At 62.8% G+C, this 54,983-nt stretch carries 56 protein-coding genes and 1 tRNA gene (2 of these 57 only partly in view); 25 read left to right on the top strand and 32 right to left on the bottom strand.

Going from position 1 to position 54,983, the window contains the following annotated elements; genetic code table 11:
• The 5 genes from NLK60_RS14660 to NLK60_RS14640 all read right to left on the bottom strand — a co-directional run.
• Positions 1 to 2,064 carry the 5' portion of a BGTF surface domain-containing protein gene (locus tag NLK60_RS14660; RefSeq protein WP_254808519.1) on the bottom strand. Its footprint begins 327 nt before the window's first position, so only the first 2,064 of its 2,391 coding nucleotides appear in the window; it begins with the start codon at positions 2,062 to 2,064; the stop codon falls past the left edge of the window.
• 461 nt (positions 2,065 to 2,525) lie between these two features.
• Entirely contained in the window at positions 2,526 to 3,290 is a 765-nt protein-coding gene (locus tag NLK60_RS14655) for a VOC family protein (protein ID WP_254808518.1), read from the bottom strand.
• A 164-nt stretch (positions 3,291 to 3,454) separates the two neighbouring features.
• A complete protein-coding gene (locus NLK60_RS14650; protein WP_254808517.1) occupies positions 3,455 to 5,173 on the bottom strand; it encodes a Na+/H+ antiporter NhaC family protein in 1,719 nt (572 codons plus the stop codon).
• A 188-nt stretch (positions 5,174 to 5,361) separates the two neighbouring features.
• Positions 5,362 to 6,612, bottom strand: coding sequence for a hypothetical protein (locus tag NLK60_RS14645; RefSeq protein ID WP_254808516.1), 1,251 nt, complete (start codon positions 6,610 to 6,612; stop codon positions 5,362 to 5,364).
• A 243-nt stretch (positions 6,613 to 6,855) separates the two neighbouring features.
• Positions 6,856 to 7,608, bottom strand: a complete 753-nt coding sequence (locus NLK60_RS14640; RefSeq protein WP_254808515.1) for an alpha/beta hydrolase — start codon at positions 7,606 to 7,608, stop codon at positions 6,856 to 6,858.
• 219 nt (positions 7,609 to 7,827) lie between these two features.
• Here NLK60_RS14640 and NLK60_RS14635 point away from each other — a divergent pair, with 219 nt between their 5' ends.
• The 3 genes from NLK60_RS14635 (at position 7,828) to NLK60_RS14625 (ending at position 9,795) form a co-directional block, all read left to right on the top strand.
• Positions 7,828 to 8,295: a PaaI family thioesterase gene (locus NLK60_RS14635; protein WP_254808514.1), complete on the top strand. Its 468-nt coding sequence runs from the start codon at positions 7,828 to 7,830 to the stop codon at positions 8,293 to 8,295.
• A gap of 151 nt (positions 8,296 to 8,446) precedes the next feature.
• Entirely contained in the window at positions 8,447 to 8,938 is a 492-nt protein-coding gene (locus tag NLK60_RS14630; protein ID WP_254808513.1) for a hypothetical protein, read from the top strand.
• Positions 8,939 to 9,105: 167 nt separating this feature from the next.
• Positions 9,106 to 9,795 carry a DUF7095 family protein gene (locus NLK60_RS14625; protein ID WP_254808512.1) on the top strand — a complete coding sequence of 230 codons (690 nt, stop codon included), beginning with the start codon at positions 9,106 to 9,108 and terminating at the stop codon, positions 9,793 to 9,795.
• A 179-nt stretch (positions 9,796 to 9,974) separates the two neighbouring features.
• On the opposite strand, the gene deoC is transcribed toward NLK60_RS14625, so the two are convergent.
• Entirely contained in the window at positions 9,975 to 10,613 is a 639-nt protein-coding gene (gene deoC / locus NLK60_RS14620) for a deoxyribose-phosphate aldolase (RefSeq protein ID WP_254808511.1), read from the bottom strand.
• A gap of 91 nt (positions 10,614 to 10,704) precedes the next feature.
• Here deoC and NLK60_RS14615 point away from each other — a divergent pair, with 91 nt between their 5' ends.
• From NLK60_RS14615 to NLK60_RS14585, 8 genes are all read left to right on the top strand, one after another.
• Positions 10,705 to 11,763 (top strand): ribose 1,5-bisphosphate isomerase, encoded by a 1,059-nt coding sequence (locus NLK60_RS14615; RefSeq protein WP_254808510.1) that lies wholly within the window; start codon positions 10,705 to 10,707, stop codon positions 11,761 to 11,763.
• Positions 11,764 to 11,903: 140 nt separating this feature from the next.
• Positions 11,904 to 12,728 (top strand): DUF63 family protein, encoded by an 825-nt coding sequence (locus NLK60_RS14610; protein ID WP_254808509.1) that lies wholly within the window; start codon positions 11,904 to 11,906, stop codon positions 12,726 to 12,728.
• An 84-nt stretch (positions 12,729 to 12,812) separates the two neighbouring features.
• Positions 12,813 to 12,944, top strand: a complete 132-nt coding sequence (locus tag NLK60_RS19560) for a hypothetical protein (RefSeq protein ID WP_256530378.1) — start codon at positions 12,813 to 12,815, stop codon at positions 12,942 to 12,944.
• Positions 12,941 to 13,933: a YeiH family protein gene (locus NLK60_RS14605; RefSeq protein ID WP_254808508.1), complete on the top strand. Its 993-nt coding sequence runs from the start codon at positions 12,941 to 12,943 to the stop codon at positions 13,931 to 13,933. Before NLK60_RS19560 ends, NLK60_RS14605 begins: the two co-directional genes overlap by 4 nt.
• Before the next feature lie 75 nt (positions 13,934 to 14,008).
• Positions 14,009 to 14,896 (top strand): ATP-dependent ribose-1-phosphate kinase, encoded by an 888-nt coding sequence (locus tag NLK60_RS14600; RefSeq protein ID WP_254808507.1) that lies wholly within the window; start codon positions 14,009 to 14,011, stop codon positions 14,894 to 14,896.
• A 129-nt stretch (positions 14,897 to 15,025) separates the two neighbouring features.
• Positions 15,026 to 15,418, top strand: a complete 393-nt coding sequence (locus NLK60_RS14595) for a HalOD1 output domain-containing protein (RefSeq protein ID WP_425499054.1) — start codon at positions 15,026 to 15,028, stop codon at positions 15,416 to 15,418.
• 143 nt (positions 15,419 to 15,561) lie between these two features.
• Positions 15,562 to 16,290: a guanosine phosphorylase gene (locus tag NLK60_RS14590; protein ID WP_254808506.1), complete on the top strand. Its 729-nt coding sequence runs from the start codon at positions 15,562 to 15,564 to the stop codon at positions 16,288 to 16,290.
• Positions 16,291 to 16,410: 120 nt separating this feature from the next.
• Positions 16,411 to 17,769, top strand: coding sequence for a sulfatase family protein (locus NLK60_RS14585; protein ID WP_254808505.1), 1,359 nt, complete (start codon positions 16,411 to 16,413; stop codon positions 17,767 to 17,769).
• Between the two features lie 55 nt (positions 17,770 to 17,824).
• Here the strand turns inward: NLK60_RS14585 and NLK60_RS14580 are convergent, their stop codons facing one another.
• From NLK60_RS14580 to NLK60_RS14565, 4 genes are read right to left on the bottom strand one after another with little or no spacing between them, the layout of a single operon-like run.
• Positions 17,825 to 18,193: a rhodanese-like domain-containing protein gene (locus NLK60_RS14580; protein WP_254808504.1), complete on the bottom strand. Its 369-nt coding sequence runs from the start codon at positions 18,191 to 18,193 to the stop codon at positions 17,825 to 17,827.
• A 36-nt stretch (positions 18,194 to 18,229) separates the two neighbouring features.
• Positions 18,230 to 18,853, bottom strand: coding sequence for a helical membrane plugin domain-containing protein (locus NLK60_RS14575; RefSeq protein ID WP_254808503.1), 624 nt, complete (start codon positions 18,851 to 18,853; stop codon positions 18,230 to 18,232).
• A gap of 2 nt (positions 18,854 to 18,855) precedes the next feature.
• Positions 18,856 to 20,001, bottom strand: coding sequence for an NAD(P)/FAD-dependent oxidoreductase (locus NLK60_RS14570; RefSeq protein WP_254808502.1), 1,146 nt, complete (start codon positions 19,999 to 20,001; stop codon positions 18,856 to 18,858).
• Entirely contained in the window at positions 19,998 to 20,240 is a 243-nt protein-coding gene (locus tag NLK60_RS14565) for a sulfurtransferase TusA family protein (protein ID WP_254808501.1), read from the bottom strand. Before NLK60_RS14565 ends, NLK60_RS14570 begins: the two co-directional genes overlap by 4 nt.
• A 245-nt stretch (positions 20,241 to 20,485) precedes the next feature.
• Here NLK60_RS14565 and NLK60_RS14560 point away from each other — a divergent pair, with 245 nt between their 5' ends.
• Positions 20,486 to 20,947 (top strand): PaaI family thioesterase, encoded by a 462-nt coding sequence (locus tag NLK60_RS14560; protein ID WP_254808500.1) that lies wholly within the window; start codon positions 20,486 to 20,488, stop codon positions 20,945 to 20,947.
• 140 nt (positions 20,948 to 21,087) lie between these two features.
• On the opposite strand, the gene NLK60_RS14555 is transcribed toward NLK60_RS14560, so the two are convergent.
• From NLK60_RS14555 to NLK60_RS14545, 4 genes are all read right to left on the bottom strand, one after another.
• Entirely contained in the window at positions 21,088 to 22,224 is a 1,137-nt protein-coding gene (locus tag NLK60_RS14555; RefSeq protein WP_254808499.1) for a M24 family metallopeptidase, read from the bottom strand.
• Positions 22,221 to 24,092 carry a UvrD-helicase domain-containing protein gene (locus NLK60_RS14550; RefSeq protein WP_254808498.1) on the bottom strand — a complete coding sequence of 624 codons (1,872 nt, stop codon included), beginning with the start codon at positions 24,090 to 24,092 and terminating at the stop codon, positions 22,221 to 22,223. The genes NLK60_RS14555 and NLK60_RS14550 overlap by 4 nt, the downstream gene beginning before the upstream one ends.
• A 173-nt stretch (positions 24,093 to 24,265) precedes the next feature.
• Positions 24,266 to 24,427, bottom strand: coding sequence for a DUF7563 family protein (locus NLK60_RS19710; protein ID WP_425499053.1), 162 nt, complete (start codon positions 24,425 to 24,427; stop codon positions 24,266 to 24,268).
• A 171-nt stretch (positions 24,428 to 24,598) separates the two neighbouring features.
• Entirely contained in the window at positions 24,599 to 24,784 is a 186-nt protein-coding gene (locus NLK60_RS14545; protein ID WP_254808497.1) for an HVO_0416 family zinc finger protein, read from the bottom strand.
• 196 nt (positions 24,785 to 24,980) lie between these two features.
• On the opposite strand from NLK60_RS14545, the gene ubaA reads away from it, so the two are divergent.
• Entirely contained in the window at positions 24,981 to 25,811 is an 831-nt protein-coding gene (ubaA, locus tag NLK60_RS14540; RefSeq protein ID WP_254808496.1) for an SAMP-activating enzyme E1, read from the top strand.
• A gap of 160 nt (positions 25,812 to 25,971) precedes the next feature.
• Complete coding sequence (locus tag NLK60_RS14535; RefSeq protein WP_254808495.1) at positions 25,972 to 27,021, top strand: NAD(P)/FAD-dependent oxidoreductase; 1,050 nt, start codon at positions 25,972 to 25,974, stop codon at positions 27,019 to 27,021.
• Between the two features lie 71 nt (positions 27,022 to 27,092).
• Here the strand turns inward: NLK60_RS14535 and NLK60_RS14530 are convergent, their stop codons facing one another.
• The gene (locus tag NLK60_RS14530; protein WP_254808494.1) at positions 27,093 to 27,299 is read right to left on the bottom strand and encodes a hypothetical protein; all 207 of its coding nucleotides are present in this window, start codon (positions 27,297 to 27,299) and stop codon (positions 27,093 to 27,095) included.
• Positions 27,300 to 27,514: 215 nt separating this feature from the next.
• On the opposite strand from NLK60_RS14530, the gene NLK60_RS14525 reads away from it, so the two are divergent.
• On the top strand, positions 27,515 to 27,979 hold the full coding sequence (locus NLK60_RS14525; protein WP_254808493.1) for a nucleoside deaminase: 465 nt from the start codon (positions 27,515 to 27,517) through the stop codon (positions 27,977 to 27,979).
• 40 nt (positions 27,980 to 28,019) lie between these two features.
• Here the strand turns inward: NLK60_RS14525 and NLK60_RS14520 are convergent, their stop codons facing one another.
• From NLK60_RS14520 to NLK60_RS14500, 5 genes are all read right to left on the bottom strand, one after another.
• Positions 28,020 to 30,068, bottom strand: a complete 2,049-nt coding sequence (locus NLK60_RS14520; RefSeq protein ID WP_254808492.1) for a rhomboid family intramembrane serine protease — start codon at positions 30,066 to 30,068, stop codon at positions 28,020 to 28,022.
• Between the two features lie 168 nt (positions 30,069 to 30,236).
• Positions 30,237 to 31,361 (bottom strand): 7,8-didemethyl-8-hydroxy-5-deazariboflavin synthase subunit CofG, encoded by a 1,125-nt coding sequence (gene cofG / locus NLK60_RS14515; RefSeq protein ID WP_254810494.1) that lies wholly within the window; start codon positions 31,359 to 31,361, stop codon positions 30,237 to 30,239.
• 131 nt (positions 31,362 to 31,492) lie between these two features.
• Positions 31,493 to 32,320 (bottom strand): alpha/beta hydrolase, encoded by an 828-nt coding sequence (locus NLK60_RS14510; RefSeq protein ID WP_254808491.1) that lies wholly within the window; start codon positions 32,318 to 32,320, stop codon positions 31,493 to 31,495.
• Positions 32,321 to 32,459: 139 nt separating this feature from the next.
• Positions 32,460 to 33,107: a 2-phospho-L-lactate guanylyltransferase gene (cofC, locus tag NLK60_RS14505; RefSeq protein ID WP_254808490.1), complete on the bottom strand. Its 648-nt coding sequence runs from the start codon at positions 33,105 to 33,107 to the stop codon at positions 32,460 to 32,462.
• A gap of 311 nt (positions 33,108 to 33,418) precedes the next feature.
• Positions 33,419 to 34,600: a tubulin/FtsZ family protein gene (locus NLK60_RS14500; RefSeq protein WP_254808489.1), complete on the bottom strand. Its 1,182-nt coding sequence runs from the start codon at positions 34,598 to 34,600 to the stop codon at positions 33,419 to 33,421.
• A gap of 333 nt (positions 34,601 to 34,933) precedes the next feature.
• Here NLK60_RS14500 and NLK60_RS14495 point away from each other — a divergent pair, with 333 nt between their 5' ends.
• Positions 34,934 to 36,658, top strand: coding sequence for a formate--tetrahydrofolate ligase (locus NLK60_RS14495; RefSeq protein WP_254808488.1), 1,725 nt, complete (start codon positions 34,934 to 34,936; stop codon positions 36,656 to 36,658).
• Between the two features lie 175 nt (positions 36,659 to 36,833).
• Here NLK60_RS14495 and NLK60_RS14490 read toward each other — a convergent pair whose 3' ends face one another.
• The gene (locus NLK60_RS14490) at positions 36,834 to 37,760 is read right to left on the bottom strand and encodes a complex I NDUFA9 subunit family protein (RefSeq protein ID WP_254808487.1); all 927 of its coding nucleotides are present in this window, start codon (positions 37,758 to 37,760) and stop codon (positions 36,834 to 36,836) included.
• Between the two features lie 108 nt (positions 37,761 to 37,868).
• Here NLK60_RS14490 and tmk point away from each other — a divergent pair, with 108 nt between their 5' ends.
• The gene (tmk, locus tag NLK60_RS14485) at positions 37,869 to 38,468 is read left to right on the top strand and encodes a dTMP kinase (RefSeq protein WP_254808486.1); all 600 of its coding nucleotides are present in this window, start codon (positions 37,869 to 37,871) and stop codon (positions 38,466 to 38,468) included.
• Positions 38,469 to 38,688: 220 nt separating this feature from the next.
• On the opposite strand, the gene NLK60_RS14480 is transcribed toward tmk, so the two are convergent.
• Entirely contained in the window at positions 38,689 to 39,009 is a 321-nt protein-coding gene (locus NLK60_RS14480) for a DUF7991 family protein (RefSeq protein WP_254808485.1), read from the bottom strand.
• Positions 39,010 to 39,300: 291 nt separating this feature from the next.
• Between NLK60_RS14480 and pdhA the strand changes: the two genes are divergently transcribed.
• On the top strand, positions 39,301 to 40,347 hold the full coding sequence (gene pdhA, locus NLK60_RS14475) for a pyruvate dehydrogenase (acetyl-transferring) E1 component subunit alpha (RefSeq protein ID WP_254808484.1): 1,047 nt from the start codon (positions 39,301 to 39,303) through the stop codon (positions 40,345 to 40,347).
• A 262-nt stretch (positions 40,348 to 40,609) separates the two neighbouring features.
• Here pdhA and NLK60_RS14470 read toward each other — a convergent pair whose 3' ends face one another.
• Positions 40,610 to 40,840 (bottom strand): Lrp/AsnC family transcriptional regulator, encoded by a 231-nt coding sequence (locus tag NLK60_RS14470; RefSeq protein ID WP_254808483.1) that lies wholly within the window; start codon positions 40,838 to 40,840, stop codon positions 40,610 to 40,612.
• Position 40,841: 1 nt separating this feature from the next.
• Entirely contained in the window at positions 40,842 to 41,600 is a 759-nt protein-coding gene (locus NLK60_RS14465) for a potassium channel family protein (RefSeq protein WP_254808482.1), read from the bottom strand.
• A gap of 130 nt (positions 41,601 to 41,730) precedes the next feature.
• On the opposite strand from NLK60_RS14465, the gene NLK60_RS14460 reads away from it, so the two are divergent.
• Positions 41,731 to 41,961, top strand: a complete 231-nt coding sequence (locus NLK60_RS14460) for an Lrp/AsnC ligand binding domain-containing protein (RefSeq protein WP_254808481.1) — start codon at positions 41,731 to 41,733, stop codon at positions 41,959 to 41,961.
• Positions 41,962 to 42,444: 483 nt separating this feature from the next.
• Here the strand turns inward: NLK60_RS14460 and NLK60_RS14455 are convergent, their stop codons facing one another.
• The gene (locus NLK60_RS14455) at positions 42,445 to 43,011 is read right to left on the bottom strand and encodes a DUF5813 family protein (RefSeq protein WP_254808480.1); all 567 of its coding nucleotides are present in this window, start codon (positions 43,009 to 43,011) and stop codon (positions 42,445 to 42,447) included.
• A 323-nt stretch (positions 43,012 to 43,334) separates the two neighbouring features.
• Here NLK60_RS14455 and NLK60_RS14450 point away from each other — a divergent pair, with 323 nt between their 5' ends.
• A complete protein-coding gene (locus tag NLK60_RS14450) occupies positions 43,335 to 43,484 on the top strand; it encodes a hypothetical protein (RefSeq protein WP_254808479.1) in 150 nt (49 codons plus the stop codon).
• A 3-nt stretch (positions 43,485 to 43,487) separates the two neighbouring features.
• On the opposite strand, the gene NLK60_RS14445 is transcribed toward NLK60_RS14450, so the two are convergent.
• Complete coding sequence (locus NLK60_RS14445) at positions 43,488 to 43,874, bottom strand: DUF7522 family protein (RefSeq protein ID WP_254808478.1); 387 nt, start codon at positions 43,872 to 43,874, stop codon at positions 43,488 to 43,490.
• Positions 43,875 to 43,977: 103 nt separating this feature from the next.
• On the opposite strand from NLK60_RS14445, the gene NLK60_RS14440 reads away from it, so the two are divergent.
• The gene (locus tag NLK60_RS14440; protein WP_254808477.1) at positions 43,978 to 44,598 is read left to right on the top strand and encodes a hypothetical protein; all 621 of its coding nucleotides are present in this window, start codon (positions 43,978 to 43,980) and stop codon (positions 44,596 to 44,598) included.
• A gap of 9 nt (positions 44,599 to 44,607) precedes the next feature.
• Here NLK60_RS14440 and NLK60_RS14435 read toward each other — a convergent pair whose 3' ends face one another.
• The 5 genes from NLK60_RS14435 to NLK60_RS14415 all read right to left on the bottom strand — a co-directional run bounded on the left by NLK60_RS14435 (position 44,608) and on the right by NLK60_RS14415 (position 49,668).
• A complete protein-coding gene (locus NLK60_RS14435; protein WP_254808476.1) occupies positions 44,608 to 44,805 on the bottom strand; it encodes a heavy-metal-associated domain-containing protein in 198 nt (65 codons plus the stop codon).
• Positions 44,806 to 44,889: 84 nt separating this feature from the next.
• Positions 44,890 to 45,369: a GNAT family N-acetyltransferase gene (locus tag NLK60_RS14430; protein WP_254808475.1), complete on the bottom strand. Its 480-nt coding sequence runs from the start codon at positions 45,367 to 45,369 to the stop codon at positions 44,890 to 44,892.
• A 205-nt stretch (positions 45,370 to 45,574) separates the two neighbouring features.
• On the bottom strand, positions 45,575 to 47,254 hold the full coding sequence (locus tag NLK60_RS14425) for a sensor histidine kinase (RefSeq protein WP_254808474.1): 1,680 nt from the start codon (positions 47,252 to 47,254) through the stop codon (positions 45,575 to 45,577).
• 74 nt (positions 47,255 to 47,328) lie between these two features.
• Positions 47,329 to 48,957 carry a 2,3-bisphosphoglycerate-independent phosphoglycerate mutase gene (gpmI, locus tag NLK60_RS14420; protein WP_254808473.1) on the bottom strand — a complete coding sequence of 543 codons (1,629 nt, stop codon included), beginning with the start codon at positions 48,955 to 48,957 and terminating at the stop codon, positions 47,329 to 47,331.
• Positions 48,958 to 49,095: 138 nt separating this feature from the next.
• Positions 49,096 to 49,668 carry a cysteine hydrolase family protein gene (locus tag NLK60_RS14415; RefSeq protein WP_254808472.1) on the bottom strand — a complete coding sequence of 191 codons (573 nt, stop codon included), beginning with the start codon at positions 49,666 to 49,668 and terminating at the stop codon, positions 49,096 to 49,098.
• A gap of 181 nt (positions 49,669 to 49,849) precedes the next feature.
• Here NLK60_RS14415 and NLK60_RS14410 point away from each other — a divergent pair, with 181 nt between their 5' ends.
• The 4 genes from NLK60_RS14410 to NLK60_RS14395 all read left to right on the top strand — a co-directional run bounded on the left by NLK60_RS14410 (position 49,850) and on the right by NLK60_RS14395 (position 54,625).
• Positions 49,850 to 51,589: an Hvo_1808 family surface protein gene (locus tag NLK60_RS14410; RefSeq protein ID WP_254808471.1), complete on the top strand. Its 1,740-nt coding sequence runs from the start codon at positions 49,850 to 49,852 to the stop codon at positions 51,587 to 51,589.
• A gap of 145 nt (positions 51,590 to 51,734) precedes the next feature.
• Positions 51,735 to 53,273 (top strand): Hvo_1808 family surface protein, encoded by a 1,539-nt coding sequence (locus NLK60_RS14405; protein WP_254808470.1) that lies wholly within the window; start codon positions 51,735 to 51,737, stop codon positions 53,271 to 53,273.
• Between the two features lie 79 nt (positions 53,274 to 53,352).
• A complete protein-coding gene (locus NLK60_RS14400) occupies positions 53,353 to 54,507 on the top strand; it encodes a nicotinate phosphoribosyltransferase (protein ID WP_254808469.1) in 1,155 nt (384 codons plus the stop codon).
• A gap of 43 nt (positions 54,508 to 54,550) precedes the next feature.
• Positions 54,551 to 54,625, top strand: a tRNA-Arg gene (locus NLK60_RS14395).
• Positions 54,626 to 54,803: 178 nt separating this feature from the next.
• On the opposite strand, the gene NLK60_RS14390 is transcribed toward NLK60_RS14395, so the two are convergent.
• Positions 54,804 to 54,983, bottom strand: the final stretch of a protein-coding gene (locus tag NLK60_RS14390; protein ID WP_254808468.1) for a hypothetical protein. It continues 531 nt past the right edge of the window; the window shows 180 of its 711 coding nt (coding positions 532–711); the start codon falls outside the window, past its right edge; its stop codon occupies positions 54,804 to 54,806.

Here is a 54,983-nt window from a genome sequence, read left to right as displayed (position 1 = left end):
TTCCCAGTCGTAGTCGCCAGCGGCGGCGTCTTCGACGGTTGCACTGAATTCTTCGGAGTCACCAGCGTCGAGGGTGATCTCCTCTTCGTCGATGAGAGTGTCTCCACCGAAGACGAACTCAGCACTCGTGGTGCCTTCTGCGTCGCCGGAGTTGGAGATGTCGACCGTGACGGTCACGTCGTCGCCTTCAACAGGCTCGGCTGGGTCAACGTCGACGTCGCCGTCGAAGATTGGTCCAGTCGAGTCATCCTCGGTGATGACTGCGTTCTCGCGGACGTCCTCAGCGGAGAAGCCGTAGCCGTCGAGGCTTGGCGTGACGGTGAACGTGTCACCGGCTTCACGGTTGTCGAGGTCGAACTCGGCAGCGAACGTACCATCATCCTGGATGGTAGCCGTGCCGCGAACGATAGTCTCGGTGAAGCGGAGGCGGTAGTCAACGTCCTGACCGGGTGCAACGTTGGTCTCGCCTTCGATCACTGCAGCGTCACTCTTCTCGACGGTGAGGCGGTCCTCATCGTCGAATTCGCCAACGATCTCGAGGGACGGCGCGACTGCCGTCATGAGCTGGTTGACGGATTCGGAGTCATCGTCTGCAACGTATGGGTTCTCGTCACTGATGGAGAACACGGTGTCGATTTCAGCAGGCGTTTCGAAGGTGTAGCGTTCGCCTTCGTCTTCGAGAGCCTGGCCGAGGTCAGCGGAGCTGACTGCGACGAAGAACTGGTTGTTCTCCTCGTCAATCACGACTTCGTGATCGACCTGGGACGCGTTCACGGATGGGGCGCTACCGTAGACGGTTTCTTCGGTGCTCTCGAACTCGAGCTCGAGACCGTTCTCACCGAAGTCGCCATCGAAGTATCCGTAGAGACCGGACGCTTCGACCTGAACGACAACCGTGTCGCCGGCAGCGATTTCGTCAGTCATAATGCCGGCATCTGGGATGTCGGCAGGGTCAGCGTCAGCAACTTCGCTGGGGCTGAGGCTGGTGGTCCACGTGGTCAGATCGTCAGTGGAGCGCTCGTTGAGCTGGATGAATGCGATGTCAAGGACTTCGCTTCCATCGTCCTGAGCGACTTCCATTTCGATCTCACCGGGGATGATGCGCTCACCATCGAGGTTGAGATCTGCGGGCTCGTTAGCCTCGACGATATCGGTGTCATCTCCAGGCGTGAAGACAGCATCAGCATCGCCCTGAGCTGCTGCGAATGTGTTGAATTTGACCGTAGCAACACCGTCATCGGCCGTGGTGGAGACGGTGAAGTTTGCGCTGTAGAAGTCGTACTCGTCCTCGAGGGTCACGTACGCCTCGTCACCGCCTTCAATGTCGATTTCGAACTCGACAACGTCACCGACTTCCTGATTCTGGAAGTCCTCGACGAAGTTGACATCGTATGCGTCAGCATCGTTGACAGTGATGCTTGCAGTGTCCTCAGCGGTGCTGTCTTCAACGCTCACGGTAAACTCGTAGTCACCGGCTTCGTAGCCGCTGAAGGATGCGTTGAGCGAGTCGCCCTCAGTCACGTCCTGAATGAGAACGACATCGTCGTCCTCACCAACGAGTTCCGCATCTTCGAAGGTCGCGTTGATTTCCTCAGCCGTGAGGTCCTCAGCGCTGACGGTGACGTTCACCGTTGCTTTGCGGTTGTCAGACTCGAAGTCGAGAGTCGTGTCGTCACCAATGGTGACGGTGTCGTCAGCAAAACCAAAGCCGACGTTCTGCTCACGAATCTCGAATGGGCCGTGGTCACCATCATCGTCTCGGATGACGTACTCGTCACCATCGAGGTCCGAAGTGTCGATCGTGACAGTGTCACCATCGACGTTCAGGTTAGTAACCCACGTGCTCGATTCAGTGTCTCCTTCACGAAGCTCAGCATCACCAGTAATTCCCGTTACCTCTATCGTCTGACCGGCGAAATAAACGCCGCTCAAATCGTTTTTGTCCACCGAATCGTCAGCCGCAGTAGCAGCGCCTGCAAAGGCAGCGCCACCGATGGCGACGACCGAAAGGACCATCAGCACAGCCATCAGGGCTGAGCTAATCTTCTGTTTAGTTCCTGTCATGTTTATCGTTTGTATCTGTTTACGGCGACAGTCTGTTCCTGCCAATTACACATTACCGCGTGTAAGGCCATACTAACTACTGTCACCCTGGGTAGGGGTATTAGATACCGATGGACTGTTATTATAAATGCTTTGTGGTGAAATAGGGGTGTGTCAAACCCACACACATAGCCTGAAACGCCCGAATACTCCCGAATTGCTCCAGCGGGAAACCCTGGATTACTCGAGACCCACATATAAACCCTCGAGACACTCACTCCTCGAGAAATGGATAGGCAACTGCCACGAGAACGTGGTACTCGAGGCGGATGCCCTTCGTCGTCTAGGGAGGTGATACTCCTCGAGGAAGTACACACCAGTCGACAGTCTCGAGTCGATAGTCATCATCAACGAGAACGGTCGAAATACGGGAAAATCGTAAACCGGTCACAGTGCAGCGGTCGAAAGACTAGTGTAGCGGTTCAGTCTTTTCGCACGATCTCGATCTCGTGCCCGTCCTGGTCTTTGGTAAACGCGTAGCGGTCGCCACAGGATTCGGGGTCCCGATAGTCCTCGGATTCGCGCTCGAGCACCTGTTCCCAGGCCTCGTCCAGATCGTCGACGGCGACCGCGAGGTGGCCCCAGGCATCGCCCATCGTGTACGTGCGCCCGTCGTAATTGTACGTGAGTTCGACGCTCATCTCCTCGGGCGCTGCTCCCTCCCGGCTCATGAAGTAGTTCGCGAAGGTCTCTGCCTCCCAGCGACCCGTGTGCTCGTACTCGAACGTTCGGAGCCAGTAGCCAAGCGCCTCCGTGGCATCCTCGACGCGGATCATGGTGTGGTCGAGGCTCCACTTCGCGCCGTAATCGCGTTTCACGATCTCGATCTCGTGCCCGTCCGGGTCCTTGACGAACGCGTAGCGGTTCCCACAGGATTCGGGATCGCGGTAGTCCTCGACGCCCTCGTCCATCAGTTGCTGGTAACTCGACTCGAGTTCGTCTTCGGGGACGCGCACGGCGATGTGCCCCCAGGCGTCGCCCATCTCGTAGGTGCGCCCGTCGTGGTTGTAGGTCAACTCGAGCAGCGCACCGTCCTCGTGGACGTCTTCGGGGCCGAGAAAGACGTTGGTGAAGGTGTCGGCCTCCCAGCGGCCTTTCTCCTCGTAGTCCAGGTGCGTCTGGTACCACTCCAGGGATTCTTCGAGATCTTCGACACGAAGCATGACGTGATCGATAGGTGCGTCCATGCGGGGATATGCAGTAGCTGACGGCAAAAGAGTAGCGAAGGCGGAGAACGTGTTGGGGATACCGAGTCAGTGCAGCACGCAGCAGCTTGAAGGTGCGTGGAACTATCGGGGGCTCGAGCGGTCCCGTCTCCACTCGAGTGGCCCAGGACACCCACGACTCGCTCTCAGTCGTCGGACTCGGACCCGCTGGCCGAGGTCGGGTCTGTGTCCCCACCGGCTCCCGAACTCGAGGTGCCGCCGAATCCGCCAGCCGATGTTTCCTCCCAGTCGACCTCGACGCTCGAGGCGACGGGGTCGACACCCTTGCGCTGTGCGTCGAGGCTCGAGAGCCCGTAGACCAGGCCGACGAGGACCAGCACGCCAAGGGGCAAGAACACGATCGGGGGCACCCCGAGGTAGCCGTTGAGCAGGTACGCAAAGACGACGACGAGGAGGACGGTCACGGCATAGTACGCCTGCGTGCGCACGTGGTCGATTAGATCTGCCCCGGTAAACGTCGAGGAGAGCACCGTCGTGTCCGAGATAGGTGAGGTGTGGTCACCGAAAATCGCCCCGGAGAAGACGGCGCCGACGACGATCGGTGCGAGCGTGAAATCGCCCGTCAGGTTGAACGCGACGGGCAGCGCGATCGGCGTCACGATTCCCATGGTCGCCCACGACGAGCCCATCGTGAACGCGATGAACCCCGCCGTCAAGAGGACGACCACCGGGAAGATTGCCGGCGAGAGCACGCCTTCGGTCGCCGCAGCGACGTACTCTCCGGTGCCGAGGTCGGTCGCGACAGCGCTGATCGACCAGGCGAGCACGAGGATGGTCACCGCGGTCAGCATCAAGGCGAACCCGTCGAGCACCGTTTCGACGCCGTCCTCGAGGTCGAACAGATCGTAGACCAGGCCGAGTACGATCGCCGAGAGCACCATCGCGAACGAGCCCCAGACCAGCGCAGCAGCCCAGTCGGCCTCGCCGGCTATCGTCTCCGCGAACTCGCCCATCGTCAGTCCGAGGACCTCCCCCATACCTGCCAGTTCCGCCGCCTGATACCCCGTCCAGAACGCGCCAACCGTCGTCACGGCGATCAGAACCACGATGGGGACGAAAAACGTCCGTAACATCGGCCGATCGAGGACGGGCTCCCCGAGGTCTTTTTCCACCTCTTGCAGGGGGACGGCGTCCTCGCGGGTGACGTTCCCGGTCTGCCAGGACCGGTGTTCGGCGTCGAGCATCTCGCCGTAATCGCGCCGCGAGAGGACGATGATGCCGACCATCGCGATCGCCAACAGCGCGTAGGCGTTGTACGGAATCGACTCGAGGTACACCGTGAACGCGCTGGGCGTTTCGACGCCGGCGGTTTCCTCGATGTCGGCGAACGCCTCGCGAACCATCGAGAGCTGGAAGGCGACCCAACTCGAGATGGCGATGGTTGCCACGGGCGCAGCCGTCGAGTCGACGATGTACGAGAGCTTTTCTCGAGAGATTCGCATCCGGTCGGAGATGTCTCGCATCGTCGAGCCGACGATGGCCGTGTTGGCGTAATCGTCGAAAAAGAGCGCGATACCGAGCAGCCAGGTCGTCACGCCCGTCGTTCGCTGGCTCTCGAGGCGTTCGACCGCCCAGTTTCGAACGGCGATAGCACCGCCGAGTCGCCAGATGAGGGCGACGCCCGAGCCCAACAGCAAGGTGAAAATCAGGATCTGTGCGTGGAACATGTCCGCGATCGAGCCGGCGATCCAGTCGAACGTCTGTCCGACGCCGAGTCCGCCGGTGAAGATGACCCCGCCGATCCAGACGCCCACGAACAGCGAGAGGATGGGTCGACGAGTCCAGATCGCCAGCGCGATGGCTAACAGCGGCGGAACGAGCGAAAGGGCACCGAATTCGGACATAACACGGCCACAACGGCGATTAGCATAAGTGTCAGTACAGCCGGATTGATCTGTCTCGAGTAGTATCCGATTTCCGTATCATTGTTTCGGGTTACCACGCGTTCCCTGGCCATGGGCAGGCTACGGCCGAACGTCGACTCGAGAGGCACGAATCCGACCACTAGCCGACGACAGCGCAAATACCAAAACTATCCGGACGAAGGCTGGCCCGCCAGCGCCGCGACGACCCAGGCGAGGTCAGCTGCCGACACCGTTCGGTAGCCCGGCGGGGCGCGGTGACCGGACTCCGTCACCGGGTCGAGGGGAATCCCGTCACCGTCGCCTCCTGGATGGCCGTTCCAGAGCCATCGCAGGGCGGCCGCTCGCTCACGATCGTACCGACAGAGGCCGCCGGCACCCACGTACTCGTCGATAGTCGTGGCAAAGAGCGCCTGCGAGATCGGTTTGAGGACCCGCCACTCCGGCGGTTCGCTCGCTCGAGAGCGCTCGAGCCAGCCTCCTCCTTGCGGGTCGGTCGAAAAGAGTGCGCCGTCGGCTCGCATCCGGTGTTCGACCGTGTCCTCGAGCTGGTGTTCGACGGCCCCCAAAACGGCCGACCGATCGAGGGCCCTCGCCGCACGGGCGAGCCCCCAGTTCGTGAACTGTTGGGTCGCGTGGGACGCGTCGTCGAACCCCAGTGAGCCGTCCTCGTGACGGTGCTGCTCGAGAACGGCCAGCCCTTCGGTGAGCGCCGCTCGAGCCGCCGACTCGGGGCAGCGTTCGGCCAGCGCCGCCCAGCCGACCAGTACGAGCCCCGATTCGGGCCGGTCGAGCGCACAGCCACGGGTTCGGTCGAACAGAACGTTCGCCACCTCGAGCCACGACGGGTCGAGAACGTCGCTTGCCAGCACGAACGCCTCGAGCAGCGCCCCCAACTCGGCCGGCGCGAGGCTATCGCGATGAGTAAGGGAGGTCGCCAGAGTTCGACTATGGGCGAGTTGCTGGTGCAGCTCCGTGTCGTACGCCCCCGTCCCGGCTGGTGAGACGCGCCAGCGCATGGCGGCCATCGTGGCCAGCGGCCCGTTGCGGTATTCGAGGCCGCGCTGGGGACACCATCGAAAGCCGGGCACGCGAGGGAGGAGCGACGAGGTGTGGCCCTCATCAGCGGTCGCTTCCACCTGTAACGGGGGCTTTCGAAGCCGATAGCCGGGGACGAAATGGCCCGCCGACTGGTCCCAGAAGCCCCCGGATTCGACCGGTGTAAAGAGCGTCTCGACGGCCCGAGCCAGTGCCACCTGCTCGAGTGAGTCCATCTCTGGCGTCGACTCCGGTGAATTACTCCCTCGCCAGCCACCGTCGAGCGGGTCGAATCCGAGCCGCAATCGCTCGAGCAGACCTGGTGTGCTCGATGAACGAATCGATGGCTGCTCGCTCGCTCGAGTGGGATGTGCCGGGGCCATCTACCGCCGATTCCACACCGGCGTCAATAGTTATGGGCGACTTTCACCGATTGTGCAGGCTGTTGTGCGTGCATACCCACTCGAGGGTCACTCAGACGGGTCTCGAGAGGACTGGCGATGCGCTGTATGCAAGCGATGGGGCTGCCGACAGGTCCTGCAGGCGGTTCTGCCGACATGCCCTAAAGCGATAGGTCGGCGTGCACACACGGTTCGTTCAGATGACGACGTGTGCGGGAACGGCGACTATTCGACTGATGGAGTCAGCCCTTCGGGTTCGGGCAGCGGCACGACCTGCCGTTCCTCGATGGCGTCAGCGCCATACTCGAGTGCCGCAAGCAGGAGGTCGACGTATCGGTCGCGAACGCTCGAGGAGAACAGTTCGTGTCCGCCGTCGTAGAGCACGATATGTTCGGCGGGGACGCGCTCGCCGATGGGGCGCAGGTCGATGATCGAGTCGCGAAGCGAGCAGAAGACGACGGCGTCGTGATCGATGGCGAGCAACTCCTGTTGTGCCCGCCGGGTTTCGCGGATGAACGAGGGAGAGAGCCAGCTTGGTCCCGTAGCCATCTGGTGGTCGGTCGCCAGGTCACCGATGGCCGACTTCGGGACCTCCCCACGTGGCAAGAAGGGCGCACTGGTCGGAATCTGCTCGAGGATATCGAGCAATAGCGGGGAGCGGTCGGGGCTGTACCCCCACCACGGACTCAGGTAGACGTGGTTGTCGGCCCCGTCGAGTGCCTGTGCGATGAGCGAGCCCGCGCTGTGTGCCAGGAGCTGGTACTCCTCGAGGTCGATCACGTACTCGGCGATTGGCTCGAGCCAGTCCGCTTTGAAATCGTCGATGTTCGTCGGGAGTTCGAACGCGTGAACGCGATAGCCGGCATCCACGAGTTGCTCGATGAGCCAGCTCACGTTCTCGTGGGTCCAGCGGTTGCCGAGGCCCATGACGAACACGAGGTCCTCCTCGCCGTCTTCGTTGAAGATTCGCTCTCTCATACCTTCGGATTCGTCGGGAAAGGATAAAAACCTGAACGGTTCCGCTGCTCGGACACGGTATAGTAGCCAGTGAACGTCATTGGACACCCTATCGCAAGACTGCGTCGCGGTTGGTGTGTACATCGTTTCACTGGCACCTATCGTGTCGAATCCCGACCGTCGCCCTCGGCCCGAAACGGCATTCGAAGCGGCTACAATCACCCCTCGAGAAAGGCACCTGTGAGCGAATCGATTCGCACGAAACTCGCCCGCTATCGCTTCAATCTCTTTCCCGCCTATCGACTCGCCGGCGGCCGCGTGCTGTACATCGCGAGCGACTGGCAGGAGATTCGCGTGGCAATCCCGCACTCCTGGCGGACGAAAAACATCTTCGGGACGACCTTCGGCGGCAGTCTGTACGCCGCTATCGACCCGATTTACGCCGTCATGCTGACCCAGGCGCTCGCGGGCGACTACGTGGTCTGGGACCGCGCGGCATCAATCGAGTTCCTGAAACCCGGGTCGGAGACGCTGTACGCCCGGTTCCGAATTCCGGACGCGGAACTCGAGAGTATCGAACGGAAACTCGAGGACCAGCCCTCGGTCACTCGTACCTACACCGTCGATATCGTCTCGGCCGACGGCGTTCGCCACGCCACCGCGGAGAAGACGGTGTACATCGGCACGGACGAGTCGAAACGGGCCTGAGTGGTTCGCCACGCCTGCCCATGGAAGCCGAACCGATAGCGGTTGTCGGCTTCAGTTTGCACGTCGACGCGTGACGGAGTACTGAGTACCCCGACGAATACCGTCTGCCGGGGAACACTTATTGGAGATTCTACAGAAGTTGGTGGCACGCATGGTCGAACACTCACGCGGGTTGCCGGTCACCCGGCGGGCCCTCGAGCCATTGCTCGCAATTGTCGTGGTCGGCTTCGCTGGGCTGTACTTCCTCGAGGTTCCCGTGTTGCTCCCAGCGCTCGGTTCTCTCCTGTTCGAACTCCTCATTTTGCTCTTGCCCGGCCTGCTCGCGGCGTCGGTACTCCTCGGCGTCGGTTCTCACGCCTGGCGTCTCGTGTCGACGTATTTCGGGGATACCGAGCGAACGAAACCTGGGGATACCGCCATCACGCACCTGCTCTTTTCGGTCGCCCTCGGCGTCGTTGCCGCCAACACCCTCTGGTGGGTCGTCGGCAGCGTCTACGTGATGTACATCGCTCGAGTGGGCGGTATTCCGCCCTCGATCGTGGCACTGTTCGTCGGTGCCGTCCTCGCGGTGGTGGTGCTCTGCAGAGTCGCCTTCGTTCGGCTGTTCCCGGCAGGTCCGCTCGAGTGGTTTCGCGGGCGGTAGTGGCTTCCCAACCCTGAACGAATGCGTGAAACCGATTGCTGTTGTCGGGTTTCACGCATGGGTCGACGTTTGGGAGGGTACTAGTGCGGAGTCGTCGGTACCACTCGAAGAACGAAAGTGGCCGCTCGAGGAAAACCGTTTTGCCCGCGACTCGCTAAGCACCAGCAATGACCGGATTTGCCCGCGAGGAGGCCGTCGACCGGGTCGAGGGCATCGTCGACACCGTCGCCTCGGACGCCCTCCCAGTTCCCGTTCGCGAGGTGTGGGTGTACGGCGACCTCGCCCTCGGCGTCGACCCCGTCGACCGCCTCGACGTCTACCTCACCAAGGACGTGTTGCTGCGAGACCAACCTGACGCCGAAGCCGAGTTCGAAGCCGAATACGGAATCAAAGGCGTCGGCAAGTCCGTTCGCGCCGACTGGGCGCGCGAACACCCCGAATACCTCCGAGCGAACACCAACGGCCACGCCGCCCCCGAGACGTGTCTCGCGGCGCAGTTGCTCGATTCGGATGAAGCTGACGCTGGCAGCGAAACGGACGGAGACGAAGAGCCCATCCACCTCGAGGTCTGCAACGCCAGTTTCGAGGACAACGTCACCCAGCGCCTGCGCGGCGCACAGCTTCGGGACGATTACACCCAACTGCTCGACCCCCGTGGCGTCTGTCTGTTCGCCGACGGCGTTCGCAGCGAGACGGCGTTCGAGAAACTCCGCTCGAGCGAGCTCGCCTTCCCGCCGCTGTCGACGGCGCTCGAGATGCTCGGGATGGACGAGAGCGAGTCGACGACGGCCGCCGAGGCGGTCCACGCCTGGCGGGCCGACCAGGAGGGAGCGACAGTTCGGGGCGACGTTATTTAGTCCAATTATCGACGTTATTTATTATGGTAGGCAGAGTGTAGGGGCAGGCGTGTAGAATACGTCACTATCCTCCTTGCGAGTACGCTGCCGACATTCCACTCGAGAAGGTTTACCGAATCGACCGGTCCGCTCGAGTCACGACAGGTTCGACTCTGATCCCGTCGATACGTCCCTCCTCCTTAGGCCTCCGGCGCACCCTCGAGGATGGCGACCCCGCTCGAGGCACCGATGCGTTCGGCTCCGGCCTCGAGCACGGCCATGGCGTCCTCGTAGCTGCCGACGCCGCCGCTGGCTTTGACCGGCAGGTACTCGCTCATCAGTTCGACGTCGGGGACGGTCGCGCCGCCGTCCGCAAACCCAGTCGAGGTTTTGACCATGTCGGCGTCGGCGGCGACGGCGGCTTCACAGGCCGCGTGTTTTTGTTCGTCGGTCAACAGCGCCGTCTCGATGATGACTTTCACCGGAACGGGAACGGCGGCGACGAGTTCCTGCAGTTCGGCTTCGACTGCCTCGTGTCGGCCCGCTTTGAGCAGGCCAATGTTGATGACGACGTCCAGTTCGTCGGCACCGGCTTTCCAGGCCGCAACGCCTTCGTCGCGTTTGCTGTCGTGGTGGTTCTGTCCGTGGGGGAATCCGACGACGGTCGCGAGCGTCACGTCGGGGTACGCCTCGGACGCCTCCTCGAGTGCGTACGGCGGGATACAGGCGTTCATCCCGTGGGTGTCGGCGGCCTCGAGGACGTCCTCGACGTCCGCCGGCGTCGTTTCGGGGCCGAGAACGGTGTGGTCGATCAGGGGTGCGAGTTCGCGTCGGTCCATACCCCTTCGACTCACGCCGGGCGTAAAAAAGCGCGCGGTCAGCCACGACTGGCCCACGGTCTTTTACCCGCCCGCGACGAAAGAGGTGAGTATGACACCCGACGTGGCTCCGACCGTCGAGGAGACGGCGACCGACATCGCCGAGATGGAAGTTCGGGGAGCGGCCACCATCGCGGACGCCGCCGCGGCCGCACTGGCCGACCAGGCCGAAGCGTCGACGGCTGACACTCCCGCGGCGTTTCGTGCTGACCTCGAGGCCGCCGCAACCGAACTCTACCGGACCCGGCCAACCGCGGTGAGCCTGCCCAACGCCCTCCGGTACGTCCTCCGGGGGCTCGAACCCGAAGACGACCGCGACGGCGAGGAGTCGAAATCTGTTGACCGCCTCCGGACGGAGACGGTTGCCCGCGCCAGACGATTCCAGCGGGACCTCGAGCAAGCCCAGGACACCCTCGGCAGCGTCGGGGCAAATCGCCTTCGAGACGGCGACGTCGTGATGACCCACTGCCACTCGACCGACGCCCTGGCCTGTATCGAGGCTGCCGTCGACGACGGCAAGCATATCGAGGCTATCGTGAAAGAGACCCGCCCGCGGCTCCAGGGTCACATCACCGCTCGAGCGTTGCGCGAGATGGGCGTCCCCGTCACGTTGATCGTGGACAACGCCGCCCGCCGCTATCTCGACGACACAGACCACGTGCTGGTGGGGGCCGACAGCATCGCCGCCGACGGCAGCGTCATCAACAAAATCGGAACGAGCGGGTTGGCGGTCAACGCCCGCGAACGAGGCGTACCCGTGATGGTCGCCGCCCAGTCGATCAAGCTCCATCCGGACACGATGACGGGCCACACCGTCGAAATCGAGATGCGTGACGAGCGCGAGGTGCTCGAGGCCGAGGACTACCTCGAGATTGCGACCGACGAGACGAGTGGGGCGAAAGGTGATGGTGCCGATGGTGATGTCACCGACGAGGGCCGCCTCGAAGCCGTCGACGGCGGCCTCACCGTCGAAAACCCGGCGTTCGACGTCACCCCGCCGCGTCACGTCGACGCCATCGTGACCGAGCACGGACAGTATCCGCCCGAGAGCGTCGTCGTCCTGATGCGGGAACTGTTCGGCGAGACGACGACTGACCCCTGGCGAGCGTAGTTTTCGAGCCGCCGACGAGTCCGGTCACGGTCACTCGAGGGAACTACCGGATTCGGGACACGGACTCGAGCGAGCCAGAAACGTTGGCAACCCGACAACCAACCGGAAACTGTTTTACGCTGCTCTGTGCCTGTTTTGCTATGGTGTTGCCAGAGGGATTCGTGCTGCCACCGTGGTACATGCTCGTGCCACTGGTTGTAGTGCTAACTGGTGTTGTGGCTTTGTTGTGGGTGCTGGAACCGCCGGTGACTGATGAAACAGTGCTCGCGTTTACGCCGTGGATGATGCTCGGGTCCACGCTCCACGTGCTGTACAAACTCGGGGAGCTCCCATCGAGCATCGAGGTGCTGTTCAGCGCACCGACCGTCTACGCGACGACGGCCATCGTCGCCGGACTCACCTGGATCGGTGGCAGTTTTCTCTACGCAGCCGGGTTACAGCGCTCTATCGAACGCGTCCTCGGGATTACGGGGACGAGTTTCTTCATCGTCTTCGCGATGTTCACGGTCATCTCGGGCTGGCAAATGGGGAACTTCGACCCGTTCTGGCCAGTCATCTCGGTCGTCGTCGCCGGCATCGTCGCTGGGTTAGCCTGGGTCGGTCTCAGTCTGTGGCTCACTGACGTGGCCGCAATCACGGGACTCACGGGCGCTATCGTCGTCTTCAGCCACAGCCTCGACGGCGTCTCGACAGCTATCGGCTACGACGTGCTGGGCGGTACCGAAGAAGTACCCGCCTCGAGGCTGATTCTCGAGGCTGGCGAAGCCTTACCAACTGCGGAGTTCATCGGTGCAGGATGGCTGTTCGTCCTGGTGAAGGTCGTCCTGGCGCTGGTCATCGTCGCGCTGTTCAAAGAGTACGTCAGAGACGCACCACGACAGGCTCGCACAATTCTTGCCTTCGTCGCGGCCGTCGGTCTCGGCCCCGGCGTCCACAACGTCCTTCTCTTTACTGCCGGGATGTGAGAACCGCGAAATCCCCCACACATGTTGCCGGTATCCGCGACGCAAACCAGTACGTATAGGGGTACGCATCGACCACCCCCGAGTATGCACAACCAGCTGGTCTCGAGGTGGCTGCAACGGGGTGTCGATCGCTGGCGTCGCCTCGAGACCGACTGGCAGGGAGTCACCGTCGCCACAATCGTCCTGACTGCGACGTTCGCCCTCGAGTTGGTATGAGTCGTGTCACTGCCCGCACGGTCGCTCCAGGACTCGCCATACTCGCCGGCGGCGCCGTGCTTGCTCGCGCCCTCTCGGAACTCGTCGGCGTCCACGAACTGCTCGTGGCAATCGGCCTTGGCGTCGTCCTCGCGAACACGCTCGGCGTGCCAGAACGCCTCGAACAGGGGCTGAACACCCATTCGATCTGGCTCGCTGCCGGCATCGTTCTTCTCGGCGCGTCGATCACGCTCGAGGCGATTCTCGAGACGGGGGCGGCCGTGCTCGTGATTTTGCTCGCGACGGTGCTGGTGACGTTGACGACCGTCGAGTTGTTGGCGAGAAACGTTGCGGGTATCACCGACCGGTTCGGGTCGCTTCTGGCCGCCGGTGCCAGCATCTGTGGCGTCTCGGCCGTCGTCGCCGTTGGCACCAGCGTTCGCGCCAACGAGAGTCAGATCGCCTACGCCGCCGGCATCGTCCTCCTGATGGACGCGATCACGCTCGTCGTGTATCCGCTGGTCGGGAGCTACCTCGAGTTACCCGACGTCGTTTTCGGCGTCTGGGCTGGCGTGAGTATGCTCTCAACCAGTCCGGTCGTCGCGGTCGGCTTCGCTTACTCGGAAGTCGCCGGTCAGTGGGCGACGATCACGAAACTCGCACGAAACGTGCTCATCGGCGCGGTCGTTCTCGGGTACGCCAGCTACTACGCGCGAAGCGACGCGGACGGTTCGGTCACCATCCGAACCCTCTGGGAGACGTTTCCGAAATTCGTCGTCGGCTTTCTCGTCGTGGTCGGGCTGGCGAGCTTCGGGGCGTTTTCGTCGTCACAGCAGGCGTTCATCTCGAGCGCCGTCGACTGGCTGTTCTTACTCGCGTTCGTCGGCCTGGGAACGGCGATTCGAACGGCCGACCTCAGACGACTCGGCCCCGGACCCGTGCTCGTCGTCGTGGCCGCACTCACCGTCGCGAGCGTGTTCTCACTCGGTGTCACACTCGCGGTACTGTAACGCTCCAGACCGGTCCCGCCCCCCGGCAGACGATAACGTTTTTTGATCGGCACCCGTCTGTGGCGGTCACCACCGATGGTCACCGTACTCACCGCCGGACACATCAACTGGGACGTCACCCTCCGCGTCGACCAGTTTCCGGAACCCGACGGGGAAGTAGCGATTCGCTCGCGCCAGCAATCCGGCGGCGGCAGTGCAGCCAACGTCGCAGTCGCCTGTAGCGCACTCGAGGTCGATACCGGCCTTATCGGGAGCGTCGGCGACGACGATACCGGATTGCTCGCTAGACGCGAACTCGAGGACGCCGCGGTCGACATCGATGGCGTCCGTATCGTCGAAGACGCCGAAACCGCCGTAAAATACATCGTCGTCGACGACGCGGGCGAGGTTGCCTTGCTGGGAAACGACGGCGTGAACGAAGCCGTGGGGCCTGAAGACCTGAATCCCGAGCGAATCGATGCTGCCGACCACGTCCACCTGACGAGCCAGCGTCCCGATACTGCGGGGCGACTCGCCCAGTTGGCAAGCGAGAGCGACGCGACCGTCAGCGTCGACCCGGGCCGGCGGCTGGCCGAGCGCGATTACAGTACGGCCCTCGAGCACGCGGATATCATCTTTCTGACCGACAGGGAAGCCGAATCCGTCCTCGAGTCGTCGTACCCGGCCTCGACGTACAACGACCGCCTGGTCGTCATCAAATACGGTGGCGACGGAGCCGAGATTCACTCCCCCGGCGGCTCGATTCGCCATCCCGGCTTCGACATCGATCCCGTCGACACGACGGGAGCCGGCGACGCCTTCGCCGCTGGCTTTATCGCAACCTCGTTAGGAACCGACGACCTCGAGGCCGTCCTCGAGTTCGCCAACGCCTGTGGTGCGCTCGCGGCGAGTGCGGAGGGGGCCAGAATTACGCCCACTGCTGCCACCGTCGAGGCGTTTCTCGAAGAACAAACGCTCGAATAGGGTTGTAAACGGCCGAAGAACCTGGCGAAAGCGAGGTAAACAGACCGACACGATATTCTCACAGCGTGTTGTCTGACGGCAGTTATATACCGCCGCCCGTTGGCCACTCAGGTACCGTCACTGAGAGACATGACAGATGGAACGATTTCAGACGTTCGGGGCGGGGGCACTGAACGTCATTACTGCGTTCGATACGAACGCGCCGATACAGAGCCGATCAGTGTCGCAACAGCAACCGCGTTAGCGATCTTCACCGACGAGGACGTCACGCAGCCGTCGACACGGCTGTACGACCTCGTCGATCCCGAAGCACTCGACGCGCTGTTTGCCGACAGAGAGAACGGGCTACCACGACCAACCGGGCAGGTGACGTTACGACTCTCCCAGCCACAAGCACGCGTCGTCATTACCGACTCGACTATTACGGTCGAACCGAGAGACACGGCGACGGAACCGTACAACCCATCGAACTCGAGTGAATCCCGACTCGAGGGAGATACGTTCGGCCGTCCACACCGGTAACTCCTCACTCGACTCGTCAATCGGGGCGACCCAATACGAAGCAAGCGAGCGAACGGATGACGAAGCAAGCGACCGGGTCGCTCGAAGTACCAGCCTCGAGCGTCGAACGCGACCTTTTTCCTGATACCCCGAAAAGGGCGACCATGGCTATGCAACCGCACTTGCTCGTCGACGACGGTGACGTACACGATATCGCACTCATTCCGGGCGACCCCGGACGAGTCGACCGTATCGCGAGTCACTGTGACAGCGCCGAAACCGTCGCCGAAAACCGCGAGTACAAAGTCGTCAACGCCACCTACGACGACCGGGACCTGACGATCTGTTCGACCGGTATCGGCTGTCCATCCGCCGCAATCGCCATCGAAGAGCTCGCCAACGTCGGCGTCGAGACGTTCATTCGTGTCGGCACAACCGGGGCGCTGCAGGCCGATATCGAAATCGGCGACATGATCGTCGCGACGGGCGCAGCCAAAAACGAGGGAACCTCGAAACGCTACGAAGCCGTCGAGTATCCCGCCGTCCCCGACTACCACGTCCTCTCGGGGTTGGTCGACGCCGCCGAAGCACGCGACGAGATGGTCCACGTCGGTCCCATCGCCAGCGACGACGCCTACTACGCCGAGACCGACGAGTACGTCGAGGACTGGGAAGCCGCCGGCCTCCTGTCGGTCGAGATGGAAGCCGCCGCGGTCTTCTCGCTCACCCGTCGAAAGGGACTGCGCGCCGGCGCGATCTGTACCGTCGACGGCAACCTCGTGAAAGGCACCCAAAAAGGCACCGACACCGAAGACGACGAACTGCCCGAGAAGGCGAAAAACAACGTCGCTCGAGCGATCGATATCGCCCTCGAGGCCACGACGAAACTGTAGGCGACGGTTAAACGCACTCGAGGACTGAGGAGAGGGTGTCGCACTCGAGGGCAGTAGCTCGCCCCTATTCGGTCGGTGAGCCACGAACGATTATGGGCCCCTTCGTGGTACGACGGGGGTATGTCCCCGACTGACAGGCGGCCCAACGTCGTTCTGATACACAGCCACGATCTCGGCCAGTACCTGGGCTGTTACGGCGTCGACGTCGAAACGCCCGCCATCGACAGACTCGCCGAGAAGGGCACTCGCTTCGAGAATCACTTCGTGACTGCGCCGCAGTGTTCGCCCTCTCGGGGGAGTCTCATGACTGGCCGCTACCCCCACGTCAACGGGTTGATGGGGTTGGCTCACGGCGACTGGGAACTCCACGAAAACGAGCGGATTCTCCCACACTATCTCGACGAGAACGGCTACGAGACCCACCTGTTCGGCCTCCAGCACATCAGCCAGGATACAGACCGGCTTGGCTACGAGTACGTCCACTCGGAGGGAAACCTGTATCCGGGCGTTTCACCCTCGGTCCACCAGGCCAATCGCGCTCGAAACGTCGCTGATGTCCTCACGACGTTCTTCGACCGCGGTGCCTTCGATTCCCCCTTCTTCGCGAGCGTCGGCTTCTTCGAGTTACACCGGGTGGAAGCCGACAACGGTCGTTTCGGGTTCGACGCCGACTACTACGACACCGACGAGCCAGACGGGATATATCCGCTGCCGTATCTCCCCGACCGACGCGGTATCCGCCACGACCTCGCCGAGATGCGGGGCATGGTGTACGCCGTCGACGACGCCATCGAAACCATCGTCGAAAGCCTCGAGCGAACCGACCTCGCCGAAGACACGCTGGTCATCTTCACGACCGAACACGGCATCGCCTTCCCGCGAGCGAAGGGGTCCTGTTACGACGCCGGCCTCGAGGGCGTACTCATCTGGCGTGGTCCGGGCGTCGAGTCCGGGCAGGTCCGAACCGAACTCGTGAGCAACGTCGACGTGTTACCGACGCTCCTGGAGTACCTCGGGATCGATCCACCAGGGTCCAGCCCCGATTTCGATGGTCGAAGTTTCGAACCGCTGCTTACGGGCGAAGACGGTGCGTTCGACCCGCGAACGCGGGTTTTCGCCGAGATGACCTGGCACGATATGTACAACCCGGTCCGCGCGATTCGAACGGAACAGTACAAGTACATCCGAAACTTCTGGCACCTCCCGAAGGTGTATCTGACCAAAGACTGCTACGCGAGCGAAGCGGGTCGCGAAGTTCGCGAGACCTACGGCGCACCCACGCGAGCGTACGAAGAACTGTACGACCTTCACGAAGACCCGCAGGAAGCCGACAACGTGGCGTTCGAACCCCGGTATCGAGACCAACGAGACAGACTCGCCGGCGACCTCGAGGCCTGGATGCAAGCAACCGATGACCCGTTGCTCGAGGGACCGGTTCCGCCGGGCGATTACGACGAAATCCAGCCCTGGAGCGAGTGACAGTGCCGAGTATTGGTCCGAGATGCCTGCTACGTGCGTGCGAAAAGTGAGCCACTCACCGCGTGAGTTTCCACACCAGCGATCGAATTTTGTACCCGAGTGAGTTTTTTTGATAGCCGTTCCACGCGCCCATGCCACCCAACAGTGTCATCGACTCGTGGCCTTCGTCGTCCAAAATCGCCGTCGCCTTGCGAGCGACGATACCGGCCTTACAGACGACGACAACCGGACGGTCGCCGGGAATCTCGTCCAGTCGTCGGCGAAACGAATCCTCGTTGCCACGCTGGAGGTCCGAGTACACCGGCACGTTATAACTCCCCTCGATGTGCTCGCGTTCGAACGAGTCGGTCGGGCGAATGTCCAACACGAACGGGTCGCTCGAGTCCCGCTTCTCGTCGAATCGAGATGGGGTGATAGTGGCCATACTATACACTTGCCCTCGGCAACAAAAACGCTTCAGTTACCGGGTCGGCGTTGACTCCCCGAGTGCCCCCGCGACGGCTATTAGATAGCCAAGCCCCGCCTGCACCTGCGGATCTCGAAGCGCCTTGACCAGCCCAACCGGGCCAACGGGCTCGACAGCTTCCCGTTCGGCCTGGCCGAGACCGGCGAGCGTCCGTTCGATTCCCTGGCGGGTATCGGGATCCGATGCAGCATCAGCCAGTTCGCCGACCCCAGCCCCCGTCGCCGCGAGTGAGGTGACCATCTCGTCGTCGAGCGCATCGGTCGCCAGCGACGCCAGTTGTGCCAGTTCAGTGAGGTTCTCGAGGGTGCCGCTTTGCTGGAGTTCGACCAGCGTCTCGAGTGCGTCCGTAAGCTCACCCGCGTTCGTTCCGACCGCTGCGGCGAGCCCGACCGTTTCATCAGTCGCGATTTCGTCGGCGGATTCGGCGAGCGTCGATCCGGTGTCTGCGAGTTCGACGACCATGTCGTCGGTCAGGGCATTTTCGCCCAGCGAGAGGACGTCGAGGAGTTCGTTGACCGCGTCGAGTCGATCGACGAACTCGGCGACCGCCTCCGGGTTTTCCGCGATGGCCGCCTCGAGGGCATCCTGGTTCGTGTCGACAGCTGTCGAATCAGTCATCGTTAGAGGAGCCCCCGTGCGGTGAGCCAGTAGGATTCGTTATACGCGAGTTTTGCCCAGTGTAGTTTCTGAGACGGTTTCGCTGGCGACGGTGGGTTCTTGTAATCGAACTCGACGTAGGAAGCGGCGTCCATCCCCGTTTCGATGAAGCACAGGGTTTTGCCGTCATAGCGTGCCGTCGGGAGCTGGTCCCGAACCTCGCTCGCGAGACGGCGAGTGACCACGCCGGCCTGGTAGTGAGCGACGCTGCCTGCTTTGGGGACGCCGGTGGCGGCGGCATCACCGATCGCGTACACGTTCGCTGCCCCGTCTGCCTCGAGGGTGTGCTTGTCGACGTCCACCCAGCCACGGTCGCCCAACCCGGCCGATTCGATCAGCTCGCTCCCGCGGTGGGGTGGAATCCCGACGAGCAGGTCGTACTCGAGTTCGGACCCCTCCAGTGTGTGGAGAACGTCGGCTTCGGGGTCGACTTCCTCCGGGTTGAAGAACGTCTCGATGGAGATATCGCGCGACTCCATCAGGGGTTGTGCCCAATCGGCGATGTGTGGGTTCCCGTGGACGCGCTGAATCGGGTACGTGTACGTGATGTCGACGTCCTCGCGGAGGCCTCGCTTTCGGAACCAGTCGTCGGCCATGAAGACGAACTCGAGTGGTGCGGCCGGGCACATGTGCGGCGACCCGATGACGCTCAATACGAGATGCCCGTCCGTGAACGAGAGCAGTTCCTCGCGAAGGTCGGTCGCGCCCGATTCTCCGTAATAGTGATGACCCGCGTCAGCGAGACCGGGGATTTCCTCGGGCGCAAGCTGTGAGCCCGTCGCTAGTACGAGGTGATCGTACGACAACGACCGTTCGGTCACACCGAGGGCGAGCGTCCCGTTCTCGGTATCGATATCCGAGACGCGATCGATCCTGACGTCGACGGCGTCGTCGACCAGTTCTTCGAGCGGGCGTCGTGCGTCCTCGGGTTCACGGAGGCCGAAAGGAACGTACAGCCAGACCGGTTTGTAGATGTGGTCCGGTTCGTCGTTGATGAGCGTAACGCGAACGTCGTCACTGGCAATCTCCGCCCTGAGGTGGGTTGCCAACCCGTTCGCGAGGACGGCACCGCCCGTCCCGCCACCGACGATAACGATGTGTTCGCTCATGCCTTCTCCACGTAGAACTCGTAGTAATCCTCGAGTTCTTCGACTGCCAACAGTTCGTTACCCGCCTCTTCGGACCACTCCCTGACGTCTGTAAGCGACTGGTCGTTGTCGCTGAGCAGACAGACCACGTCACCGCTCTCGACGGTCCGAATTTTCCCGATGAGGTCCATTAGCGGTCCCGGGCAGGCAGCGCCGCGTGAATCGACAGTTTCGGTCGGCTCGATTTCGGTATCAGTCATGGGTACGACTGAACCTACTTCCTCGAGGTAGTTAGTATTGTGTGGTAATTCCAATATAGCAAGAACCATCTATCTAGTACCCTTCCAAACGTCGACTGATGAGTGAAACCGGACAACTGCAATCGGTTTCACGCATTCGTTCAGGTTTGGGAAGCCTCTCGTCGCGATCGATGGCGACTATCACTACCCACTCGAGCGGACGGCTAAACGCAGGACACAAATCACTGGCCCACACACTCGAGAGTATGTCCGAGTCGTTCGAGCAGATGGGAGCCATTTTACAGACACATATCGATACCGACCACGAGTTTCTCTCCTGGCTGGGGACGACCGTCGAGCACGTCGACTACGGCGAGATGACGATGGCGATACCCTACGACGAAAAGCTCACGAACACCCGGCCCGGCCGTGGCGACCACCGCCCGGATATCCACGGCGGCGTCGCTGCCACGCTCATCGACACCGTCGGTGGCCTCGTCTTCCACACCGACTTCGACAAGCCGACCGAGTCCGGTGCCGCGACCATCAACCTCAACGTCAACTACCTGCGCCCGGCGACGGGCGACCTCGAGGCGACGGCCACCATCGTGCGGGCCGGCCAGAGCGTCGGCGTCAGCGAGATCACCGTCGAAAGTACGACACCCGACGGCGAGACGACCGAGGTTGCGACCGGACAGGGCTCCTACCGGTTGTTCCGGGTCGACTGATACGGTTCTCGTGATTCTGTACTGCTAAGCACTCGAATCGACCGGTGATCGACGGGAAGAGACGACGACAATCCGATAACTGCGATGTAAGCACACCGACCTCGAGAAGCCGTCACCGGTCGCGACACCTGTGTATCAGGCTACCTGTTCTTTGGAACGAGCGACCGCGAGGCAGGCGAAAGCCACCGTGCTCGTTCGCCTGTACGAACGATCACGTCTGCGAGGCGAATCCGACCCACGCTCGTCACGAGGCTCGCATCCACCACGACCGGCGACCGACGTTCGATGGTCGTGCCTGCCTGAAGCGGCCGTTCGAGGCCCTCGAGGCCGACACCGCTGACCTGTACCTCGATTGAAGCCGTCTCGTCGAACCCGAACGCCCGGATTTCGGCCTCGAGGTCGGCCTCGACGGTCCCCACCGTCGCCTCGCCTGCCGTGAGCAGCGATTGCACCGAGCGAAACCCGTGGGTGAGTCCGATGTGACCCCGTCGTTCGGGACCGCCATCCGGGTCGACGACGAGGGTTCGCGTCTGTCGGCCGTAGTAGCCGGCGTTGCTCGCTTCAACGGTGAGAATCAGTGGCCGGTCAGTCGGCAGTGGTGCTGTCGGGTCGCCGTCTGTGACACCCCCGTTCGCCCCCGTCCAGACGACGGCACTCGAGACGGGACGACCACCAGCCTCGAGGACGCCCACCTCGAGCGCCGTTTCGAGACGGCCCGGGGTCGGAGACTCCTTCTCGAGCAGGGACATCGCCCGTTCGAGCCCGGCACGGACCGCCTCCTGTACACGTTCGATCGCGGCCAGTTCGGGCTCCGTTTTCCTGACTCGGAGTCGAGAGAGCACGTCACTCGAGGCGAGTTCGAACCCGGCCCGCTCGAGATACAGCGCGGCGTCGTGGGGGATGTGCGCCGGCGTCAAGAGTCGCAAGTTCCTCCCCGCGCCATCTATCTCAGCCTCGAGGAGGGATTCACCGAGCGTCTGTGATGGATGATCGCCACCGTCGCGTGGCGGCTTCGAAACGCTGTGCCACCGTTCGCCGTCGAAACCGACGGCGTACACCGTCCCATGCTGTACCCGCGTCGGGGACTCGAAGCGCTCGCCCTCGGGACACGACGCCCTGCACGCCCGGACGGCGAATCGAATCGTCGGGTCACCCAGCGTCCCGGCGTGGACGAACGCCGTTGCTCCACGCTCCTCGAGCACGTCTCGCAACCGCGTCGCTCGGACGGTATCAAAAACGGAACCGTTCCCCGAAGCACCGACCGACCGCTCGCTCACGCTTCGACTTCGGCCTCCTCGAGACGATCGGATTCGGGCTGTTGGGCCTGCTCGACCAGTTCCTCGAGGTCAGCACCTGTCTGGCGGTTGTTGAGCAAGACGTCGATCGGTAGCGTCGGCGCACCGTCGACCAGATTCTCGAGGAGGACGAGCCGTTCGCGGGCTCGAGACATACCGACGTAAAAGACGCGCCGTTCGTTGTCGGTGAGGACGGGAACGGGGGAGGTGGTCTTGGTGAACTCTTCGACGCCGGGGATGTCGGTCGGGTCGTCGACGGTCGCGACCATCTGCTCGACGACCTTCTCGGTGAGGTCGGTGCCGACGAAAACGTGGTCGGCCTCACGACCTTTCGCCGAGTGAATCGTTCCGACGCGAACGCGATCGGTCGGCATCCCCTGATAGGTGCCGATGGCGAAGTAGGCCTTGATCGACTTCTTCTGGAAGTTCGTCACCTTCCGCACCATGTCGGAGGCCGAAGCCGGGCCGGGGAGGAACGGCGCGTGGTCTCGAATGACGTCGGCCGGGATGAGCAGGTCCTCGAGGTCCTCGATGCCGGCTTCCTCCTGGCGGTCGTCAATTTCGTCGAACAGGGCGTCCCGTTCGTTGGTACCAAACGCCGAGTCCATCAGCATGTCGGCGAGTCGCCGAGCCTGCAGGCCGGTGACGTCGTCGTCGTTCTCGAGGGCTTCGATCGCTCGGACGTACTGGGTGAGTCGGTCGGTCCACATCCGCTGGTCGGTCAGCGCAGTGAAGGGAATCCCCTCGGTGATGAACTCATCGATGAACTGGAACATCTGGTAGCGTGCCCGAAACAGGAGCATGATCGTTCCGTCGCCTTCGACGAGCGTCTGGCGGACCATCCGGACGACATCGAGCATCGATCGGTTCTGGTAGGCTTCGACGAGCCCACCCTCTTTGCGGGGATTCAGGTCTTTATCCTGTCGAACGTCGATGTGGCGAATCTCCTGGTTGACCGCGTTGAGCACGTTCGATGGAAGTCGGTAGGAGTTCGGCAGGATGATGTCGTCGTCGACGCGTTCGTCGAGCAAGAGTGCCGGGTCGGCCCCCTGCCAGGAGTAGACGACCTGGTCGTCGTCGCCGGCGATCAACACGCGGTCGACGTGGGGTTTCCACTCCTCGTAGACGTCGTACTGTAGCGTCGTAATGTCCTGAAACTCGTCGATAACGAGGTAGTCGACGTTCGGCACGAGTGAGCGCTGTTTGACGCGCTCGAGCATGTCGGCGAAGCCGATTTTCCCTTCCTGGCCCTTGTAGTTGCGCCAGCCTCTGATCGCTTCGGGGACGTCGATTCGGTCGTCGTCCGAGGGCCATGTCGGCGTGTACTTGTTGCCTTCCTGCGCGTTCGGGTCGATTTCGGGCGGGAGTCGAACCTCTTCGACGTCCCACTGGAAGGGTACGTCGTACCAGTCGGCGACGTCACGACGGGTTCGCTGGAGCCACTGACTCGTCGCGATAATCTTGTTCCCGATGGTGGTCGACCGGGCCGTCCGGCGACCGGCCCCGCTGTACTCGTCTTCGTACTCGAGGCCGTACTCTTCACAGAAGGTCTCTTTGTCCTTTTCGCCGATGACGTCGCCGCGAGAAAGATCGAGAAGATCGTACGCTTTCGCGTGCATCGTACAGACGTTGCCCTGTAGCGCTCGAGGGTTTTCGTCGAGCCGCTCGGCGAGTCGTTCGCGAATTTCCTGTGCCGCTGCTCGAGTGTACGAGACGACCAGAATGTCCCGAAACGTGACGTCGTCTTGCTCCAGTATCTCTTCGACGTGATCGAGGAGAGCTGTTGTCTTCCCGCTGCCAGGACCGCCAAATAGACGGGTTACCTCCGTATCCGCCTCCGTCGTAGCCATTGTAGCGTATCAGGGCCGCGACTCTTATAAGTGACGTGGGTTTGGACCGGGAAATCCAACGGGAAAGAAGGCCGCCTTCGGACCGATTTCTGGACGGGAAATGGGGTCGTCGTCGATTCGACATTAGACCGTCTCCGTGTTCGTTGGAGTTATCGAGAGAACCACAATCGCCGTCAGGAATTGTTCCGTGGTGAGCGCGCCTGTCGAACCTCTGCACCGTCACGGATTTTGTCGGTGCACTGTGGACAGACACGCGGGTTGTCGACACCTCGAGGGGTGAACACTCTCGCATACGCGTCCGTCACGAACCCACCGCAGTTTTGACATTTGGGCATTGATGGTCCCTACGTCATCAGTGAGGAATAATCCGTAATAATTGTATCGACTAAAGAGGGCTGAAATTAGGGCCAACAGTCACACAATCCAGTATGTTTTGCAGTGAGTGATAGGGACAGTCGATCGTTAGCGGTGGTGCTCGAGGCCGCGAAAAAACTGGAAAAGTCGTTTCAGGGTCGTGGACGCCACCCACAGACGGTACAGGTTGTCGCGGACGTGTCGTGAAGGCCGCCACAGTCCGGACACTGTTTTTTGTTATAATCGCGTTCCCAACCTGTTCGTTCTACCGCGTGGCCGCGGTCTGCAAGGAACTGGTCGAACACGTCGTCACCGGCACCGTTGGGTGAAGATGCCATAGTCAATGTATAGCATACATCACACATAAAGGGTTGGGTAGTGACAACGAGTGTCACACAACGCAGGAGAATTGACCGTTCGGAACACCGATGATTCCCGCGAGTCGTCGTCATCGATTCCACACATCCGGCCTCAGGACCACCTGCTGATCGAAACGTCCGCGCACTTTTTGCCCCTCCCCGTGAAGTCCTCACTATGAGCGACCTTCGCCTCGATGCGACCCAACTGGACCGCTACTCGAGACACGTCATCATGGACGAAGTCGGTCCCGAGGGACAGAAACGGCTGCTCGAGGGGTCCGTTCTCGTCGTCGGTGCCGGCGGCCTCGGTTCCCCAGCGATTCAGTATCTGGCGGCGGCCGGCGTCGGCCACCTCGGCATCGTCGACGACGACGTCGTCGAGCGCTCGAACCTCCAGCGCCAGATCGTCCACGACGACGACGACGTCGGGCGGCCGAAAGTCGAGAGCGCGGCCGACTACGTTCACCGACTCAACCCGGACGTCGCCGTCGAAACGTACGAGACACGTCTCACCTCCGAAAACGTCGACGAACTGGCGGGCGAGTACGACGTCGTACTGGATGCGAGCGACAACTTCGCGACGCGATACCTGCTCAACGACTACTGCGTGCTCTCGGGGACCGCGTTGTCCCACGGCGCTATCTACCGCTTCGAAGGCCAGGTGACGACGATACCGAACCGTGAGGGAAGCGACGGCCCCTGTTACCGGTGTGTCTTCCCGGAAGCGCCCGAGCCCGGCACCGTTCCCGACTGTGCGACCACGGGCGTCCTCGGCGTCTTACCGGGTACGGTCGGCTGTATCCAGGCCACCGAAGTCGTCAAACTGCTACTCGAGCAAGGGGACGTCCTCGAGGGACGCCTGTTGCTCTACGATGCGATGGATATGAGTTTCGAGACGGTCGAACTCCAGCGCAACCCGAACTGCCCGGTCTGTGGCGACCAGCCGGCCATCGACTCCGTCAGCGACGTCAGTTACGAACACACCTGTACGATCGACGCCGATTGAATCCCGCTTTCGAGAGCTGAAGCGACAGCTTCGAGGGATGAGTCGCTACCCTCGAGGGTGAACGCCTGACGTTCGGCGGGAATCAGCAGCCTCCTGGACTGAACCGGCAGCCTCGAGGGGTGACCCCACAGTTAATTTCCGCTGAAGCCAAGCGACGAGTATGAACCGAATCGGTATCGTCGGGGCCGGTGCGGCGGCCGCCGCTGCAGCCTACACCGTCTCAACACAGTACCCGGGGGCGACGATCACCGTGCTCGAGAAATCCCGCGGCGTCTGTGGTCGGGCGGCGACCCGCCGAAAGAACGACTGCGTCTACGACTACGGTGCAAACTATCTGAAAGCCGACGACGACCGAGTCACCGACCTCGTAACGAACACCCTCGAGACCGACGGCCTGGCCGACATCGACGAACCGATCTGGACGTTCGACCAGGACGGCACGGTCGAACCGGGACGCGAGAGCGACAGCCACAAGTGGAGCTACGACGCCGGACTGACACAGATCGCGAAGCGACTGTTCGCTCGAGCGGGGGCAACGATACATCGGGAAACCCGTGTCGAAACGCTCCGCCGCGACAGCGAACGCTGGCACCTCGAGGATGTAGACGGTGACGAGTGGGGGCCGTTCGACGTGTTGCTTTTGAACCCGCCAGCGCCACAGACGGCAGCGCTGCTCGAGCGTGCCGACTGGGCGAGCGAGAATCGTCGTCCATTGCAGGACGCCGTCGCAGCCGTCCCCTATCGAAGCGTGATAACCGTCGTCGCTCACTATCCGTTCGAACTCGACGTTCCGTACTACGCCCTGGTCAACACCGACAAGGCACACGATATCGGCTGGGTCGCCCGCGAGGAGTGCAAAGCCGGCCACGTCCCCGATGGTGAATCACTGCTGGTCATCCAGGCCGGCAACGAGTGGTCGAAAGCACAGTACGACGCGCCGCGCGAGGACAATCTTCGGACGCTCATCGAGGGCACCGCCGCACTGCTCGAGGACGAGCGCCTGACCGACCCCGACTGGACGGATTACCAGGGCTGGCGGTACGCCTTACCCGAGGGCGGTGTCTCGAGAGCCCCACTGGAAGCCGCCGAAGCTGACGGCCTGTACCTCCTCGGGGACTGGGTTGCCGGCGAGGGGCGACTTCACGCCGCGATCGCCAACGGCCTCGAGGTTGGAGAGCGGGTCGCGAGCGATCTGGAAAGCAGTGCGTAAGCCCCCTTTGGACCGGTGAAGGACACCCTTTTTGGAGGAAGCTGTCTCGAGCAGGATGACCGAACGGCAACTCACAGGACGAATCGGTCGTAGAGCGCGTTGAACACGATCATGACGGCGAGCAACGCAGCCATCACGGCCGCCGTCGTCACCATCGATTCAGATGAGAGGTAGACGACAGAGCCAATCACGAGCAAGAAGACGCCAGCGCCGGCGGCAGCCGCTCCCGAGCCATTGCGTCCCGAGGTACTGCTCGAGCCGAGTTCGGAAATCTCCATGCTGCGCCTACCAGTTGTGGAAATATATAGATTTGTGTCATTACGGCCAGCCGTGCCGACGCTGGATCTCGGCAATCTCACAACCGCAGACACTCTACAGCCACACAACCGCTGGTGGTATCCAATACTGGACGGAGCCCTCGCTCGAGAGGTGAGAACGAAGGTATCGTTCCACCACAACAGCCTCTATATGCCGTGTCACCTAATCGGACGTCATGACAGACGCCGAGGAGGGCTTCATCAAACGTGCAATCGAACTCGCCGAAGAAGCCGTCGAAAACGGGAACACGCCCTTTGGCTCACTCCTCGAGATCGACGGCGAGGTGATTCGCGAGGCCCGCAATCGAACGCTCACCGACGACGATATCTCCGCCCACCCGGAGTTCGTCCTCGCGCGCTGGGCAGCCAGCGAACTCGAGCCCGACGACCGAGCGGCGTGTACGATGTATACGAGCACCGAACCCTGTCCGATGTGTGCCGCAGCCCTCCACTACGCGGGGCTCGGCCGGGTCGTCTACAGCGTCGAGGGGACGTCGCTCGCAGCGCTTCGTGACGGTGGCGTCATCACGATACCATGCGCTGAAGTGATCGAACGAGGCAACGGTGACACAGTCGTCGATGGCCCCGTCCTCGAGGACGAAGGCCTCGCCGTGCACGAATCGTTTTATCGAGACGAATAGGGACTCCAGGAACTACAGAGGCGGGTCGGGACCCAAGAAGTTAGCTCGAAAACTCCTCGCGTTCGGCGACCTGTACCTGCGTCTCGCCGTCGTCGACGACCACGCGAACGTCGCCATCGACGGTTTCGGTTCGGATCTCGAGCGGGCCGACCGAGACACGGTCACCGACCGACGGAATCGCGGCCTCGCCCACCGTCTCACCGTCTCGAGTGACTTGCATCGAGACCTCCTCGCCCGGAACCACCGTTAGCTCGTGGCCGTCGAGACGGACGTTCGCGGTCGACGGCTCGGAGGCGAACGACCGGGTGGTCTCGCCGTCCAGTTCGAGGTCGACGACGTAGGCGGTGTCGTTGCCGACGACGTTCCAGCCGTGCCGGTCGACCGCAATCGTTTCCCGCCAACCGAAGCCGCCGACGTGGACGGTATCGTTGCCCTCGTGGGCGAGCACCTCCTCGCGGACGGCGACCGTCCAGAGCTGTCTGTCCTCGCTAACGACGATGACGCCACTCTGTTGACTCGAAAAGAGTTCGTCGTCCCCGAAGTCGACGGCGGGCGTCTGGCCGCTGGTCGCGTTCTCGGCGTAACTCACCGCGTAATCGCCAGCCCTGACCTCGCCGGCGGGCACCGTTCCGTCATCGACGACGCCCAGACTCAGCGGGAGACTGGGTGCGGCGACCAGCACCGTAAACACCAGCAGGCAGACAGTGACCGTCTGTCGTCGCGTGACCGGCCCCGAACCTGGCCGGAGTCGGTCGGGGAACACAGCCACTACCGCCGGGACCCCGAACAGAAACACGAAAAAGGCGGCGACGCCAGCGACGGGGACGACGGGCGTCTCCGACGCGAAGGCCCCGACGACCGTCCCGGCAAATACGAGTCCCAGGAAGACCAGCCAGAACGCGCCCACCTGTCGCCTCGAGGGAACCCGGGACGCACTCGAGAAGATTCGCGGCAGGGGCCGAGTACTTCCCGTGACGGCGAGCGTAATCCCAATAGCCAACAGAAACACGAGGACGACGCCAGCGCCACGATAGAGGACGAACGTGTCCTCTCCACCCGGAAACGCGAGCAACCAGAGCGACTGCGCCAGGCCAAAGAGGACCGTCGCCCCGAAGAGTCGCCCGGCGGACGGTCTCGGTTGTTGCCGGTCGGTTCGGACGGCGAGCAATCCGATTGCCAGGAGCACGCCTAGCAGAAAGCCGAGCATGTGGGCCTGAAACCCGATTCCCGCCCAGCCTGGGGGCGACGGTGGTCCAGTCTCGATACCTGCGCGGACGATAGGTGTGTTGAGCGCGGTCAACACCGTACTCAGTGCCGCGCTCGCGGCGACACCAACTACCGTCGCGAGGGGGTAGGTGACGAGTGCAAAGCCAGCGATAGCGAATACGGCACCGGAAAAGCCGAGCCCCGGCCCCATCGAGAACGTCGAGGTCAGGAGAGCCATCCCCAGCAGTGCGCCGGGGAAGACGACGAGGGCGCGGATCCACGGTCGTTGCAAGATGCCCGCGGCTCGAGCGCCCGTACCCCCATCAACGCCTGTTACACCTTCGTTGGCTCCCCCTCTGTCCGCCTCAGCTTCATCCCCTGCCCCATCCGTCCGAAGCGGCGGTCGACCGGTTTCGGAACCGGCCATCGAGTCGTCAATCGTTCCGGTACCTACCCCCTCGTCGCTCGAGCGACCGGTCTCTTCGTCGTTCTCACCGTCAGCGTCGTCTCGAGGCGAAAAGTGCCCCCAGGCGTACTCGGCGATGGGAGCCAACACGAGCGTCGCCGACATGTTCGAGAGGATGTGTGCGACCGAGCCGTGAGCGATACCCGCCGTGAGGACGCCCGTCGGGTAGAAGTACGACCAGGTGACGTACGGATAGATGAGCGGGTCGTTCCAGTTTCGAAGACCCCCCTGTGCGAACAGATAGAACGCGACGACGACCGCGACGGTCACCAGGGTTCCCCACGGAACGCCATACAGAAAGCGACGCTCGAGGTGCGCTCGACACCGGTCGCGCGTTTCGCTGGCGAAAAACCAGCCGAAGGCGAGCGCGGCGACGAGCGTCACGAACAAGACGGCCTGTGTCGGCGTCACCATCATTGGCTGCAGTTGGGTGAAGATTTACTTAAACTGTCGGTCTGACAATGGGTCGTCACTCCGGGGGGTGGTCGAGTGGGTAATCAGCGAACCGAGACGAAAATGTATCTCGAGGAGTCGCCGAGCTAGCACTACACAGCCTCGAGTGGTCACCGCTCCGTCGTCGAGTGGTCACTGCTCTGTTGGTACCACGTCTGTGAGCGCGCGTCGCATCCGCGGCGAGAGCCACTCGCGGTCGTCGTCCGACTCGACGCCAGCAGCAGGCACGCCGTCGAACGCCGGTGATCGCAACGATTCGGGGAGGTATCGGTCGTAGACCGGCAGTCGCTCGCGAAGCGGGACGCCCGCCGCCTCGGCGATTGACTCGAGTTCGCGCAGTCCGGGCCAGGCGTAATCCGGGTTGATGTGGTCGTCGGTGATCGGCGACACGCCGCCGAGGTCGTCGATGCCGCAGTCGACCAACTCGCCCGCGGGCGCGAGATTCGGCGGGACCTGCACCGAAATGGAGTCGGGAAGCGCGACGCGAGCCATGGCCGTCACCCGCCGCAGCGTCTCGAGGTCCGGGCCTCCTGCCGTCCAGCGCTCGTTGTTCGCGACCGGCTGGACGATAACCTCCTGAATGTGATCGTAGCGCTCGTGCATCTCACGGATGGCGAGCAGGCTCTCGGCTCGGTCGCGCCAGGATTCGCCGATGCCGACGAGGATGCCGGTGGTGAAGGCGACGTCCAGTTCACCCGCGTTCTGGATAGTCCGCAGGCGCTGACCGGGGACCTTCTGCCGAGGGCCCGCGTGTGCCGCCACGTCGGCCGTCGTCTCGAGCATCACCCCCATGCTGGCGTTGACGTCGGCGACAGTCGCCATCTGCTCGTGCGTCTGATCGCCCGGATTGGCGTGCGGGAGCAACCCCTCCTCGAGCGCGACCGCGCAGGCGTCGCGCAGATAGGTGTGAATCGAGTCGTGGCCCCAGGCCTCGAGCTGGTCGTACAGCTCGGTGTAGCGCTCGTCCGGGTCGTCTCCGAACGTGAACAGTGCCTCCGTACAGCCGGCGTCAGCCCCAGTCCGGCAGATATCGCGAACCTCCTCGAGCGAGAGCAAGGAGGCGTCTCCCGGCGGGTCGAAGTAGGTGCAGTAGGTGCAGGTGTACCGGCAGGCGGTCGTTAGCGGGATAAAGACGTTCTTGCAGTACGTGAGTGCCGGAGCCGGGTCGACGTCCGCGGGCGTCACCTCGAGCAGTTTGTCGATGGTCTCGTCGTCGATTGCGATATCGACGTCGTAGGTCTCGGCGCCGGGTATCATTATCTCGAGAGAGTTGTCCGCAGCGTCAATAGCCTGTCGGACGGTCCCTACGAACGGCGTATACGGTTCGTTATCGCGGTCAGGGCCGACCCGGTCCGTCACTGACCACTACTCAGTGACACTGATTCCTATCAGGGGAGCAAAAACTGTACGGCAGCAGGGAACCGCCGTGCCCAGGCCGTCTCGCGGTGTCGACCACCTTCGTCGACGCGGAATCGCAACGAGGGCTCGTGCCGGTTGGACTCGAGTAGCGCTGCCGTCGCTTTTGCGTCCTCGAGGTAGGCCGCGTTCAGGTCGTCGTCCTCGAGACTCTCGCTGTCGCCAACGTCCATGTAGATCCGACCCGACCGTGATGGCTGGGCCTCCAGATAGTCGAACCACGCCTCATCGTTCCACCAGAACGCCGGACTCAAGGCGCCTACACAACCGACGCGTTCTGGGTACTCGAAGTAGCCGTAGAGACTGACGAGACCGCCGAGGGAGGAACCCGCCAGCCCGGTCGTCTCGCGTTCGGGTTTCGTCCGCAGGGTGGCGTCGACCGCCGGTTTCAGAGAGGCGAGCAGCCACTCGAGATAGTCGTCTGCCCCGCCGCCACCGTACTCGGAGTGTGGCCACGGCGTGTACTCCAGGCGGCGGTCGTCGCCGGCGTTCGGGACGCCGATAACGATTGCTTCGTACCCGTCCGCAGCGAGGCGCTCCATCGTCTCGTCGACGCGACACTCCCCGCTATAGCTCATGGCCTCGTCGAACAGGTTTTGCCCGTCGTGCATGTAGACGACCGGATACTGGCGCTCGCCCGTTTCGTACGACGGCGGCAGATACGCAACCACCCGTCTCGAGGACTCGAGCAGCGGCGAGTTCACTTCGTTCGAGACGCGAACGTCTCCTACCACCTGCTCGCCGTCGGTCAGGTCGTACGGTCGCCACTCGAGGTCGAGGGTGTTCGCGTGGTTCGACATCGCTTCGCCTCGACAGTGGCCGGTAACACGCCAAAAAGCTGCGGATACCATCGGACAGGCGGTCGTCGGTTCTCAGCGTGTCCGTTCGGTTCGTCGTGGCACGGAACGCCAGTTCGAACCACTCACCGCCGGTGGCGAGTTAGTCACGAGCCAGTCGAACTCGACCCTCGGTCGTCTCGAGGTGAAACCCCTGTGCCTCGAGTGTGGCCTTCGACCGCGAGTCGCTGTGGAGCCACACCTCGACCAGGTCTTCGGGTTCGTCGATATCCGTCGCCAGGCGAAACGAGTCGACAGTCTCGAGGGACGCACCGACCGCCCGAGCGCCCTGGCGATGGTCCAGATACGACGCCCCGTGGTAATCCACCCGAAACGCGGGGTGACGAACGACCATTGCGTTCGTGCCCCCGCCCCGACCCGGCGCGATGACGACGTCGCCGCTGGCGTCGAACAGTTCCTCGAGCGCGCCCGGCGTCGCGAGTGCGAGGTCTGTCATGACGATGGCGACCGATTCCGCACTCACCTCGAGGAGTGCGTTCACCGCCGGCGACAGCGGCCGGTCGTCGACCTCGACCGCGTACTCACCACCGGTCGCCGCCTCGAGTTCCCGCCTCGTCGCCGCGGAGAGAGGTGCCGTCGCGAGAATCGTCGGCGAGTTACCGGTGGCCACCACGGCCCCACAGACGTCCGCGAGCATCGCTCGAGCTAACGCCCGGCGTTCCTCGAGCGAGAGGACGGGCTCGAGACGTGATTTCGGCGTCCGGCCGGCGAAGGGAACGACGACCTGCATTCGAGGGAGATTGCCAGTAAACGGGCAAAAGGACATCGGAGTCGATGGCGCCCTGGATGGGCTGGCCGGAGTGGCCGGCTACTGATAGCGGCGACTCTCGAGCGGCCGCAGCCCCCTTATTCGGTTTCGAAGACGATGCGACCACTATGATTTGATATACGTATTAATTTACTATTGTTTTGCGAGTATACGCACCAGCCTCGAGACAGCGAATCCGACCGAGAAAGTAGCCACGTCAGCGGGGCTCGACATCGCGTCGCTCACATCCGCTAGAGATCGGGCCCGACCCCGTGTTCGCCCCCTCGAGACGGTTAGAACAGCGGCTCGAGTTCGTCCTCGTCGTCTTCGACCAGGCTCTCGAGGTTTTGTTGGCTCTCCGATTGGATGTCTTCCATGTTGTCCTGGGCTTCGATTGCCACCTGCTGGAGGCGCTTGATTCGCGGGACGTTCGTCACGCCCGAGAGCAAGATTGCCGCGGACACTTCGGGCACCTGCCGGGGGAAGTCACCGCCGCGCACTTCCATACTGCCGGTTTCCTCCTCGAGCCACTTCCGTCCGCGCTCGATTCCTTTCCGGTTCAGGTACTCGCTGGGACCGGAGAGGACGAGCAGCGCGCGCTCTGCGCCATCGATCTCACAGGGCAGTGTGAGGCGGCCGAGTGCGGCTTTCCGAACCAGACTGGTGATTCGGTTGGTCGTGTTGGCCGCGTCCAGGCCGTCGTCGCCGCCGCCACCGCCGCCGGTGAATCGCGAGAGCAGGCCGCCGCTGGTGTTGAGTTCGACCTCCTCGGAGGCGTAGCCGACCGTCGAGACGCCACCGCCCGAGAGTGTGTTGATGATTTCAGAGGAGTCGACCACGCTTTCGGCGACTTCCTGGCCTTCGCCGACCTCGCCTGCGCCGAACAGCACGCCGAACCGGCGGACGATCTCTTCGTTGATCTGAGCGTACCCGCCTTCGACTGACTCACCGGTCTGTCGCCAGGAGTCGTTGTCGAAGACGAGCAGGTTGTCGACCTCACGGACGAACGTCTGGAACGAGCGGGCGGCGTTCAGCGTGTAGATGCCACCTTCGTCCGTGCCCGGCAGGATGCCGAGGCCGTAGACGGGAATCGTGTAGATTCGTTTGAGGTGTTTAGCGAGGACGGGTGCACCGCCGGAACCGGTACCACCACCCATCCCAGCCACGACGAGGAACGCGTCCACTTCGTGGGTCGGAATCGAGTCGACGGCGTTTTGCACCTCGTCGATGTCCTCCTCGGCGATTTCCGCGCCGAGTTCGTTGTCCGCACCGACGCCGTGGCCCTTCACGCGGGCCTGGCCGATGAGGATGCGATTCTCCTGGGGGATATTGGTCAGACCCATGAGATCCGCTTTCGCGGAGTTCACAGCGATCGCCGCACGGACGATTCCGCTGTTGGTTCGGTCGTCGTAATCGAGGAATCGATCGACGACCTTCCCACCGGCCTGTCCGAAACCGATCATCGCCAGCTTCATTGTTAATAGGGGGCTCCGTTGACTCGAAAACAGACCGATGAGGGATATAAACTTTGTGATGGGGTGAATGTCACTCAGCCCAGAATAACCCCGAAATCACCAGACACGCGTACGTCGGTTTCAGCCTAGAGCGGGGGAGATGGCATCGGCCCACAGGTTACTCAGTTGACCTTTATACACCTCACTCGAGCGTGTCATCGGCAACTGTCTCTCTGGATGTTGTTGTGAGCACGTTCATCATCGCTTTCACTGTAGTGAAGCGGGTCCACCGTCGTTCTCACTGTCTCGCAATTACTGCCGCGTTTTAACAGGGTGGCCGACCGAGGTTCCCGTATGACAGACACGACAACGCACCTCGAGGAAATCCCGTCCGACGCCGAAATTTCGAACGCGGCGAGCTATCGTCCCATCGAAGACATCGCCCGCGATCTGGGTCTCGAGACGGACGAAATCGAACGGCTGGGGTCGACGAAAGCCAAGGTGACCCACGACGCGATCCAGCGGCACACAGCGGAGTCACGGGACGGCAAACTCATCCTCGTCACTGCAATGACGCCGACTCGCGCCGGTGAGGGGAAAACCGTCACCACCGTCGGGCTTGGACAGGGGCTCGGCAAACTGGGCGAGGACGGACTCGTCGCCGTCCGACAGCCCTCCCTCGGCCCAATATTCGGTATCAAAGGCGGCGCAGCGGGTGGCGGCTACAGCCAGGTCATCCCGATGGACGACATCAACGTCCACTTCACGGGCGATATCCACGCGATTACCGTCGCTCACAATCTCATCGCCGCGATGGTCGACAACCACCTCCACCAGGACCAGGAGCCCCGTATCGACCCGGGCGAGGTCGTCTGGCCTCGAGCCCTGGACATGAACGACCGGGCGCTCCGAAACGTCGTCGTCGGCCTCGGCGGGTCGGTCAACGGCGTCCCCCGAGAATCGGAGTTTCTCATCACGGCCGCCTCGGAACTCATGGCCGTCGTCGGGATGGCGACCGATATCCCCGACCTCAAAACACGCGTCGGCCGCGTGATCGTCGCCCACGACGTCGACGGCGAACCCGTCACGGTCGACGACCTCGGGGCAACCGGTGCCGTCGCCGCCGTCCTCCGGGACGCGATCCGACCGAACCTCGTCCAGACGCTCGAGGGCACGCCGGCGTTCATCCACGGTGGCCCCTTCGCGAACATCGCCCACGGGACCAACACCATCGTCGCCGACCAGATCGGACTCTCGCTCGCCGATTACGTCGTCACCGAAGCCGGCTTCGGGGCCGACCTCGGGGCCGAGAAGTTCTTCGATATCGTCTCGAGACACGACCTCGAGCCGGATGCCGTCGTCCTCGTCGTAACCGTCCGTGCGCTGAAACACCACGGGGAACACGTACTCGAAAGCGAGGACGCGCTCGACGAAGCGGTGACTCCCGGTGACCGCTCGCTCGAGGCGCTCGAGGCCGGTTTCGCCAACCTCGACCACCACCTGGACGTCCTCGAGCACGTCGGCTTCGACCCCGTCGTGGCGATCAACCGCTTCCCCGACGACAGCGAGGCCGACCTCGAGGCCGTACGTGCCCACTGTCGAGAGCGCGGGGTGACGGCTGCCGTCTCCGACGTCTACCGCAACGGTGGCGAGGGTGGCGTCGAACTCGCCCGGGCCGCTCGCGATGCCGCCGACCGTGGCGCGCCCGACTTCGAGCCGCTGTACGACCTCGAGGACAGTCTCGAAGCGAAACTCGAGACGGTCGCCACCGAGGTGTACGGCGCGGACGGCGTCGACTTCACGAAGGGAGCGCGGTCCGACCTCGAAGAACTGGCCGAACAGGGCTTTGCCGACCTGCCGGTGTGCATTTCGAAGGTGCCGTCCTCGCTGTCGGACGATCCGACGGCACTCGGCGTCCCCACCGACTGGACGCTCACCGTCCGTCGGCTCTACCCCTCTGCCGGGCCAGGGTTCGTCGTTGCCCTGACGGGCGACGTGATGACGATGCCCGGACTCCCGTCGGAGCCGGCAGCAAAGGAGATCGACGTGAAACCGGACGGGACGATTACCGGGCTGTAGCGTTTCAAAAGACCCGTCATCCGACAACGCCGCTGTTCGCACTCGATTACTGTGGACGGGTTCTCGAGGAATGGAGGAGCAAAGGGTTTCAGGCGGCTTCAGACTGCGTCGTGGGTTTCAGGCGGCTTCGGACTGCGCCGTGGGTTTCAGGCGGCTTCGGACTGCGCCGTGGGTTTCAGGCGGCTTCGGACTGCGCCGTAGGCTGCGTCGAAACCGACTCGGTCAGGCCGAGGTAGTCCTCGAGGGTTCGTAATTCGGCTTCGCTCTTGCCGAACACGGCGATATCGTTCTCCTCGACGGTGTTGTTCACTTTGAGTGACCGCGCCTGATCCGGGCCGAACGGAATGAACGGAATCGGGCCCGCCATGGTGAGGCCAAACTTCGCCAGAATCATCGGCACGGGGAGGACTTTGACCGGCCGACCGTCGGCCTTGTACGCCAGCTTCGCCACCTCCTTCATCGTGAGGACCTCCGGGCCACCGATTTCGTAGGACTTGCCGGCGTGGCGCTCGTCCTCGAAGGCGTCTGCCATCATGGGGACCAGATCGCCCACCCAGATGGGCTGGAACGGCGTTTTCCCGCCGCCCGGCAAGCCGGTGATGTACGGCGTGGTGAGCAGTTTCGTGAAGCCGACGAACTCGTCACCCTCGCCGAAGACGACCGAGGGGCAAAAGATCGTCCACTCGAGACTCGAGTCCTGAACGACCTCCTCGGCGAGGCCTTTCGTTCGAAGGTACTCCGTCGGTGCGTCGGGATCGACGCCGAGGCCGCTCATCTGGATGAACCGGGGCGTGTCGCCTTCTTCGGCGGCCCGGACGAGGTTTTTCGTCCCATCGAGGTGGACGCCCTCGTGCGTGAGACCACTCGGGGGGTCGAACAGCGGCGACAGCGCGACGAGATTGACCACGGCGTCGTGTGCGGCGACCGTCTCGGCGATGGAATCGTAGGCACCGACGTCACCGACGGCGGTCTCGACCCCCTCAGGGACCGAATCCGGGTCCGGGTTTCTCGAGAGGGCCGTTACCTCGTGGTCGCGGTCTCGGAGTTCTCGACACAGGTTCTGCCCGATGAAGCCAGTTCCGCCAGCGACCAGTACGTTCATGGATGTATACACGACGGCCACCCGGATATACGTATGACCTAACTCTGTTAGGGTTCTCGAGAAACGGCGACAGACAGACACATAAACCAGAACGGGTGATAACGTGATATGCTCGTCACGCTCGAGGGACTGGACGGCACCGGCAAGACGACGGTGTGGGAAGCCTTACACGATACGTATCCTGAAGCGACGTTCACCAGGGAACCTACCGCCGGCGAGACCGGTTCCTGGTACGGCGACGCCGTCTACCGTTCGATTCAGGATGACGACGCCGATTCGCTCGCGGAACTGTTTTTGTACACGGCCGACCACGCCGACCACCTCGCGCGGGTCGTCGAACCGGCGCTCGAGGCCGGCGACCTCGTGATCTCCGACCGATTCGCCGACTCGCGCTACGCCTATCAGGGAGCGACCCTGGAGGGTCGAGTCACCCGCCCGATGGAGTATATCGTCGGCATCCACCGCGCGTTCACCGTCGTTCCCGATCTGACGATTTACCTCGATCTCGATCCCGAGACGGCCGCCGCACGCGCCGGAGCGACCAACAAGTTCGAACACGCCGCCTATCTCTCACAGGTTCGAGCGAACTACGAGCGACTCATCGAGAACGAACCCGAGCGGTTCGTCCGCGTCGACGCCAGCCAATCGCCGGAGGAAGTCCTCGAGCGCGTCGAAACCGTGCTCGCCGACCGCCTCGAGCGCGAGTGAATCTGGCTCGAGAGAACGATGGGAGCGGTCAACGGGCTCGGAACGACGGTGAAAGGCAAAAAGTTCGACGTGGCGGCACCGTCGGAGCTTTCTACGTGAAACAGTGAGAGAGTCCCCCGCCGTTCACGGCGTTGACGAGAGAGTTTGCTCTCCTGAACCAACTCGGCATAGCCGAGACTCCAGGCGCGAGGAAAACCGGGCGTTCACGCCGAAGAGGATGTCATTCGACCGTATCCGGCAACTCCACGTCGTCAGGGTGGGGCATCCAGAACACGTCGATGGTGTAGCCGAGGATGACCGGCAAGGCGATGACGACGACGAACACCGCCTCTCTCGAGCCCAGGTCAGGGCCGAGGCCGAGCGCCCCCGAGAGGAACAACATCGAGGCAAAGAGAACGACCGGGATGGCGAAGGCGATGTAAACGAGCGCGCCCCAACTCGTCTCGAGGCGAAGCCTGAAGAAACGGGTCGCGACGGCCGCGAACAAGGTGTGCAAGCCGACCATGAGGAGCAGTCCTCCCGCGTCGACGAAAGCGTCCATACCTTCGATAGCAACCGAGCGTTCTTTTCGCTGTCGGAACCGGATGGGCTGTCCGAACGGTATGGGCAGTCCAAACAGCATGGGCTGTCCGAAGCTATAGTAGCCATCGAAAGTCACTGCACATCCTATCGCAAGACACCATCGTGGTAGGTGTGTAAATCGGTTCTATGGCTACGATAGTGTTCGGCACTCGAGCGGCGGTCGGCGTCGAGCCCTCGAGTGATGAAGTTCGACCGCGAACGAGCAACCGAGACCAGAACCACTTTCACGGCCGCGGTCGACCCCTCCGCCATGAAGCGAATTATCGGGGAACGGGACCTCGAGGAGACGCCGTTCAGCGAGGAGGACGCGCTGGCCGTCTACCGGGATATCGTTCGGACACGACGGTTCGACGAGCGAGCGGTCGCGCTGCAACGACGGGGTTGGATGAGTGGCTATCCGCCGTATAAGGGCCAGGAAGCGTCCCAGGTCGGAGCCGCCCACGCCCTCGCCGACGACGACTGGCTCGTGCCGACCTATCGGTCGAACGCGCTGCAGATCGCCCACGGGGTACCGATGAGCGACATCTTCCTCTTTCGACGCGGCCACCCCGAATTCACCTCCGACCACGAGTACAACGTGTTCCCACAGGCGGTGCCGATTGCGACGCAGATTCCACACGCCGCCGGACTGGGTATGGCCCGGAACTACCGTGGTGACGAACAGGCCGTGCTCTGTTATTTCGGCGACGGAGCCACGAGCGAGGGCGACTTCCACGAGGGTCTCAACTTCGCGGGCGTGTTCGACGCACCCGTCGTCTTCTTCTGTGAGAACAACGACTGGGCGATTTCGCTCCCGCGCGAGCGCCAGACCGCCAGTGCGACAATCGCCCAGAAAGCCGAGGCCTACGGCTTCGATGGGGTACAGGTCGACGGAAACGACCCGTTGGCGGTCCTCGAGACCACCCTGGAAGCCCTCGAATGCGCTCGAGACGGCGAGCCGGTGCTCGTCGAGAGCCTGACCTACCGGCAGGGAGCGCACACGACCAGCGACGACCCCACGCGCTATCGCGACGAGCGAGATGACCTCCCCGAGTGGCGGACCGCCGACCCGCTCGAGCGCTACGAAACCTATCTCCGCGCACAGGGAGTACTCGACGACGACCTCGTCGAAACGATCCGAGAAGACGTCGAAGCCGAACTCGAGGACGCTATCGAGGTGGCTGAAACGACACCAGCGCCCGAGCCCACGGACGTCTTCGACCCGGTCTACAGCGACCTGTCACCCCGACTGGCCGACCAGCGCGACTGGCTCGAGGGCTTCCTCGAAACGCACGACGTGCAGGAACTCGAGCACTGAGTGATCGGGCGGGAGGTGCTCGCTCGAGGAAACAAACGGTCTGGCCGGGAACCGGCGTTCGTCGTCCACGACGAACCCGGTGAGCCGGGGAAAGGTTGGGGCCCCGGCACAGTCACCGCGAGGGAGCGACGCGACCGAGCGGGCCGACGAACGACCGTCGGGAGTGAGGAGTGCTTTTGGTCCAGCTTTTGCCGAGCGTCGGGCTGTCGTGCAGCAGCTCGCTGCTGTCGACAGCCCGAGCGCAGGGCAAAAGGTGGGGGTTCTAGTCCATCGCGATGTACGTTTGCGTATCCTCGACGCCCTGAATCCCCTGAATACGTGTCGCCGCGATCTCTTTGACCGCTGCCGGCGTCTCGACGCGCGCTTTGGCGATGATGTCGACGTCGCCGGCGACGATGTGTGCCGATTCGACGCCCTCGATCTCCGCAATGTTTTCTTTCAGTCGATCCGCCTCGCCCGTATTCGCCTTGATCATCACGAATGCAGTAACCATCTCAGTGTCCTCCGTTGTGTGGGTCGCGTGGTTCGCTCGAGTGCGTACTGGAATCGGAACCGGTGCCCGCCTCGAGGCCGCCATCCGTCGCCATGTTTCGCGCCGGCTCGCCGACCAGAATCTGGCGGACGTCGCTCAACACGTCGAAATCCGCGAGAACGACCAGTCGGTCGCCAACCTCGAGTGATTCGTCGGCCGTCGGGATCGCGAGCGTGCCGTTTTCCTTTCCGAAGGCGAGCAACGTGGCGTCCGCGGGTAACTGGAGTTCGCTAATGGTGTACCCACGGACGGGTGCCTCGGGGGTGATGGTCAGTTCGACCACCTGCAGGTGCTGGGCAATATCGGCGATGGCCCGGATGGTGCCCCCGAGTAAGGCGTTTTTCGCGCCCATCGCACCCAGTCGCTCGGGATAGATCACCTCGTCGACCTCGTCGGCGTACTTGCGGTAAATCTCCTCGCGATAATCCTCGTCGATGCGCATGATCGTTCGACAGCCGTGATGTTTCCCGATCATACACGCCGCGAAGTTGACGTTCAGGTCGCTGGTGAGCGCCCCAAGCGCGTCGGCGTCGCTGATGCCTGCCTCCTCGAGTAAGGGCTCTCGAGCGCCATCGCCCTGGATGACCTCGAACTCCTGATTGCGGGCACGTCGTACCGCTGACTCGTCGCGTTCGATCAGCGTCACCTCGTGACCTTCCTCGCGCAGGACGCGAGCGGTCCGGAGGCCAACTCGACCGGCTCCGATGATGACAAACCGCATATCGGGGGATACGGTGCCACCCATGAATAATGTTACCCTGAAACATGGTTTTCGTTCACGCGAACACTGCTCGATCACCAGCGAAACGGGCAAAAGCTTTAGTCATGACAGAGAGTACCACACTGCGACGATGGTTCACGCGTTTATCATGGTGAAAACCGCCGCCGGAAAATCCGAGGGACTGCTCGCTGGCATCCGCGACCTCGAGCAGGTTTCGGACGCCCATATCGTCGCCGGGAACTACGATATCATCGCCGAGGTCGACGCCGAAGAGGTGTACGGCGTGCTCAAAGCAGCCTCCGGTGGAATACAGGGCCTCGAGGGTGTCACCGACACGAAAACGTACATCGCGATGGACTAGAACCCCCACCTTTTGCCCTGCGCTCGGGGCTGTCGACAGCAGCGAGCTGCTGCACGACAGCCCGACGCTCGGCAAAAGCTGGACCAAAAGCACTCCTCACTCCCGACGGTCGTTCGTCGGCCCGCTCGGTCGCGTCGCTCCCTCGCGGTGACTGTGCCGGGGCCCCAACCTTTCCCCGGCTCACCGGGTTCGTCGAGGCCGACGAACACCGGTTTCTCGGCCAGACCGTTTGCTTCCTCGAGCGAGCACCTCCCGTCCGATCACTCAGTGCTCGAGGCCAGTCCAACCGCCATCGTTCCTCACCACGAAAACGAGCTTTAGAACGGGTATGCGATAATAGCTATGGTGACAATATTAACTACGGTTTTTTAATTAAATAACTATTGAGACATTAGTCGGGTAGAGACAGCCCAGGTGACCGATACCCGTCGCGTCTGGAAATCGAATCGGACCCACCCACTCGAGGAGCGACGTAGCGACGGCCTACAGCGACGGCTCATTTCCGGCCGCAGCGTCCGTACCCGCCTGCTGTGCGGTGGCGAGCAGGGTTTCAGCGGGTCCGCGGTACGTATAGCCAGGAATTAACCCCTGTGCGTAGGTCCCTTCGACGTACTCGATGAGGACCTTGGCGTCCTCGACACCGGTTCGAGCGTCCCAGGCGACGTACTCGAGCGTCACTCGAACGTCCCCGGCCTCGGCGTCGTAGTCGACCGATGGCGGTTCGTACGTTCCCGTTTCGGCGACAGTGAAGACGTCCTCGAGTCGCCGTTCGAACGTGTCGAACCAGCCTTCCTCGACGATCGGCGCGACGTGATCCTCGCTCGCGGCATCCAGCGTCGGAAGCGTCATCGTCACCGTGATTTCGCCATCGCGTTTCCCTTCGGCCGGATCAGCCGTCACGACCGTCTCGAACACGGTCGTCTCGAGTCGATAGCCTCCCTCGTCCGCATTCGAGTCATCCGTTTCGTTCGCACCGTCCATCTCGTCGGTTCGAGTGAACGCATCGTGACTGTCGAAGGCGACCCGCATCGGTTCGGGTAACTCGCTCATGGGGAGCGGTATGGGCGGTCGATTCATAGGCCTGTCGTCAGCGCGGAATCGTGCGTCTCCGTTCGGTTCGGTGAGGGGCCGGAGACCCACTGTGCGTTCGGTGTCGGTCAGGCATTCAGAGCGTGTTCAGGGAGAGGCTACTGGAGAGCACCACTCGAGTGCCTACGGAAATTGACCGAATTGATCGGATTTTCAGGACCTCAGCGAGCCGAGTTTCCAGCCGGTCGTCGTGTCGCCGCGCACACCGTTTCGCGAATCCTAATCGTCCGTTACACCCTGCACACGCCGCATAACTACGTGGCAATCGGTGGTGGTCCTGTGGCATGGCTCTCGATAAATACGTTGCAGAAAAACGACGGTTCGCTCGCCTGCTGGGAACCGATGGACAACTCGGATCCGGCCTCCCGATGAGCGCTCCCTCGAGTCAACACGACTCTGAAGACGAACTGGAGGTTTCTCGAGGCGATCGGTAGCGGTTACTCGACGCGTTCTCCGAGGAACGACTGAAGGCTCGTTGCGACTTCCTCGAAATCCTTCATCGTGAGGCCGTCGGTTGTCGCGAACACGCCCTCTCGGTCGGTCGTAACCCGGATGAGGAATCCGTTGTCGAAAACGCGAATCGTGTAATTGTAATCCCCGAGTTCCGACCCCTCGTAGGCCGCCTGCGTCGTCTTGAAGCCGCGCCACTCGTGGCCGATAAAGCTGGTGAGGTCCGCATCGCGCTCGAGGTCCTCGCGAAGGTACAGTTGCTCGTAATCGTCGCGTGTAAAGTACGTCACCGAGCGCAGGCTGTCGCCGACGGCAGTTCGACAGGTGGTAACGATTTGATCTGCTGTCTCGTCCGTGATCAGACCCGTGGCCATACGGAAAGACGGAGGGGAGGCTCCTTAAAAGACGCGGCGTGACCGGCATGAGTCCTCACGACGACCCCCCGAAGTCAAGTATCGACCGGACAATGCACGACCGATGACCGATGGCGATGGAAACGAGGTCGGCTCGAACAGCGACGAGAGGCCGGTTACGACCGAACACGACGAAACAGCGTCGCTCACAGCCGCACAAGAACCGTCATCGACCACTGTGACGCGCTCGGCGATCAGCGACGAACTCGAGGTCCCCGCGGAGCCGCCCGACCCGGAAACGACTGACCACGTGCTCTCCGAGGACGAACTCGTCTATCCAACCCTCACCTTCGATGACGGCGAGATCGGCGGAGAGGGTGAATTCGAGCTACAACAGGCACTCGACCGCGAGACGATGCGGGCGTGGCTCGAGGACTGCTCGGACGCTCTCACCAGTCACGACCTCGGTATCGAGACGCCGAACGAAACCGCAATCCTGGGCCTCGGAAGCGGCGACGTATCGATGACGTTCGACCCCGACGAAAACCACGTGGGGACCCTCGAGGTGACGTTCTCGATGAAGGCGAAGCTGATGACCCGTGCTGACGACCCCGAGGTGAGACAGGCCGGGGCCAGAGGTGGTGAGGGATTCATCCCGCTCGCGATGGTGACCGAGAACCAGGAACCGGCCTCGTTCCGGTGTTACAACTGGATCGATGACCCTCTGGAGCGGTCGAAGAAGTGAATTCGAGCCCTATGTTTCGGCTTCGTAGCCAGCGTCCTCGATTACAGCGATAACCGTCTCGAGGTCGGCCTCGCCCTCGACGGTGACGCTGTCCGTTTCGTTGTCCGCGTTCGCCGAGGCGACGCCTTCGACGTCCGAAAGCGCGGATTCGATGGTTTCCTCACAGCCGCTACAGCCCATTCCGGTGACGTGAAGTGTCTGGGTCATCCTCACCTGATCGTTGGTGTCGATTCGTTTCTGTGTTTCGTTCGCACCGCTCGAGTGGTCTCTGGAGCGTCCCACAAATCGCTCTCAGAGAGATTTGCACATGTGCAACACGTCGAAGGGCGCGCCCTCGAGTTCGCGAACCCGAACGTCCCTGTATCCTCGTCGTCGGTAGACGTCGGGCAAAAACGGGTGGCCGGCGAACGTTCGCAGGCGCAGTCTGTCGTGCCCGTCTCGGCGGGCACGGTCTTCGACGAACGCCAGCAGCGTATCGGCGATACCCCGACCGCGCGCTCGAGGCGGGACGGCCAGTCGGCCGAATTCGGGCGATTCAGGGTGATACTTCCCCTGGTCGCGATAGCGAACGCTCCCGACGAGTTTGCCCCCCTCGACGGCGACGAAAACGCGCGTCTCTCGAATCCATGCCTCGAGGTCGGCCCGATCAGCCTCGGCGGCACGGGAGGGAAAGCCGAGTTCGACGTTCGTCGCGTAGGCGTCCCTATACAGGCGAGCGAGGGTCGGCGCGTCGGCCAGCGATGCCGGTCGAACGTGGACGCGGGTGGTCACTCGAGGAAGCTTTCGGCCGCGAGTATTTTTGCGATTCGATGTGCGCCGACGGCGTCGAAGGTCGGAACACTAGCGAAACGCTCGAGTACAGGGTAGCCATCAAAGGCCTGTGGCCAGTGCGGACCGTTCGCGTAGGGATTGCTGGCGTCGCGTCACGCAGATCACAGGCCCCGTAGCGAGCGTTCGCCGGCACATTGTGACCTCATCACACGACACCAGGAACCGTCACCCGCACCGTCGTGCCGTCGTCGTCGGTCTCGAACTCGAGGTCGCCGCCGAGTGCCGTCACACACCAGAGGACGATCCAGAGGCCGATCCCGCTGCCGTGTTCGAGCGCCGTCTCTTGCCCGCGCTCGAGGACTGCCAGTTCGTGTTCGGGGATCCCGGGCCCGCTGTCGCGGACAGTCAGGACGGCCTCGCCGGCGTCGGTTACCGTCTCGAGTGTGACCTCTGCTCGGGGTGTCCCGTTTTCGGCGTGCTCGAGGGCGTTTTCGAGCAACTGCTCGAACAGCTGTTCGAAGACCGCCCCTGTGCAGACGAGTCGAACGTCAGCCGGTACCGAGACGTCGATCTCCCCGTCGAACGTCGCCTCGACATCGGTGGCGACCCCCTCGAGCGTGTCCGACAGGGCAATTGGCGTCGGTTCGTCGTCCATCGAGTCGATGGCCCGTTCGAACGCCCAGGCCTTCTCGCCCATCCGGATGACGCCCGCGATGTCGCCCTGTGCGCCCTCGAGTTGGGTCCGTAACGCCTCGTCCTCGAGTTGGTCGGCCACGATCCCAACGTAGCCGTGTGCGACGTTGAGTTCGTTCCGCAGATTGTGCCGGAGGATGCGGTTGAGAATCTCGAGGCGTTGTTTGCGCCGCCGCTGGGTCGTTACGTCCTGAAAGACCACCGTGTGGCCGACCGGGTCGTCGTCGTAGTCAGTGAGTGTCGAGATGGAGATCGCGAACTCGCGGCGTTCTCCCGCCGCATGCAAAGAGACGGTCTGTTGGTCGGCCTCGAGGTCAACTGGTGTGTCCACGACGGAATCGAACGGCTCGCCGAGGATTTGCGTGGGCTCGACGTCGAATAAGCGGCTCGCACTGGTGTTGTGCGTGATGACGCGGCCGTCGGCGTCCAGCGCCAGGACGGGATTGTCCAGCTCCTCGATAGCGTTTCGTTCGGCCGTTCGATGGGCGACCGGGCTGTACTCGAACATCTTCCCGCGACCGAAGGCGTACGCGTCGAGAGCGACGTGTGGCAGGAACAAGACGGTCGTCAGGTTCAGTTGAGGATACGGCCCAAGCTCGAGCGCCCAGACGAGCAGGGCCACCCCGGGCGGAACGGCGCTCACGGCGACCGCCAGCGCCTCGGCGCGGTAGAGCGGGCCGTAGCTCACGACCGTATCGAACAGCAACAGCGTCCCTGCCGCAACCGCGAGCGTCGCGACGCCGATGGCGAAGTACGCCCATCCCTCGAGCGTGTACGAAACCGTCTGAACGCCGAAGACGGGGTCGACCGTGTAGTCGCTGAACACCAGTTCGTGGACCGAGTTGGTCGGCAGAAGAATCGTCGTCAGCGCGGGAACGGCCAGCAGAAGGGTAAACCCGCGCGAACGGACGAGTTTGCCTCGTCCCGTATACAGCAGGGCAAAGCCCAGGAAGGCCACCCCGATCCAGCTCATCGCCACCAGCGATACGATCTCGAGGGCGAGGCGCAGCGTGGGTCCGGTGACGAGCAACGCGGCACCATACGAAAAACACCAGACAGCCTGGCTGACGAGAGTGGCGAGGAACCAGATGGCCCCGGTTTCGTGTCGGTGTTTCCAGAGGTGTGCGATGAGCCCGACGGTCCCGAGGCCAGCGAGCACGGAGAACGTTGCCGGCCACGGTGGGAGAAACACGGTCTCGAGTGGTCGACAGAACTACTTCCCTATTGTGGCTTCGGTAACCGTCTCGAGGCGGGCGCTCCAGTGGGTTACTCGAGCAACGACTCGCCGGTCATCTCGGGTGGCTGTTGGATGCTGAGACACTCGAGTATCGTCGGCGCGATGTCGGCGAGGGTGCCGCCAGGTCTGACCGAGACGGCTGTCGTCTCACCTTCGGCTTCGTCAGCAGATTCGTCGACGGCAGTGGCCGACTCCGTGGCCGCAGGAGCTTCGTCTCGAGGCGCGAGATAACAGAACGGCACGGCGTTGTACGTGTGTGCCGTGTGTGGGTCGTCTTCGGTGCCCATATCGTCGGCGTTGCCGTGATCGGCCGTCACGAACACGTGCGCACCCTGGGCCTCGAGCGTCTCCACCAGGCGACCGAGCTGGGTGTCGACGGCCTCGACGGCTTCGACGGTCGCCCGGTAGTCACCGGTGTGACCGACCATGTCTGGATTGGCGTAGTTCAACACGAGCACGTCGGGGTCGTCGGTTTCGATGGCGTCGATAGCGGCGTCGGTGACCTCGGGCGCGCTCATTTCCGGTTGTATATCGTAGGTCGGTACGTCGGGGCTCTCGACGATGGTGCGGGTTTCGCCTTCGAACGCCACCTCGTCGCCGCCATTGAAAAAGTAGGTGACGTGCGGGTATTTCTCGGATTCGGCGATGCGTAGCTGGGTCTTGCCGGCGTCGGCGAGCACCTTTCCGAGCACGTTCTCCGGATACGTCGGCGGGAACGCGACCGGCAGGTCGAACGTCTCGTCGTACTGGGTCAGCGTCACGAGTTCGATGTCGGGTGGCGAGGTTTCGACATCCCATTCGGGGCGGATGTCGCCGAGCATCCGTGTCAATTGGCGGGCGCGATCCGATCGGAAGTTGAACCAGACGACGGCGTCGCCGTCGGAGAGCGCCAGGTCCTCGTCTGTCAGTTCGTCGTCGTCGGTAGCGCCAGCCTCGAGGCCGTCCCCACGAACCAGCGTCGGTTCGACGAACTCGTCGGTCTCGCCGCGCTCGTAGGACTCGCTGACGGCGTCGACCGCCGAGTCGGCTTCGAACGCCGCCTCCCGGTTGACGATCGCGTCGTAGGCCCGAGCGGTCCGCTCCCAGTTTTCGTCGCGGTCCATCGCGTAGTATCGTCCCGTGACCGTCCCGACGTGGCCCGTGCCAGCTTCGTCGACGACCGACTCGAGCGCCTCGAGGTAGCTCTCCCCGCCGTGTGGCGCGGTATCCCGGCCGTCGGTGAATGCATGGGTGACGGCGTCGACGCCGCGCTCGGCGGCCATTCCGATCAGCGCGTGAAGGTGTTCCTGGTCGGAGTGGACGCCGCCGTCGCTGACGAGCCCGAGGAAGTGAACCGTGCCATCGTGCTCGAGGGCGTACTCGAAAGCAGCGTTGATGGCGTCGTTTTCCTGGAAGCTGCCGTCGGCGACGGCGTCGGCGATCCGCGTGTACTCCTGGAGGACGACCCGGCCCGCACCGATGTTGAGGTGACCGACTTCGCTGTTGCCCATCTGCCCGTCAGGCAAGCCGACACGTCGGCCGGCAACCTCGAGCGAGCCAGCCACACCGCGGTCGGTCAATCGGTCGAAAATGGGCGTGTGTGCCCCCTCGATTGCGTTGCGCCCGCCGTCGTCGCTACCGAGGCCCCAGCCGTCGAGAATAACGAGTGCCGCGTCCATATGCGAGCGGTACCGTCCGTGACCTAATTAGCTATCGCTCGAGGGAGAAGCTTGCCACCCGCTCGAACCCGTCACTCGCCTCGGTGACTTCGCTACTCGTCTCCGTGACTCCACTATCTGCCACTCGTCTCGAACCTGCTACTCGAACGACAACGACTCGCGCGCTGTGACCTCACCGAACAGCCAGTCGGCGTGCTCGAGAGCGTACTCCCGGTGGTCGTCCTCGAGGGCACCGATACAGTCTTCGACCAGTATCGGACGATAGTCTCGAAGCCCCGCACTGCCAGCAGTGTGGAGAACACACACGTTGGCGAGAGTGCCACAGAACGCGAGATCCTCGATACCACGGGCCTCGAGCCAGCCCTCGAGTTGGGTTCGGTGGAAGGCGTCGTAGGTGTGTTTTTCGACCACCAGATCATCGTCGCGGACGTCGAGTTCGGCGACCAGTTCGGCGTCCCACGACCCCTCGAGGACGTGTTCGCCCCACTGTTCGAACTCGTCGTAGTAGTGGGCGTCCTCGAACTGCTCGGGCGGATGGACGTCTCGCGTGTAGACGATTCGCGTGCCGGCCTCGCGAGCACGTGACACCAGTTCGACGATTGGATCGATCACCGCCTCGCTCCCCGGCGCGTACAGCGATCCCTCCGGGTGACAGAAGCCGTTTTGCATGTCGACGACGACCACGGCCGTCGTCTCTGTCTCGAGGTGCATACGTGATTGTAGGGTCCCTCAGCCAAAAACTGTGGCGTCAGAACCCACTCGGGAGGGCTACCCGGAAAGAACCCACTCGCGTAGGACATCTGGCGTTCACTCGAGGACGATACGCGAGAATTCGTTCGCGTTCTGACAACAGACACTTTTATCACTCGCTTCTCCCGAGAGTAACCCAGGAATGGGACCCGGACACAATCGATTTTTCCTCGCGGCCGTCGTTCTCGGCCTGGCCCTCCTGACCGGTGTCGCGGTCGCCGGTACGAGTGGAGTCGCCGCAACCGATACGACGACCACGCTCGAGGAATCTGCCGATTACACCACGCTCGAGGGAGTAGACGCATCGACGCTGTATGCGGCCGACCACGACCACGTTCACGAGTGTGCGGCCGAACCGCCGGCTGACTTCTCGGCCCCCGCCGATGGCAACGACACCATCGGCTGGTTCGACGGCTACTGGTACAACCAGCCGCTCGATATCGACGCCACGGACGGCCTGACTGAAGACGAACTCGAGCAGGTCAGCGCCCGGACGGCCGCCCGGTTCGAGGCGTTACGGTGTCTGACCTTCGAGGAAATCCCGCCAGTCGAAATCGTCGACCGCGAAGCGTTCGCCGAAGAGACCACCGGGCAGTACGGCGAGGTCGACGAGCAGACGCGACTGTTCGACAACGCCCAGTTCGAGGCGCTGTTGCTCATCGGCGGTACCGAAGACTCCGTCGAAGTCAGAGAAGCCGACCGCAGCGCCACCGTCGGCGGCTACTACGACTTCATCAACGACGAAGTCGTCGTCATCTCCGACGATCCAGACCAGTTACAACTCGACGAAGCCATCCTCGCCCACGAACTCGGCCACGCCCTCCAGAACCAGCACTTCGATCTGGCTCGATACGAACGAAACACCCGCGATCTCGATAACGGGAAACTCGGAGTCATCGAAGGAGACGTCCACCGCGTCGAACAGCAGTATCTCGAGTACTGTGAGGAGGGCGTCTGGAACGAACCGTGCATCCTCGACGACGCCGAAGACGGCGCTGGGGCGGGGGAACCGCCAAGCTGGGGCCTGTATTTCATGCAGTTCCAGCCCTACAGCGACGGGCCGAACTTCATCGACCACGTGTACGAGCAGGGTGGCTGGGACGCCGTCAACGCCGTCTACGACGACATGCCTCGCTCCGCCGTCGAGATCATCTACCCCGAGCGCTACGGCGAGTTTACCGTCGCCGACCTCGAGGTCCCCGATCGAAGCGACGACGACTGGGAACGCATGACGTTCGAGGACGAGCCCGATTACAACGTGATCGGTCAGGCCGGTCTCTCGGCAATTCTGATGGAGCCGGCGTACGATTTCAACCCGATCGTCCCCCAGGAGGAGTTCCTGAACATCGATCCGGAAACGGGTGACATCGATCCGGAGAATCCGCTCAACTACGACCTCGAGGCGACCAGCGGCTGGGAAGGCGATAAGCTGTACGTCTACGAGAACGACGGTCAGGCCGGAGCCGTCTGGAAACTGGCCTGGGAGGACGCCGAGGACGCAACGACGTTCCTCGACGCCTACGAACAGCTGATCGACCACCGCGGCGGCGAACACCTCGAGGGCAGTGAGAATACCTACGTCTTCGACGATGGCAGTGACTTCGACATGGCTATGACCGTGATCGTCGACGACGACCGCCTCTGGATCGTCACCGCGCCTACCCTCGAGGACCTCGAGGGCGTCCACGCTGACGTCGAATCGGTCGAGCCCCCGGCTGACGACGATGACGACACGGCTGACGACGAAGCCGGCGATGACGCCGCCAACGATGACGACACGGCCGACGATTCGATTCCAGGCTTCGGGCCTGCCGTCGCCGTAGCCGCCCTCCTCGCCGTCGGGTTCGTCGCTCGAGTTGGCGACAACCGCCCGGGCGAATAAAACGGGCAGCGTTCTGGATCGGAACGGAGACTGGGTTTCGAGGGGTAGTGTCGGCCATTCGTGATACCAACTCCGACTCCTCGTAGGTCGTTAGCGATGACGAGATAGCCAAGCCTATATTTCGCTCGAGGCCTTTCGAGGACCAATGGACGCCGGGCACCGTCGCCACACGCTGATCGTCGTCGCCCTCGTCGCGATCATTGCAATTACGGGCTGTACGGCGCCGCTTTCGGCACCGGCCGACAGCCCTGGCGCCGATGACCGCGAACTCGGCTCGATCAACGGCTTCGGACCCGACGACGAGATCGAAATCGGTGATCCCGAAGCGCTGACCCGGGCCGAACTCGAGGCCGTGTCCTACCGGGCGATGGCTCGCATCGAGGTGATTCGTGGCGTCCGGTTCACCGAGGACGTCGAAATAGAGGTCTATACCCGCGAGGAAGTCCGCGAACAGTTCGACCGCGGCGACGAGCCAGCGGATGCGTTTACCAACGAACTGTGGCGTGCGCCGTTTATCGTCGACGGCGAGACCGACGTTAACGAGGCGTTCGAGACACTCTATGGCGACTCAGTACAGGGGTTTTATCAGTCAGGCCGCGTCGTCGTCGTGACCGACGACCCCGAGGCGATTCGAATCAGTCGGGACACGCTCGTCCACGAACTCACCCACGCCTTGCAGGACCAGCACGTCGGCCTCGAGCGCCGTGGCTCGACCCTCGACGAACGCCGGGCCGAAACCGGCCTGATCGAGGGCGAGGCGAACTATCTCCCCTACCTGTACGAACAGCGCTGTGACGTCGAGTGGGAGTGTCTTCCCGAACTCGAGGCGCTCGAGAACGGGAGTGGCGGGGAAACGGACCTGAACGTCGGCCTGTTCCTCTCGATTTTCGCCCCCTACTCCGAGGGTGCAACCTTCGTCGAACACCTGCACCGAACCGGTGGCTGGGAGGCGATCGACGACGCGTTCGAGAACCGGCCGGTGAGTACCTCACAGCTCATCCATCCCGAACGGTATCCGGACCAGCAACCGCGGGAGGTGGCCCTCGAGGACCGCTCGAGTGGTGGCTGGGAACCGATCACCGACGAGGACGGCGAAATTCGAACCGAAACCATCGGTGAGGCGACGCTGTTTGCCGGTCTCTGGACGAACAACGTCCTCGAGGGTTCGCTGTTCGACGACTCGACGCCCCTCTCGCCGTACACCTACGATAACCCCGTGACAGCCGCCTGGGCCGGCGACACGTTCGTCGCCTACGAAGCCGCTGGCGATGGGGCCGAAGGCGAGGGCCCGACGGGTCACGTCTGGGCACTCGAGTGGGAAAGCGAGGCCGCCGCAGAGCGCTTCGCCGACACCTACCGGGACCTGCTCGAGACCCGCGGCGGAACGGCTGTCGACGACAGCGGCGACACGTACCGAATCAGTGACGACCAGTTTTCGGGTGCCTACAAACTGACCGTCGACGGCGACCGGGTCGAAATCGTGGCTGCACCCACGGTGGCCGATCTCGAGGCGATTCGACCCGCAACCGGGGACTCGGTTTCCGCACTCGAGGGACCGACGGCCAGCGACCCACGTGTTGGAATGACCACCGCCTCGAGTGGCGTCACAACCGCCTCGAGTGGCGGGCCGACTATCTCAGCCTCGACTGAGGGAACCGCAGCGACGGCGAGCACCACACGATAGCCGAAAGACAACGCGTGCATGGCATCGGACAGTAACGCCGAAGGGAGACCTTTAACGCCTCGCGCCAGAAAGCCAACGTATGTCGAATCCGTTCGGAATCGTCTCCGACGAGGCCATTCTCGAGGGGCGTGCCACCGATGCCTACTTCGAGCGCACCAGAGAAACGCTCGAGCACGCGGGTCGAAACCCACACGTCGTCGCCGAAGTGACCGCCGATCAGTTCCCCACGGGCTCTTTCGAGGTGTTCGCCGGGATAGAGGACGTTGGGACGCTCTTCGAAGGCCGGGACGTCGACGTCGATGCGCTGCCCGAAGGACAGCTATTCGATGGCGGGCCAGTCCTGCGTATCGAAGGCCCCTACCTCGAGTTCGCCGAACTCGAGACCTCGCTGCTTGGCTTTCTCTCCCAGCCCAGCGGCTTCGCGACGGCCGCCCTCGAGACACGACTGGCGGCGCCCGACTCCCTCGTCCTCTCCTTTGGGGCACGCCACGTCCATCCCGCTATCGCGGCGACGGTCGAACGTGCGGCCCTGTTGGCCGGCCTGGACGGCTTTTCTCACGTCGCCGCTGGCGACATCCTCGAGCGTGAGGCTGGCGGAACGATGCCCCACGCGCTCCTGTTGATTTTCGGCGCTGGGAACCAGGACGCCGCCTGGCGAGCGTTCGACGAGGCGGTCGATGCGGACGTTCCCCGAATCGCCCTCGTGGACACCTTCTGGGACGAACACGAAGAGAGCCTCCTCGCAGCCGAGACGCTCGGCGATTCCCTCGACGGCGTCCGCATCGATACCACCGGCTCGAGACGCGGTGATTTCCGCCACATTCTCCGCGAAGTGCGCTGGGAGCTGGACGCCCGCGGTCACGAAGACGTCGACATTTTCTGTAGCGGGGGGCTCACGCCCGACTCGATTCGCTCGGTTCGAGACATCGCCGACGGGTTCGGCGTCGGAAGCTACATCACGGGTGCCGACAGCGTCGATTTCAGTCTCGACCTGGTCGAAGTTGAGGGCGAGCCGATCGCCAAACGCGGGAAGCTCTCCGGGGACAAACAGGTGTATCGAACGCCCGACGGCGGCCACGAAGTTCGCCTCGCTGATCAACCAGCGCCCCAGGACGGTGAGCCGCTGCTCGAGCCACTGATTCGCGACGGCGAACGCGTCCGGGAGCCGGACCTCGAGGGGGCCACTGAGCGGTGTCTCGCTGACGCCGAACGGGTTGGGTTCGAGAGCGAATAAAATCCCCATTGCTTATGCCGATTGGACGACGAGAAGGACTCGAGGGCACGTAGCTCAGTCTGGATAGAGCGTCGGACTTCTAATCCGACGGTCGTGGGTTCGAATCCCATCGTGCCCGTTACTCCGCATCACGGTCAGGTATCACAGAGGGCTCGGGGTTCGGTCTGAATTTTACTCTCGAACCGTGGTGATATCGTTATCCCGCATCACGGCAGTCGACCCTATCTGGCGATTCCGCTTGATACGATGCGCCCCAGAGTGATAAGCGTGTGAATTAAATTCAGTGTGGATGCGTGTTATTCAGAAACTTCGAACGACCAGTCATGGTAGGCGTGGATGGAGAACCACATAACGCCATCATCTCTGAGTGGTCTTGTCATATCGACATTTCCACTTTCGTTAAATCCGCTCCATAGTCCATCTGCCGTTAGTGTGTCGACGGAGAACGGGTCACTTTCATGTTCAGATTTGCCGTC

It is taken from the genome of Natronosalvus amylolyticus, from assembly GCF_024298845.1.
Classification (GTDB): Archaea; Halobacteriota; Halobacteria; order Halobacteriales; family Natrialbaceae; genus Natronosalvus; species Natronosalvus amylolyticus.
This window is presented reverse-complemented; position numbering and strand designations above follow the sequence as displayed.

What these genes read in the sequence shown, in the direction of transcription:
- NLK60_RS14410 (WP_254808471.1), top strand. Translation starts at nt 49,850, where the DNA reads ATGGGACCCGGACACAATCGATTTTTCCTCGCGGCCGTCGTTCTCGGC.
- NLK60_RS14465 (WP_254808482.1), bottom strand. Translation starts at nt 41,600, where the DNA reads ATGCGGTTTGTCATCATCGGAGCCGGTCGAGTTGGCCTCCGGACCGCT.
- NLK60_RS14605 (WP_254808508.1), top strand. Translation starts at nt 12,941, where the DNA reads ATGAGTCGTGTCACTGCCCGCACGGTCGCTCCAGGACTCGCCATACTC.
- NLK60_RS14455 (WP_254808480.1), bottom strand. Translation starts at nt 43,011, where the DNA reads ATGAGCGAGTTACCCGAACCGATGCGGGTCGCCTTCGACAGTCACGAT.
- tmk (WP_254808486.1), top strand. Translation starts at nt 37,869, where the DNA reads ATGCTCGTCACGCTCGAGGGACTGGACGGCACCGGCAAGACGACGGTG.
- NLK60_RS14630 (WP_254808513.1), top strand. Translation starts at nt 8,447, where the DNA reads ATGGTCGAACACTCACGCGGGTTGCCGGTCACCCGGCGGGCCCTCGAG.
- NLK60_RS14585 (WP_254808505.1), top strand. Translation starts at nt 16,411, where the DNA reads ATGTCCCCGACTGACAGGCGGCCCAACGTCGTTCTGATACACAGCCAC.
- NLK60_RS14520 (WP_254808492.1), bottom strand. Translation starts at nt 30,068, where the DNA reads ATGATGGTGACGCCGACACAGGCCGTCTTGTTCGTGACGCTCGTCGCC.
- NLK60_RS14535 (WP_254808495.1), top strand. Translation starts at nt 25,972, where the DNA reads ATGAACCGAATCGGTATCGTCGGGGCCGGTGCGGCGGCCGCCGCTGCA.
- NLK60_RS14440 (WP_254808477.1), top strand. Translation starts at nt 43,978, where the DNA reads ATGACCGATGGCGATGGAAACGAGGTCGGCTCGAACAGCGACGAGAGG.
- NLK60_RS14560 (WP_254808500.1), top strand. Translation starts at nt 20,486, where the DNA reads ATGTCCGAGTCGTTCGAGCAGATGGGAGCCATTTTACAGACACATATC.
- NLK60_RS14415 (WP_254808472.1), bottom strand. Translation starts at nt 49,668, where the DNA reads ATGCACCTCGAGACAGAGACGACGGCCGTGGTCGTCGTCGACATGCAA.
- NLK60_RS14445 (WP_254808478.1), bottom strand. Translation starts at nt 43,874, where the DNA reads ATGGCCACGGGTCTGATCACGGACGAGACAGCAGATCAAATCGTTACC.
- NLK60_RS14595 (WP_425499054.1), top strand. Translation starts at nt 15,026, where the DNA reads ATGACAGATGGAACGATTTCAGACGTTCGGGGCGGGGGCACTGAACGT.
- NLK60_RS14640 (WP_254808515.1), bottom strand. Translation starts at nt 7,608, where the DNA reads ATGAGAGAGCGAATCTTCAACGAAGACGGCGAGGAGGACCTCGTGTTC.
- ubaA (WP_254808496.1), top strand. Translation starts at nt 24,981, where the DNA reads ATGAGCGACCTTCGCCTCGATGCGACCCAACTGGACCGCTACTCGAGA.
- NLK60_RS14405 (WP_254808470.1), top strand. Translation starts at nt 51,735, where the DNA reads ATGGACGCCGGGCACCGTCGCCACACGCTGATCGTCGTCGCCCTCGTC.
- NLK60_RS14495 (WP_254808488.1), top strand. Translation starts at nt 34,934, where the DNA reads ATGACAGACACGACAACGCACCTCGAGGAAATCCCGTCCGACGCCGAA.
- NLK60_RS14530 (WP_254808494.1), bottom strand. Translation starts at nt 27,299, where the DNA reads ATGGAGATTTCCGAACTCGGCTCGAGCAGTACCTCGGGACGCAATGGC.
- NLK60_RS14435 (WP_254808476.1), bottom strand. Translation starts at nt 44,805, where the DNA reads ATGACCCAGACACTTCACGTCACCGGAATGGGCTGTAGCGGCTGTGAG.
- NLK60_RS14610 (WP_254808509.1), top strand. Translation starts at nt 11,904, where the DNA reads ATGGTGTTGCCAGAGGGATTCGTGCTGCCACCGTGGTACATGCTCGTG.
- NLK60_RS14575 (WP_254808503.1), bottom strand. Translation starts at nt 18,853, where the DNA reads ATGACTGATTCGACAGCTGTCGACACGAACCAGGATGCCCTCGAGGCG.
- NLK60_RS14490 (WP_254808487.1), bottom strand. Translation starts at nt 37,760, where the DNA reads ATGAACGTACTGGTCGCTGGCGGAACTGGCTTCATCGGGCAGAACCTG.
- pdhA (WP_254808484.1), top strand. Translation starts at nt 39,301, where the DNA reads ATGAAGCGAATTATCGGGGAACGGGACCTCGAGGAGACGCCGTTCAGC.
- NLK60_RS14545 (WP_254808497.1), bottom strand. Translation starts at nt 24,784, where the DNA reads ATGGCATCTTCACCCAACGGTGCCGGTGACGACGTGTTCGACCAGTTC.
- NLK60_RS14580 (WP_254808504.1), bottom strand. Translation starts at nt 18,193, where the DNA reads ATGGCCACTATCACCCCATCTCGATTCGACGAGAAGCGGGACTCGAGC.
- NLK60_RS14500 (WP_254808489.1), bottom strand. Translation starts at nt 34,600, where the DNA reads ATGAAGCTGGCGATGATCGGTTTCGGACAGGCCGGTGGGAAGGTCGTC.
- deoC (WP_254808511.1), bottom strand. Translation starts at nt 10,613, where the DNA reads ATGGACCGACGCGAACTCGCACCCCTGATCGACCACACCGTTCTCGGC.
- NLK60_RS14470 (WP_254808483.1), bottom strand. Translation starts at nt 40,840, where the DNA reads ATGGTTACTGCATTCGTGATGATCAAGGCGAATACGGGCGAGGCGGAT.
- NLK60_RS14460 (WP_254808481.1), top strand. Translation starts at nt 41,731, where the DNA reads ATGGTTCACGCGTTTATCATGGTGAAAACCGCCGCCGGAAAATCCGAG.
- NLK60_RS14645 (WP_254808516.1), bottom strand. Translation starts at nt 6,612, where the DNA reads ATGGCCCCGGCACATCCCACTCGAGCGAGCGAGCAGCCATCGATTCGT.
- NLK60_RS19710 (WP_425499053.1), bottom strand. Translation starts at nt 24,427, where the DNA reads ATGCCCAAATGTCAAAACTGCGGTGGGTTCGTGACGGACGCGTATGCG.
- NLK60_RS14525 (WP_254808493.1), top strand. Translation starts at nt 27,515, where the DNA reads ATGACAGACGCCGAGGAGGGCTTCATCAAACGTGCAATCGAACTCGCC.
- NLK60_RS14590 (WP_254808506.1), top strand. Translation starts at nt 15,562, where the DNA reads ATGGCTATGCAACCGCACTTGCTCGTCGACGACGGTGACGTACACGAT.
- NLK60_RS14625 (WP_254808512.1), top strand. Translation starts at nt 9,106, where the DNA reads ATGACCGGATTTGCCCGCGAGGAGGCCGTCGACCGGGTCGAGGGCATC.
- NLK60_RS14600 (WP_254808507.1), top strand. Translation starts at nt 14,009, where the DNA reads ATGGTCACCGTACTCACCGCCGGACACATCAACTGGGACGTCACCCTC.
- cofG (WP_254810494.1), bottom strand. Translation starts at nt 31,361, where the DNA reads ATGATACCCGGCGCCGAGACCTACGACGTCGATATCGCAATCGACGAC.
- NLK60_RS19560 (WP_256530378.1), top strand. Translation starts at nt 12,813, where the DNA reads ATGCACAACCAGCTGGTCTCGAGGTGGCTGCAACGGGGTGTCGATCGC.
- cofC (WP_254808490.1), bottom strand. Translation starts at nt 33,107, where the DNA reads ATGCAGGTCGTCGTTCCCTTCGCCGGCCGGACGCCGAAATCACGTCTC.
- gpmI (WP_254808473.1), bottom strand. Translation starts at nt 48,957, where the DNA reads ATGGACGCGGCACTCGTTATTCTCGACGGCTGGGGCCTCGGTAGCGAC.
- NLK60_RS14615 (WP_254808510.1), top strand. Translation starts at nt 10,705, where the DNA reads ATGACACCCGACGTGGCTCCGACCGTCGAGGAGACGGCGACCGACATC.
- NLK60_RS14450 (WP_254808479.1), top strand. Translation starts at nt 43,335, where the DNA reads ATGGCTCTCGATAAATACGTTGCAGAAAAACGACGGTTCGCTCGCCTG.
- NLK60_RS14480 (WP_254808485.1), bottom strand. Translation starts at nt 39,009, where the DNA reads ATGGACGCTTTCGTCGACGCGGGAGGACTGCTCCTCATGGTCGGCTTG.
- NLK60_RS14565 (WP_254808501.1), bottom strand. Translation starts at nt 20,240, where the DNA reads ATGACTGATACCGAAATCGAGCCGACCGAAACTGTCGATTCACGCGGC.
- NLK60_RS14510 (WP_254808491.1), bottom strand. Translation starts at nt 32,320, where the DNA reads ATGTCGAACCACGCGAACACCCTCGACCTCGAGTGGCGACCGTACGAC.
- NLK60_RS14650 (WP_254808517.1), bottom strand. Translation starts at nt 5,173, where the DNA reads ATGTCCGAATTCGGTGCCCTTTCGCTCGTTCCGCCGCTGTTAGCCATC.
- NLK60_RS14570 (WP_254808502.1), bottom strand. Translation starts at nt 20,001, where the DNA reads ATGAGCGAACACATCGTTATCGTCGGTGGCGGGACGGGCGGTGCCGTC.
- NLK60_RS14550 (WP_254808498.1), bottom strand. Translation starts at nt 24,092, where the DNA reads ATGGCTACGACGGAGGCGGATACGGAGGTAACCCGTCTATTTGGCGGT.
- NLK60_RS14655 (WP_254808518.1), bottom strand. Translation starts at nt 3,290, where the DNA reads ATGGACGCACCTATCGATCACGTCATGCTTCGTGTCGAAGATCTCGAA.
- NLK60_RS14400 (WP_254808469.1), top strand. Translation starts at nt 53,353, where the DNA reads ATGTCGAATCCGTTCGGAATCGTCTCCGACGAGGCCATTCTCGAGGGG.